We start from the raw sequence: 47,720 nt of genomic DNA, 5'->3' as shown, positions 1-47,720 counted from the left end.
TCACGCAAATCCTGATAAATCGGGTGATTTTGCGCAAATGATCGTGAGTCTGCCGATTCCGTCAAGCGATTTCTTGGTTAGCCAATCGATAACAAACCGGATTCAGCGAAAAATCACCTGGGATTTCGGAATCTTAGCGCCGTTGTCAGCTGACAACGACGCAGACACCACATCCGTCGACACCCGCCGAGCTGCCAAACGTCGTCGCCGGCTCATCGCTGATTGACCCGCCCGGTTGGGGCCATGCCATTTCTTATTTAAAGACAGACGAAGGGTACAGGCTTTCAGATTGCAGCCCGCGGACGGGTTCGTTGCCGGAGGACTTGCCATTTGGATCCTGGGCTTCGGGATCGCGGCGTGACGGAGCAAGGCCGAGCATTTGTTCGAGACGGCCAGCATTGAGCGGCGCGCTTATTCCCTTGAAGTTCATTTTCCATCTTTCGTCTGTGTATCGACCTGCCTGAGGTCTGGAAGTTAAGCGCAATTTGAACGTGCCGAGAACTGCCCCGCAGCTTTATCACCATCTTTTCGATGCAAGGCAGAAAGGGGAGGGGAGGGGAGGGGAGAGGAAGGAGGCCGACGATGGCGGAGGCCGACGACGAAGATTGCATACGCTCCCCGTTGCATGAGCCTTCCCGCGCCTGAAAAAGCGTGCGGCGCGGTAGTCGAATCAGGTGGCGTTGCCTATGCTCGATCACACGAGACGGGCTGCACGACGCCCCAGTCCTTCAGCCGGGCCGCTCTGATACCTGCCGGAAGCGAACCGACCCTAGCGGAACCTACGGGCGACTTCGCTTCCACCTGCTGAATTTCCCTTTATTTACCACCTATTTACCATAACACTGCGAACCAGATAGTGGGATGAATCGCAAGCACCGGCGCAGGATGCCGCGCACCGGTCGACGATCTGCATGACCGGGACAGAATTTAGACGCTATCGCGCTTTCATTCCTTCGCGATTGGTAAAATGCGCATTGCCCAAACCGGTGCCGATGGTCAGCACCGCCCATCGTGACACGTCGTGCATGAACGGGATCTGCGACAATCCCTGCACCACAGCGTCGTTGTGCATCATCACGAACGTGCTGTGATCACCGATCTCGGGAATGGCCTTCATCAGCGCGGCGGGAAGATTGAAGCTGTCGCTCTCCCAATTGCCACCGGGGAGATTCTGCCCGCCGCGTTCGATCGAGCCGTCGGCCTTGATGATACCAGGACAGCCGAGCCCGATGATGGGAGCAGGCTTCAGATTGGCTTTTTCGGCCTTGTCGATCAACTCCCGCACCATTGTCGCGAGCTTCTCTATCGTCGCACTGCGACTCGGCTCATCGTCGGCATGGCGCCAGATGGCCGATTCCCAGACGCGCGCATCGGCAAAATGCGGCTTCTTTTCCTTTCCGAATTCGACGACGCCGGCACGGACGTTGGTGCCGCCGATATCGACGGCCAGCATCGCCTCATAGCCTTTGAACATCCAGGGTGGCATGAGATGCACGGAGCCGATCAGTCCCGCCTCGTCCGGATGGTGAACAATCGGGACGACCTCGATATTGACGCCGGCCGCCTTGAGAAGAACCATGGTCCTGGCGATCGCCAACTCCCCGAAGCGGCTTTGCCTGAAGCCGCCGCCAACGACGATGCGCTCGGTTTTGGACCAGCGCTCGTCCTTGAGGAATTTCCCGATCACCTCGGCAAAATCCTGTGCGAAGTCCTCCACCGCGCCCATGATCAGTGCGGCGGCCTCCATATCGTCTCCCTTCAGCAGAGCCTCGATCTTTTTCTTGGAGAGCTTTGCTGTTGCAACCTTGCCGATCGGGTCGTCTCCGAACTTGCGGACATGTTTTCTCCAATCGTCGAGCTTCTGCTGGAAGGTCTTCTTGTTGGCGTTGTCGCCAACGAAGCCGTTCTTGTCACGCAGTTCGTTGTTGTAGTCGTCGATCGTCACCAGCGGCAGAATAGTCGCACCATGCGCCAACGGAGCATTGACCTCCTCGCTAGGCTTGGAACTGCTTTTGGCCATCAATCTACCTTTTATGGCGCGAGTGCTTGAACGGGCGGCGAAATAGAACGCTGACTTGCCTCTGAATGTTCCCGGCGGCCAAGTCACCTTGTCGTTGCCGGCCGGCGACCTAGCTTCAAGGATTCTAGAGTTTGGAGACGACCGTGCAGGACGACGCCGCTACACAGGAAATGCTTTCATTGGTTTTGGACGAGCCCGAACACTGGGCAATGTTTCTCGATATCGACGGGACGCTGCTCAACCTTGCGCCCACGCCGGATGCGATCGAGGTCCCGGAAGCTCTTCCAGGACAACTTCATCGGCTGTCGAACAAGCTCGGCGGCGCCCTGGCACTGGTGACCGGACGATCCCTTGCCTATGCGGACGCCCTGTTCAAGCCCTTTGCATTTCCGACAGCAGGCCTGCACGGCGCCGAGATCAGGAGTGCCGCCGGGATGCATACGCTGGAGGCAACACCCGAGTTTCAGGCGCTGAAACATGCGCTGATCGCGGAAGCCGAGCAGTATCCGGGCGTGCTGATCGAAGATAAGGGCGCGGCTGTTGCCGCCCATTACCGGCTTGCGCCCGAATATGAAAAAGTGCTCGAGGAGCGCATGCATCATTATGCCGAGGTCGCAGGGCCGAACTGGGCGCTGCAGCTCGGCAAGATGGTCTTCGAACTGCGGCCGGCACGGTCGAGCAAGGGTGATGCGCTGGAGCGGTTTTTCCAATTCGACCCGTTCAAGAACCGCTGTCCGATCACCATCGGCGATGATCTGACCGACGAGTCGATGTTTGCGATCGCCAATGCGCGCGGCGGCGTTTCCATACGCGTCGGGGCTATCGGCGCACCGAGCTGCGCCACCAGCCGGCTGTCTTCGGCTGCGCTGGTCAGGAACGTCATTGCCGCTCTGGCCGCCTGAGCCAGGTCTTTGGACGATCTCCGATGCGGATTATCGTCGTCTTTTGCACCGCCCGCGCGGCTTCAATCATCAAAAAAGTATCGGTTTTGACCGCGAATCGTGGTGGCAGAGGCGAAACGAGATCACTACACTCCATCTCAACAATAAGGCCAAAAAGGGAATTTGGCGGGTGGGCTTGGAACCCGTCCTCGGAGGAGGAAACGATGGAACCTGACTTGGAAGTCGTTCAGATCAGGCCGGGCGAATCTTTCGCAACGAAGGCTCACGGTTATCCCTATCATACGGTTCGCTGGCATTTTCATCCGGAATACGAGCTGCATCTCGTCGTGGCGACAACCGGGCGCTATTTCGTCGGCGATTTCATCGGCGAGTTCGAGCCGGGCAATCTCGTGCTTGCCGGCCCCAATCTTCCCCACAACTGGATCAGCGACGTCCCCAAGGGATCGAGCATTCCGCTTCGATGCCAGCTCATTCAGTTCAGCGAGAATTTCATCAGCGACACGATGAAGGTGCTGGCCGAGCTCGCGCCCTTCGAGCCGGTGCTGGAAGCCTCCCGCCGCGGCGTGCTCTTCGGCGGCGAGACCAGCCGACAGGTCGCGCCGCTGATGAACGAGGTGCAGCAGGCGCACGGCGTGCGCCGCATCGAGCTCTTCATGATGATCGTTGGCCTGCTCAGCCGGGCGCAGGACGCCCAGCTTCTCGCCAGCCCGAGCTATCTGCCCGATCCATCGGGCTACATGTCGGCCGGGATCAACAAGGCACTCGCCTATATCAGGGAGAACCTGACGAAGTCCTTCGACGAAGCCGATCTTGCCGGAATTGCCGAACAATCCACCGGTGCCTTTTCACGCGCCTTCCGCCGCCACACCGGCATGTCGCTCGTGCAATATGTGAAACGCCTGCGCATCAACCTCGCCTGTCAGATCCTGATGAGCGACGATCACGCATCAATCACCGATATCTGCTTCGAGGTGGGCTTCAACAACCTGTCCAATTTCAACCGGCAATTCCTCGCGGAAAAGGGCATGACGCCCTCCCGCTTCCGGCGATTGCTGGGCGACAATATCAACGTGGTCAAGGCGGCTTAGGGGCGCCGGACGAGCGCGGTTCCAGGCAAAGGGAAGCAACTTTCGCCGAAGACGGCGCCAAGTAGGACGGGGAGGGGAGACAAAAGCTGACACTGGTTTGAACGCGAACACGCGATGAGCGGTTCGCGAAAGCAGATGCTTGTCCTGAGGCTCATGCAGCAGAACATTGCAATGACGAAACCACACAAATTTCCAATGGGAGGAGATGCAAATGATGAAATTGTCGACAAAAGCGGCAGGCGCCGCAACCCTCGCCCTGTTCCTGCTCGGCGGTAATTCCGCCTTCGCGCAAAGCGCCGTCGCGGATGCGACGGTCGCATTCCTGATGCCTGACCAGGGCTCGACTCGTTACGAAGAGCATGACCATCCAGGTTTCGTCGCGGAGATGAAAAAGCTCTGCGCCTCATGCAAGGTCATCTATCAGAATGCCGACGCCGATATCGCCAAACAGCAGCAGCAATTCAATTCAGCGATCACGCAAGGGGCCAAGGTCATCGTGCTCGATCCGGTGGATTCGGCCGCCGCCGCGTCTCTCGTCCAACTCGCTCAGAGCCAAGGGGTCAAGGTCATCGCCTATGACCGCCCGATCCCCAAGGGCAAGGCCGATTTCTACGTCTCCTTCGACAACAAGGCGATCGGGAAGGCGATCGCAGAATCGCTCGTCCAGCATCTGAAGGCCCAGAACGTGCCGACCGACGCCGGCGGCATCCTGCAGATCAACGGTTCGCCGACCGATGCGGCCGCCGGGTTGATCAAGGACGGCATTCACGAGGGTCTGGCCAGCGGCGGCTACAAGACGCTTGCCGAATTCGACACGCCGAACTGGCAGCCGGCGAATGCGCAGCAATGGGCCGCCGGCCAGATCACCCGCTTCGGCAAACAGATCGTCGGCGTCGTCGCCGCCAATGACGGGACCGGCGGCGGCGCCATCGCCGCCTTCAAGGCGGCCGGTGTCGATCCCGTGCCGCCGGTGACCGGCAATGATGCCACGATCGCCGCGCTGCAGCTGATCATATCGGGGGATCAGTACAACACGATCTCCAAGCCGAGCGAAATCGTCGCCGCTGCCGCCGCCGACGTCGCGGTGAAGCTCTTGGCAGGAGAGACGATCAAGGCGGAAATGACGCTTTACGACACGCCGGCACAGCTCTTCGTGCCAGCTGTCGTCACCGCCGAAAACCTCAAGGCAGAGATCATCGACAAGAAGATCAACACCGCCGAGGAGCTGTGCACCGGACGCTATGCCGATGGCTGCAAGAAGCTCGGCATCACCAAGTGATCAAGCCAAGGCAAGCGCGGCCGGATCGCCGGTCGCGCTTGCGGTTTTCGCTTCTTCTGAAAGGCCAGGCGATGTCCGACACCTCTCCTATTCTTGACGGCTCCCGCCAGCCCGTTCTCAGCCTGCGTGGAATCTCGAAGAACTTCGGGGCCGTATCGGCGCTCACCGATATCGAACTCGACGTGCATGCGGGCGAGGTCGTAGCGCTCGTCGGCGACAACGGCGCCGGCAAATCGACGCTGGTCAAGATCCTGGCCGGCGTTCACCAGCCGAGCTCCGGCACTATCCTGTTCGAGGGCAAACAGGCAGACCTGTCGAGCCCGAGTGCCGCCCTCGATCTTGGCATCGCAACCGTGTTTCAGGATCTGGCGCTTTGCGAAAATCTCGACGTCGTCGCCAATATTTTCCTCGGCAAGGAACTCAACCCTTTCCAACTCGACGAGGTCGCTATGGAGATCCGCGCCTGGAAGCTCCTGAACGAGCTTTCTGCCCGAATCCCCAGCGTGCGCGAGCCCGTCGCCTCGCTTTCCGGCGGGCAGCGCCAGACAGTGGCGATCGCCCGGTCGCTGCTACTCGAGCCGAAACTGATCATGCTCGACGAACCGACGGCAGCACTGGGTGTCGCCCAGACCGCCGAGGTGCTGGACCTGATCGAGCGCGTACGCGAACGCGGCCTCGCCGTCATCATGATCAGCCACAATATGGAGGATGTGCGCGCCGTCGCCGACCGCATTGTCGTCCTTCGGCTCGGGCGCAACAACGGCACCTTCATGCCCGATGCCTCCAACGAGGCGCTCGTCAGCGCGATTACCGGCGCATCCAACAATTCCGTCTCCCGCCGCGCCATGCGCCGCCGGGCGCAAGGCCAGCAAAACGAGGAGGGCAGGCCATAATGAAGACGATCCCGAACGAACCGGCAGCACCTCAGCTTCTCGACCGGCATGACGAAAGAGTGCGCCATGACGACAGCCTCGCCGGCTCGATGCGCGCCTTTTGGAATCGCATCCGCTCCGGCGACCTCGGCTCGCTGCCTGTCATTGTCGGCCTGGCGATCATCTGGACGGTGTTCCAGGCGCTCAACCCGGTGTTTCTCTCCAGCGCCAATCTCGTCAACATGCTGTTCGACTGCTCGACGGTCGGCGTCATCTCGCTCGGCATCGTCTGCATCCTGATGGTGGGTGAGATCGATCTTTCCGTCGGCTCGGTCAGCGGCTTCGCGTCGGCGCTGGTCGGTGTCTTCTGGGTCAATCAGGGCTGGCCGGTAGCGCTGGCGGTCCTCGCCGCGATGAGCGTCGGCGCCGTGATCGGCTCACTCTATGCCTTCCTGTTCAACCGTTTCGGCATGCCGAGCTTCGTCTCTACCCTGTCAGGGTTGCTCGCGGTTCTCGGCCTGCAGCTTTATATCCTCGGAGCGACCGGTTCGATCAATCTCCCCTACGGTTCCTGGCTGGTGAATTTCGGCCAGATCATGGTCATGCCGGACCCGGTCGCCTATCTGCTGGTAGCGCTTGCCGGCATCGCCTTCTTCCTGGCGAGCTACCGCACAGCGGCGCGCCGGCGGGCGGCAGGCCTGTCGTCGAAATCGACCGGCGGACTGTGTCTGCGGGCCGTCGTCATCACGATCGCCCTGGAAGCAGTCGCATTCTATCTCAACCAGTCGCGCGGAATTCCGTGGATGTTCGGCCTCTTCGTCGGCCTCGTCGCCGCCATGAACTATGCGCTGACGCGTACCAAATGGGGCCGATCCCTGCAGGCCGTCGGCGGCAACAGAGAGGCCGCCCGCCGCTCGGGCATCAATGTGTCGCGCATCTATGCCAGCGCCTTCGTCGCCTGTGCCCTGCTTGCGGCGACCGGCGGCGTGCTCTCGGCCGCGCGGCTGGCGACGGCAAGCCAGCAGGCCGGCACCGGCGATGTCAATCTCAACGCCATCGCCGCGGCAGTGATCGGCGGCACCAGCCTGTTCGGCGGGCGCGGCAGCGCTTACTCAGCCCTTCTCGGCATCATCGTCATCCAGTCGATCGCCAGCGGGCTGACGCTTCTCGATCTGTCGTCGTCGCTTCGCTACATGATCACCGGCGCCGTCCTTGCCGTCGCCGTCATCGTCGACTCGCTCGCCCGTCGATCGCGGATCTCGCACGGCCGGGCCTAAACCACTCAAGAAAACAGAGGAAGAAAATGGGACAGGATCTGTCTGGAAAAGTCGCGGCCGTCACCGGAGCGGCCTCGGGTATCGGCCTGGAATGCGCCAAGGCCATGCTTGCATCAGGTGCTCGGGTCGTGCTGGTCGACCGCAACGAGGAGGGCTTGAAGGAAATCTGCTCGACGCTCGGTGCAGATGCCATTCCGCTGGTCATCGATCTCACCGACCCGAAAAGCGTAGCTGGGATGATGCCTGAGATCCTGAAGAAAACAGGCCAGCTGGATATCTTCCACGCCAATGCCGGCTCCTATATCGGTGGCGAGGTGCTAGAAGGCGATCCCGACGCGTGGGACCGGATGCTCAACCTGAACGTCAACGCTGCCTTTCGCTCGGTGCATGCCGTTCTGCCGCACATGGTTGAGCGCAAGACCGGGGATATCATCCTGACGAGCTCCGTCGCCGGTCTGGTTCCCGTGGTCTGGGAGCCGATCTACACAGCCTCCAAACATGCGGTGCAAGCCTTCGTCCATACGCTGCGGCGGCAGGTGGCCAAACATGGCCTGCGCGTCGGTGCCATCGCGCCGGGCCCCGTCGTCACCGCACTCATCAGCGACTGGCCGCAGGAGAAGCTCGACGAGGCGCTCGCCGCCGGCGGCCTGATGGAGGCGAAGGAAGTGGCCGATGCGGTACTTTTCATGCTGACGCGCCCGCGCAACATCACGATCCGCGATCTCGTCATCCTGCCGCAAAGCACGGATATCTGACGAGAATGTGCCGGCCTGTCGCAATCATAGAAGGAAGCGGACATGATCTTCGATAGGTTTCGCCTGGATGGACAGGTGGCGCTCGTGACCGGCGGCACGCGCGGCATCGGGCTTGCGATCGCCGAGGCGCTCGGCGAGGCAGGCGCCAAAGTCCTCATAGCGGCAAGGTCACGCAATGCGGCGGCGGAGGACCGGCTCACCAAAGCCGGTGTGGATTGCGGTTTCATCGCCGCCGACCTGCTGAAAGACGATGCCGCCGACGCGCTCATCACCGAGACGCTCTTACGGACGGGCCGGCTCGACATTCTCGTCAACAATGCCGGCATCGCCATTCATGGCGACAGCGGCGAATTCCCCGATGCCATCTGGCGCGAGATCATGACCGTCAATGTCGACGCCGTCTTCCGCGCCTGCCGCGCGGCACTCACGCCGATGCGGCGCCAAGGCGGCGGCGTTATCCTCAATATCGGCTCGATTTCCGGCATCGTCTCCAACATTCCGCAGAACCAGGTCGCCTATAACGCCTCCAAGGCGGCGGTTCATATGATGACGAAGAGCCTGGCAAGCGAAGTTGCAGCTGAAAACATCCGCGTCAACGCCATTGCGCCGGGCTATATCGAGACCGATCTGTCACGCGGCGGCATCGACAATCCCGACTGGTTTCCGATCTGGCGCAGCATGACTCCGATGGGACGCGTCGGACAGCCGGAGGAGGTGGCTGGCGCCGCCTTGTTCCTCTGCTCGGCGGCGGCAAGTTACATCACCGGCGAAGTGCTTGTTATCGACGGCGGTTATACGACGCGATAGGTCGACGGTGGCCTCGGGCAGGGGTCTCCGCATCGATGCTGAGCCCGTTGTCTTGCCATTCTCCCCCATGGCGAGCTTATGCTGAGACCCCGCCTGAAAGCGCGTCTCAGGGGCGGGGCAGGCCTGCCGGCCGCAGATGTTTCCTCAGGGCTGCTATCCTGAAGATGGCATTGGCGGCGCCATAACCGCGATAACCGCGCCGCTCGACGATCTCGAAGAACAGCCCCTCGCCGTAAGTCGGGCTGTAGAGCTGAAAATATTCGCCGGCCTCGTCGCGATCATAGAGGATGTTGTTGGCCTTGAGGCGCTCGGCGAATTCGGCCTCCAGGCCGAAGCGGGCTTCGAGATCGTCGTAATAGTTCGGCGAGATCGCAAGCGGCACGAAGCCGTTGGCGGCAAGGGCGGCAGCGGTTGCGAAGATGTCGTCGGTCCTGAAGGCAAGATGCTGGATGCCGGAACCGAAGGTCTCGGCGATGAAGCGACCGGCCAGCGTATTGCGGTTCTCCGCGCCGTTCATGGTAATGCGTAGCGAGCCTTGGACATTCTCGACCACCTGGCTGCGGACGATGCCGGAGGGATCGACGATATCGACCATCGGTGTCTTCTCGGCCTCAACGAGCGCAGTGTAGAACAACAGCCAGGTCAAGAGCTCCTCGTACTTCATCGTCTGCGCCATATGGTCGATCGACTGCAACCCGGCCGGCCGGGAGGCGGAATCGTCGTCGATCGCATCGAATTCGATCTCCCAGATGCGGCCGAGTTCGCTCTGGCGGTCGAGGAAATAGAGAACACCGCCGCCCACGCCGCGCACCGCCGGCATCTCGATCTCGCCGGCATCGAGCGCTTGTTCGAAGCGTTCGGCCCCAAGCGCGACGGCCCGCTGCAACGCCGCCCTGGCATCGTCGACCATCAGCCCGGCGGCATAGGCCGAGGTGCCGTGCACGGCATAGGAGGCGCTGGCAAAGCCCTTGCGTTCGGTGTTGACGACGAGGTTGATAGCGCCCTGGCGAAACACCGTCACCCGCTTGCTCTTGTGTCTGGCCGCCTTATGGAAGCCGAGGCTTGCAAACAGCGCCTCGAGGGCCGCCGCCTCGTCCTCGTCGGCGGTGAACTCGATGAAGGCGATGCCTTCGACCTTGGCGCGCGGCGGCATGGCCGGCACCGGCAGCGCGCTCTCTGGCTGCTGCCGCTTGACCTGATCGCCGAGATAGATCAGCGAGCGGCGACCGTCGACGGCAATGGCACTGGCAGATCCGCCCCGGAACTGGTCGTTGAATATCTCCAGCGACAGATAACCGTCATAACCGGTGGCGGCGACGGCCTTCATGAAATCGAGCACCGGCAGGTCGCCTTCGCCGGGCATGTTGCGGAAATGCCGGCTCCAGTAGAGCAGATCCATGTCGATCAGCGGCGCATCGGCGAGCTGGATGATGAAGATCTTCTCCTTCGGGATCGAACGGATCGAATTGACGTCGATCTTCCTCGACAGCGTATGAAAGCTGTCGAGAATCAGGCCGATATTCGGATGATCGGCCCGCCGGACGATCTCCCAGGCATCGCGGTGATCGTGGATATGACGGCCCCAGGCAAGCGCCTCGTAGCCGACGCGCAGGCCGCGCCTGGCGGCGCGCTCGCCGAGGTCATGAAAATCGGCCGCCGCCCGGTCGAGACCGCCAAGCGCAGCCGGCGAGACGTTCGAGCAGACCAGCACGAGGTCGGTGCCCATCTCCTGCATGAGATCGAACTTGCGCTCCGCCCGGTCGAAGGTGCGACTGCGCAGCGGCTCCGGCATGCCTTCGAAATCGCGGAACGGCTGGAACAGCGTGATCTCCATGCCGAGGTCGCGCACCATGCGGCCGACCTCCCTCGGGCTCTCGTCGAAGATCAGAAAGTCATTTTCGAAAATCTCCACCCCGTCGAAGCCGGCCTTGGCGATCGCCTCCAGCTTGTCACTGAGGTCGCCGCTCAGCGAAACGGTCGCAATCGATGTCTTCATCGCAGTGGTCCTTCCGAATTGCGGTGTTTATGTCGTCATCGTCTTGAAATGCATCAGCATACGGCTGGCATCAGGCTCCATGCCGGTGATCAGACGAAAGGCACCGACGGCCTGGAATACCGCCATGCCGCCGCCGTCGAGCGTTCTGCAGCCGCGCGCTCTTGCCTGCCGCAGAAGCTCGGTTTCCAAAGGAAAATAGACGATCTCGGCGACCCAATGCCGCGATTCCAGGAGGTCCGGCGGAAGCGGCACACCGGGGTATTTCGCCATGCCCGTCGGCGTCGCATGGATCAGCCCGGATGCGCCCTGCATCGAGGCGGCAAGGTCGCTGCCGGCAGTGATCACCGCGCCGGGAAAGAGCGCGGACATCGCTTCGGCCAGATCGACGGCGCGCTCATGCTCGCGATCGAAGACCGTCAGCCGATCAAGGCCCAGTGTCAGGATCGCATAGGCGGTCGCAACACCCGCCCCGCCTGCGCCGAGCTGAACGGCGGAGGAAAGGTCGGCCTGCGGCAGCCCGCGCCGAAAGCTTTCGGCAAAACCCCACCAGTCGGTATTGTGGCCGAAACGCCGGCCGCCTTTCAGGACGACGGTATTGACGGCGCCGAGCGCGCGGGCCTCGGGCGACAAGTTGTCGAGCAGGGGAATAACGCGCTGCTTGCAGGGATGGGTAATGTTGAGGCCGGCTAGGCCGCGTACCTCGGCGTCCTCGATGAGCCGGGAAAGATCGGCCGGCGTCGCGTTCAGGCTGGTAAGGTCGATCAGTTCATAGGCATAGTCCAGCCCCTGCGCCGCACCTTCCTGCATATGCATCGCAGGCGTCAGCGAGGCCTGGATGTCGGCGCCGATCAGCCCGGCCTTCAACGGTTTCAGCAGTGTCTCGGCCATGCGCCATTTCCCGTTTCTTGTCGTGCTCGGAAGGCCCGCAGGGTCGCTGCGGGCCTGCGATCGGCTTACTTGCCGCGAACCGTGTCGAGCTCCTTGAAGAGCTGCGTCACGGTCTCTGCACCAATCTGGCCTGCAAACTTGTCGATCAGCGGCTTGACGGCGTCGCGCAGCTTCTGCGTCTCTTCGGGGCTGAGTTCGGCAACTTCCATGCCGGTTTTCTTGATCTCCTCAATCGCCTTGGCATCGAGCTCCCTGGAAACCTTGCGCTGATAGTCGCGGGCTTCCGTCGCAGCCGACTGGAAGACTGCCTTCTCCTCATCATTGAGACCGTCCCAAAACTTCTTGCTGATGAGCACGATCTGAGGATTGTACTGGTGACGGGTCACCGTCATGTACTTCTGCACCTCGAAGAATTTTGCGTTGATGATGTTGGCGGCCGGATTCTCCTGACCGTCGACGGTACCGGTCTCGAGCGCGGTATAGAGCTCGGTATAGGGGAGGGGCACGGCGTTGGCGCCAAGGCTGTTGAAGAGCTCGATCGGGATCGGCGACTGGATCGTGCGGATCTTCAGGCCCTTGATATCCTCGAGCTTGGTGACGGGATGACGGTTGTTGGTGAGATTGCGGAAACCGAGCTCCCAATAGGCGAGGCCGACGAGGCCGGTATCGGGCAGCAGCTTCATCAGGCTGGTGCCGAAGGCGCCGTCCATCACCTTGTCGGCTTCTTCGCCGCTGTTGAAGAGGAAGGGCAGGTCGACGGCACCGAACTGCTTGACGTTGCTTGCGAGAATGCCGGCATTGAGCACCGTCATCTCGATGACGCCGCCCTGCAGAGCCGATACCGTCTGGACGTCGCCGCCCAGCACGCCGCCCGGAAACAGCTTGACCTCGATCTTGCCGCCGCTCTTTTCCTTCACCAACTCGGCGAACTTCTCCATGCCCATGACCTGGGGATGACCCTTGTTGTTGGCGGCAGCGAATTTGAGGCTGTGCTCGCGGATTTCGGCCATAACCGGGCCGCTTGTCAGCAAGGCGATCGGCAGGGCCAGTCCCAGCGCCAGTTTCGTCAATCTATTCAGCATGTTTTCCTCCCAGGATTAGGCCGGCATCTCCCTCCGGCCGCGTTGAAATTCCATCGCCGACACGGCGACATCAATGTCCGAACCAGGCGACTGGTGCGGTCACAAGCTCAGGGAAAAGGACGAGCAGAAGCAGAACGACCAGCTCTGCAATCATGAAGGGCATGACGCCCTTCATCAGCTCTTCCATCGAAAGCTTCGACACCCCGCAGATGACGTTGAGCACCGTGCCGACCGGCGGCGTGATCAGTCCGATCGAATTGTTGATGATGAACAGCACGCCGAAATAGACCGGGTCGATGCCGGCCTGCTTGATGATCGGCATCAGCACCGGCGTCATCACCAGGATCGTCGGGGTCATGTCCATGGCGGTGCCGACGACGACGATGAGCACCATGACTGCAAGCAGCAGCAGCGTCTGATTGCCCATCAGCGGTTCGACCAGGGCTGCGAGCTCGCCGGGCACGTCGGCAACGGTGATCAGCCATGCGGAAACGCCGGCACAGGCCACCAGGAACATCACCACCGAGGTTATTTTGGCGGCGGCGACAAAGACTTCGAACAGCCGCGACGGCGGCAGCTCGCGATAGACGACCATCGATACGAAGAGCGAATAGACCGCCGCGATGACGCCGGCCTCGGTCGGGGTGAACACGCCGAATTTCAGGCCGACGATGATGATGACGGGAAGCATCAGCGCCCAGATGCTGTCGACGAGAGCCTTCATCCGCACCGCGCCGCTTTGCTTCGGCGGCAGGGCAAACTGCTCCTTGCGTGCCACGATCAGCCAGGTGATGCAAAGGGCAGCACCGATCATCAGGCCCGGGAAAATGCCGGCCAGGAAGAGCTTGGTGATCGAAACGCCGCCGATGACGCCATAGAGGATGAAGCCGATCGACGGCGGGATGATCGGGCCGATGATCGAGGCCGAGGCGAGCAAGCCGCCGGCGCGGGCCGGATCGTGGCCGGATTTCAGCATCATCGGAAAGAGCAGGGCGCCAAGCGCCGCTGCATCGGCGACCGCAGAACCGGAAAGGCTGGAGAGTATGCAGGCCGCGAAAATCGCGACGAAGCCGAGACCGCCCCTGATATGGCCGACCATGGCCATGGCGAGATTGACGATGCGGCGTGAAAGGCCACCGGTATTCATCACCTCGCCGGCGAGCAGGAAGAAAGGCACGGCCATCAGCGGAAAGCTGTCGGCTCCGTTCAGCACATTCTGCGCGACTATCTGGGCATCGAACATGCCGAGATACATCATCAGCGCCACGCCTGTGATGATCAGGGCAAAGGCAATCGGCACCCCGAGCGCCATCGGACCGAGAAGAGCGCCGAGGAAGATGGTGACGGTCATGACGGCCTCCTCAGTGCTTTGGATTCAGAACGGGGAAGGCGGTCTGCGCGGGATCTTCGAGTGCGGCCTGCTCCTCGCTGTCACGCACGAGTGCGGCGGTCGTCACATCGATGCGATCGGTCGCGATCGCATAGGCGTCCCAGAGCAGGATGAAAAAGGCCGGCACGCCGAAGGCGAGCCCCGCGCCGTAGAAGACGCCCATTGAAATGCCGGTCGCCGGGGCCGAGACGTGAAGATTAATCAGCGTCTGGGCCCAGCTGCCGCTGATCATCAGCCAAGTGGCGACCAGCATCATGCCGTAGCCCAAGAGCACCGCGAGCTTGGCGACAGGTTTCGGCAGGCGGGTGATCAGGGAGTCGACCCCGAGATGGGCGTGCTCGCGCATCGCCACGACGGCGCCGAGGAAAGTCAGCCAGATGAAGAAGATGCGCGACAACTCCTCGGACGAGGTGATGCCCTGATTGAAGGCATAGCGAAGCACGACATTGCCGAAAACCAGCACGACCATGCCCGCCAGCAGCAGAGCGATCGTCACCTTCAGCGCGAAGAAATAAAAACCGATGATACGGGTCATTCGCTCCTCCCAAGCGCGGCCTTTGCTCGCAGGCCATCGACCGTCGCCGGAAATGCCGATTGCATGTCCGACCAAGATATTGCGTCGCGATCAACTCCCTTACCGCTCGCCCTTCAAAATGTACTAACTAGTTCGTATGTCAAGCGCCATCTATTGAAACCGGCCGTCAACGTGAATAAGACTGGTGGGCAGAGAGACCGAAGCATCTGCTTCGAATTCCTTTGAAGGCCGAAATTTCTAAGACGAAACAGCAGTTTAGAAGGGCTGGCGACCAGGCTTATGGCGGAACGGGGCGAAAACGGCCGGAAGAACGATCCACAGCAGACGAAGGAAGACATCCTTCTCGTCGCCACTGAGGAATTCTCGACCCATGGGCTCGCCGGCGCCCGCGTCGACTCGATCGCCGAGAAGACACGCACGTCGAAGCGGATGATTTATTATTATTTCGGCAGCAAGGAGGGACTCTACCTTGCCGTCCTGGAGCAGTCCTATCGCAAGATCCGCTCTTTGGAATCCGATCTGCATCTGTCCAATCTCGAACCGGAAGAGGCGTTGCGGACGCTGATCTCAACGACCTTCGATCACGATGAGGCCAATCCGGATTTCGTCCGCCTGGTCAGCATCGAGAACATCCATCACGCCGCGCATATGCTTCGTTCGGAGGCGATCCGCGATCTCAACGTTTCGGTCATCGAAACCATCGCCGGCATATTGGAGCGCGGCTTTGACCGGGGAGTCTTCCGACGCAAGGCCGACCCGATCGACATCCACATGATGATCAGCGCCTTCTGCTTCTTCCGCGTTTCCAACCGGTATACGTTCGGCACGATCTTCAGACGCAATCTCTCGGACGGCGATACGATCGAACGCCATCGCAGCATGATCGCCGACGCTGTCGTCAGCTATCTGAAAAGCTGAGGGCAGGAGGTTCCGCCTCAACTGCGCGGCGATTCTCCTGGCCAAAGATCAGAAAATCCGCAAGCGCCACCAGCGCAAGCGGCGCCACGGTCCGGCCGCTGCCGCGTTTGATCGACATCGATTCTGTCAAAATATCGGCTGTATCCATTGCTGCTCCTGTTGCAAATGCCGCGTTGCCCTCATGATGAGCCTGGTGTCCGATCTCGTCGCGGCAGGGGTGTCTCGCGACCCTTCCGTCAGCCACCATCCGTCATTGCGGAGCCGATCCGGCAAGGCGGGGAGTGCGGGGCGGGGCGGGCTGGCGTTCTTGCAAATGGCGGGAACATGCCGCGCCGGATTGCAGATTTTGTGCAGAAAGCGAGGAGCAATTCAGGAAATTGCAGCAAAGCGCCGCGCGTCTTGTTCAGACGCGCGGGGGAGACTGCGACCCTATAGACGCCCGCGAACGCAGGGGCAGAGCCTAACCTCGGGCATAGGTCGGAGCCGTTTTTCTCGCGCAGAGAGGAGCGAAGGAAGTACAGAGGATATTATCTGAATCGCTGAGCACGTCTGGCATTGTGAAGCAGTTCGCAGGCGGTGGCGAACGGCCCGAAAAGTCTGAGCAGCAGCGCTTGTTCCTCGGCATCGATATGGTGACGAGCGCAAAACTCGGTGACGGACCAGACTTTTGTCAGATCGTCCGTTTCGATTTGTCTGGGTTCGATGTGTTCGGTCAACGGCGTGTCCTCCGAACATCAAGACTACGCTCGTGAGGATTTTATAAGAACTAGCTAAAAAGGATTACGAGCAACTATATCCGAAAGTACGCATCAAGAACGCCCATGCGAAAACGCCCGCCGGTTGCGCGGCGGGCGTCTTGTCTCACAAATCTATTGCTTCGGATCAAACACTGACGCCGTCGGGATGAGCGTCCGTGCCGAGGATGTTGAGCGTTACCTTGGCAGTGTCCGTATGGCCTTCGCCGTCGGAGATCTTGTAGTAGCGGAGGACCTCCGTGTAGGTCACGCCTGCATCCAGATCGGCCGTCAGGTCGTAGGTGAACGTGCCGTCCGACTTGACATGGAATGTGCCATACGTGCCGGCAACGTCGGTTACGGCGTCTGCAGCGGCATCCACCTTGGTGCTCAGGAACTGACGCAGGAACATCTTGCCGTTGTCGCCGGCAATGTCGTTGTCCAGAACGTTGCCGCCGATGGGCTGGCCTTCGGTGAAGTCGTAGGAGTCATCGACCGCGACCGGCTTGATCTGGGTCACGCCCTGGATGTTCAGGGTGAACAGACCGACGTCGGTGTGGCCGGCGCCGTCCGAGATCTTGTAGGAAACCTTTTCGACCAGCGTCTCGCCGTTGCTGAATCCGATCTTGGCAGCATCGCTCAGCACATAGGTGTAGCTGCCGTCGGCCTTGACGAAGAACGTGCCGTAGTCGCCCTGGATTTCAGTGATCTGACCGGCCTGCTTGGCGCCGACCGACTGCTGGTCGAAGGCGCGCAGGAACAGGTGGCCGTTATCGGAGGAATCGTTGGACAGAAGATTTCCGGAAATTACGTCAGTTTCTTGAAAAGTTGCACTATCGTCAGTTGCGTGAACCGCGGATACCATTAGTTTCTCCTAAAATTGTTTATCAGTCGGGCCATTTTGACCGTAGCGAGCGAGTTCTTTAACAACTTGTTAATACTGCAAGTCAATGGGGTATTTAACGCAAGGTTAACATTCATCCATAACGTGCATTGACGCTTTTGAAGCGACCAATACGTTATCTGATTCAATCAAAATTGACGCAATTTCGACCAATTTACACCCGGTTAACTTGAAAGAACCTTCCTCATGACTATGTTGCGGCAGCGTTCTTCTGATGCCGCCTCTAAGCCGGCTGCACACCATTGCAATCCTGACACCGGCACCTACCTTAAGGGCCGCAGCCGACGGACACTCAAGCGGTGAAGCGAATGAACGCAACATGATCCGCGGCATGCCGCCATCCGGGCGGCCCACGGGCAATCCAACCGGGCAAGCTGATTCCGCCGACAGCCGAGGATGTCTTTGAACCACGAAATATTGCGGCTGCGGTTGCGGTCGTTGATCGGCCGGCGCAAGGGTCGCGATGCTGTCCCAAATGCTGGAGCTTGAAAGGCATTTCCCTTTTTGCCGCCATGAACGCAGGCCGAATAACGCGGCTGACGGAGATCGGCCCATCATCCAAACAAGGAGAATGCGAATGCAGGTACTTGTCAGAGACAACAACGTCGATCAAGCCCTGAGGGCTTTGAAAAAGAAAATGCAGCGCGAAGGGCTGTTCCGCGAAATGAAGGAACGGCGTGCCTATGAGAAGCCGTCCGAACGCCGCGTCAGAGAAAAAGCCCAGGCGATCAGCCGGCAACGCAAGGCGGCACGCAAGAAGATGCAGCGCGAAGGGCTGCTGACCGGGCGCAAGCAGACGGCAGCGCGTTAATAGCTTTCCCGAAAGGATAGACAATGGACGAATTGAATAGTCTTGCCGTTTCAGAAGAACGCCTCGAGGATTGCCGTGATGTGGTCGAGCCGGATCTGCAGGACCTGATCCAGCGTGCGCTGACATCGGGCTTTTCGCGGGAGGAAATCCTCATAGCCGTCAGTGAACTGGTCGCAGAAGACTTCGCAATGGTCATGGAAACTCCAAGCGTGCATTGAGAAACGAATGGTGACGGCGCAGGAGGATCTCTTCGGTGCGGCCGACGACCGCTTTCCGGAGGGGTTGCGATATTCCTCGGATGTCGCTCCCCTGGATCTGCAACGCTCCGTCCTCGAAGCGATACCCGCCCTGCCGTTCAAAGCCTTCGAAGGCGGGTCATCTCCGACGCCGCCATCGAGGTCGCTTTCAACGGCGCCGATGGGTCCATCTACGACAAGACCCCTGATTTTCAGAGGAGCATGCCGGCCTGGAAGGCGAGCGATGAGGACTCGCTCGTCGCCCACGAAATGAACGGCGAGGCCTTGCCGCACTGGAACGGTTTTCCCGTGAGGCTGGACCGGGTGATGCGCCAGATCGAGGTGAAGGCGTCTTCCGCGCTCGCTCTTTCCACTCGTCGAACGCTTCACCACCCAGGAGGCGGCCCTCCCAGAGATGTTCCCCTCGCTGTAAAGTTAACAGCTGAAAAGACGGAAACGATCGCCGCGTCTGGTATCGCTTATGCATGAGCAATTTGCGCCCCCTCTTCATGCTTTGAGAAGAACCTTCAGTCTCATGCTGCAACGACGCTCACGTCCGCTTTGGCCAGCCGCTGATATAATCTGCGCCGAAGGGCGATGGACCACCAATCGTAAAGGAAGATCTCAAGCGGGCGCCAGTTGGCAACCCAGCCGAAAATAAGAAGGCTTTCACTTAGGACTCTTCCGAGCGTATCGGATCCAACTGCGTGGATGATCAGCGGACTGGCGGCGATGCTCAACGCCAAGATCGGAAGGCCAACAACAAGTTCACGTCGACCCTCCCGCAAGAGTTCGCGCAGTTCTCGACTTGCGTGAGCAACACGTACCGCAAAATTATGTTGTATTGCCTGACAGATCGCCGCCACCGACTCGCCCGCCGCCTCCTGGCTGGGCATCTGAACCACGATCTTCAGTTGAACACTGCCCGGCGCCTCTTGCGCCCATTCGACAATGAATCGCTCAGCGTCGGGGTCCAAGTCTCGTTCGCGGAAAGGCGTAGGATCAAGGGAGTTGAACAGGCGGGCTGCACAATCGACTTTCACAATAATGGTGTAGCTTTCACCTTCCATTCTACGCCTCAGCGCAGACACCAGGCCACCGCCGGTCCGATAAGCCATGCCTCAATGTCGGCGTTTGAAATTATACTTCAGCAGTTGTCCTGCTTCTTAAAATGAGCCTCGTCGTCCGCATGGCTGCTTGCCTGCCGTAACAGATTTCGGGATGGATGAGCATTCAGCGATAGACGAGGACAGGAACGCGGGAGTTCGCAAGGACTTTCATCGTCACGCTACCGAGCATGAACGCCTTGAAACCTTCTCGTCCATGGGACCCCATCGCGATCAGATCACAATTACTTTCCGCTGCCTTTCTGACGATAGATACGGAAGGATCGATGTCGATTTCACGGGTTGCATAGCAGACGACTTCTGCTTGCGCGGCGACGTTCCGAGCTTGCTCGAGGATTTCATCAGCCACCTGCCCAGCATAACGATCATATTCTTCGTGTGAGAACTCGAGCTGGTCGGGCGTCAGCGAAAGCACTTTAAACGGCTGCGTGACCGTCAAAACGGTTGCTTTCGCTCCAATCTCGCTCGCAAAACGTATCGACTTCTCGAGAGCGGCTGTCGATAAGGCCGATCCATCTGTGGGGATGAGCAAATGCTTGTACATCGATGCCTCCATTGATCTAAAGTATTTTCAGGCTTAGATCCGGTTTCTCATTGATTTGGGTCAAAGCGCATGGAACGGATCTGAAGGATCCCGACGCGCTTTAAGCTCCGGGCAATTTCGTTCAAGCCGGGTTAGCTGACGCCTTGACGAAATCGATGAAGGCGCGGAGCGGTGCGGGCACCAGTCGCCGCCCGGGATAATAGAGAAACGGCCCGGAAAAGCGCTGCCACCAGGGTTCGAGAATGGGCTCGAGAACGCCGCTGTCGAAATGCGGGCGCAGCCAGTCTTCGAATATGCTGATCACGCCCGTGCCCGCGATGGCGGCGTCGACAGACAGATCGGTCGCCCCGCCGACTTTGACGATCAATGGTCCTGATGGTTCGACCCGCACCACTTCGCCGTCCCGCTCATATTCCCAGGGCGTCGTCAGCGCACCGCTGTCAAAACGGCCCAACAGGCAGGCATGGTCGAGCAGTTCGCTCGGATGTTGCGGCCGGCCACGACGGTCGAGATAGGAGGGGGACGCGGCAGTGGCAAAGCGCTGCTGGCGCGGCCCGATCGGAATCGCGATCATATCCTGCTCCAGCCGCTCGTCATAACGGATGCCGGCATCGCATCCGGCAGCGAGCACGTCGACGAAGTTCTCTTCGGCGACGATCTCGAGGCGAATATCGGGATAGGCGGCGAGGAATGGCGGGACGATGGCTGGCAGCACCAGGCGCGCCGCGCTGACCGGCACATTAAGCCGCAGAGAACCAGCCGGACTGTCGCGAAATCGGTTGACCACATCGAGCGCAGCTTCCACCTCCGTCAACGCGGGGCCAAGCCGTTCCAGCAGGCCTTTGCCCGCCTCGGTCGGAACGACACTGCGCGTTGTCCGATTGAGCAGTCTGACCCCGAGCTCAGCCTCAAGGCGCCGCACCGCCTCGCTCAGGAAGGAGGCACTGCCGCCGCTGGCCCGCGCCGCCTCGCGAAAACCGCCGGCTCGCGCCACGGCGACAAAGGCATTGAGATCACTCAAATCTGCTTTCACTGTTCGCCACTCCGCACGGCCTGTACGGATTGTACCGGATTATCACACGCTCCGCCACGGCGTAGTCTTGGCTTCATCTCTTGAAAGGAGTGAGATCATGTCCATTATCGACCACGCCGGCAGCTTCAATCTCGGCGACTGCAACGTCAAGCGAGTTGGCTATGGCGCCATGCAACTGGCCGGGCCCGGCGTGTTCGGCCCGCCCAGGGATCATGGCGCCGCGCTTGCGGTGCTGCGCGAGGCGGTCGCAGGCGGTGTCAATCACATCGACACCAGCGATTTCTACGGTCCGCACGTCACCAATCAGATCATCCGTGAAGCCCTCCGACCCTATCGCGATGATCTCGTCATCGTCACCAAGATCGGCGCCAGACGCGGCACGGACGGCTCGTGGATTCCGGCTTTCTCGCGCGATGAGCTGACGCAGGCAGTGCACGACAATCTTCGTAACCTCGGCCTTGACGTGCTCGATGTCGTCAACCTCAGGATCATGTTCGACGTGTATGGCCCGGCCGAAGGGTCGATAGAAGCACCTCTGACGGTGCTTGCCGATCTCCAGCGGCAGGGTCTCGTCCGCCACGTCGGCTTGAGCAACGCCACCTCGCGCCAGGTCGCTGAAGGCCGCGGGATCACCGACATCGTCTGCGTGCAAAACCAGTATAACCTGGCACTTCGCGCCGACGATCCGCTCATCGACGATCTGGACCATGAGGGCACCGCCTATGTGCCGTTCTTCCCGCTTGGCGGATTCACGCCGCTGCAGTCTTCGACGCTCTCCGATGTCGCCGCACGCCTCGACGCTACGCCGATGCAGGTGGCGCTCGCCTGGCTGCTGCATCGCGCGCCGAATATTCTGCTGATCCCCGGTACTTCCTCCGTCGGCCATCTCAGGGAAAACCTCGCCGCCGCCCGCCTCGTGCTGCCCGATGAGGCCATCGAGGAATTGAACCGGATGGCCGATATCGCTGCCTGACGGCATGTGATAGCCGCAGACGGTCTGCCGCTACGCCACGCCGCGCGCGGCGTAGCCGGCGGACTGCGCATTATCGATGTGGCGCCAGCCGACCCGTCCGCCATGCCTTCAATAGCGCTCAATAGCGCTCCGGCACATACATATCCGGCGGAACGGGCGCTCTGTTGTAATCGGCGTGACGGATACGATCCGGCAGCTGAATCTCCGGCTTCGGCACATCCTCATAAGGAATCTGCTCGAGAAGATGGGCGATGCAGTTCAGCCGCGCCCGTTTCTTGTCGACGGCCTGCACCACCCACCAGGGCGCTTCCTTGGTGTGTGTGCGCGCCAGCATTTCTTCCTTGGCCTTGGTATATTCCTCCCAGTGTACACGGCTTTCCATGTCCATTGGCGAAAGCTTCCACTGCTTCAGCGGATCGTGGATGCGCATCTTGAAGCGGAATTCCTGTTCCTCGTCGGTGATCGAGAACCAGTATTTGATCAGCACGATGCCGGAACGGACGAGCATCCGTTCGAATTCGGGCACCGAGCGGAAGAACTCCTCGAGTTCGTCAGCGGTGCAGAACCCCATCACGCGCTCGACGCCGGCGCGGTTGTACCAGCTGCGGTCGAAGAGCACGATCTCGCCGGCGGTGGGAAGATGCGGAACATAACGCTGGAAATACCATTGATGGCGTTCCCGTTCGGTCGGAGCGGGCAGTGCCACGGTTCGGCAGACGCGCGGGTTGAGCCTTTGGGTCACGCGCTTGATCGCCCCGCCCTTGCCGGCCGAATCCCGGCCCTCGAAAAGCACTACCACCTTCAGCTTTTTGTGCTGGACCCAATCCTGCAGCCGCACGAGCTCGTGCTGCAGCCGGAAGAGTTCGCGGAAGTAGATCTTACGTTCGAGCGTCTGCTCGGCCGGTTCCGACATTCCCTCGGCTACCAGATCGTCCAGCCGATCCTCCTCCATCTGCATTTCCAGCTCCTCATCGAAGCTGTCGGCGATCTCGGCCTTTATCCGGTTGAGCTGATCCTGATGTGACTGCGACATGGCTTTTTCCTTCCTGCTTTTGTTGACAGGAGCATGTCAGTGCGAAGGTTATATGACGACCACTGATCGGGCTGAACGGTTACTCGCGCCTCTCGTTCCAAGCGGGCCTTAAAGTTGCCCGGCCCGGTACCGGTCGACCAGGTTTCGGCAGGCGCGGATCGTCAGGGCCATGACGGTGAGCGTCGTGCCGGCGATGCCGCTGCCGGGAAAAGCGCTGGCGTCGGTGACGACCAGGTTCGGCGCATCCCAGACCTGGTTATAAGGGTTGAGCACCGATGCTTCCGGGCTTTCACCCATGCGGGCACCGCCGGTTTCATGAATTGCCGCGCCAATGCACATGGTCTTGCGGAACCATGTGCGGAACATGAAGCGGCTGAAGGCGTCGGCATCGGGGAAGGCGCCCTTGCCCATCTCCTTGAGGCCGGTGGGCGAGCCGATGAATTCGAGTTCGCCGCCGACTTCCCGGATCATCGCAATCAGCGTCTCCTCCTGTCGGCGGAGCAGCGCCTGCTCATCCGCCTGCATGATGCAGCGGATATGCGGCACGGGAATGTTCCAGGCGTCCTTGCGCCTGACATCGAGGGTGATGCGATTGTTGGCATAGGGCAGCATGCGGCCGAAGCCGAAGAAGGCGAGACGCGCATCGGTGTCGCCAGAGACCGGCGCCCGGCCGACGCTGCCCTGGTAGTCGAAATCGCCGCGGGCGGCATCGCCCTCGCCGAAGCGGGGGATGAAGATCCCGCCCGACGGGTTGTAGAACGGGTCGGCCGGAGCGGATTCGTCTGGCGCCCAGCCCTTGGCCTTCGAAAAGGACCCGAAGGCGAGGCAGGGAAGCTGGTCCATGAAATAGCGGCCGAGGACGCCCGAGCTGTTGCCGAGCCCGTGAGGATGTCTTGGCGAAGCTGAATTCAAAAGCAGCCGCACGCTCTCGATCGGCGATGCGGAAAGAACTACCGTCGCCGCCCGGGGCGTCGATACTTCTCCCGTATTGCGGTCGATGATCTCCGCGCCGGTGGCGCGGCCGGTTTTCTGATCGATGGTGATGCGGCGAACGACGGCGTCGTAGCGGACCGTCAGCCGGCCGGTGGCCTTGGCTTCCCGGAGCGGCCGCGGCATGCGGTCGGCATCCGGCGCGATATAGCGCCAGGAAACGACGCGCCTCTCCGGCCAACGGCTTTCAACCGCCTTTTTGAAGATCTGTTCGGCGGGCGTCAGGCTTGCCGGTTTGGCATAGATGCCGTCCGGAAGGGTCGGCGCATCGTCCTTGTTGCCGTAGAGCCCGAGATAAGTCTCCACCTCGTCGTAGAACGGCGTGAGCTCATCATAGGAGACCGGCCAGTCCACGCCTTTTCCCGAGCGCGACCTAATCTTGAAATCGTCGTCGGTCCAGCGCAGCAGAACGCGGCCGAAACTGTGCAAACGCCCGCCGCCCTGGCGGCCGCGAATCCACAGGAAAGGCTCACCCTTCGGCGTCGTATAGGGGTTCTTGCGGTCATTGACGAAGAAGTGGCTGAAGCGCTCGGTAAAGAAGGCCGCGCGCGCCTGGATCGGCTGGCCCTTGATCGTGGCGCGGGCACGCTCCCAGATATTGATGCTGCTGGCGGGCGCCTTCTTGCGCGCGGGGTCGAAATCCCCCGGCCCGACGGCGGGACCGGCTTCGAGCAGCAGCACCGACAGCCCCTGAGCCGTCAGTTCTCTGACCGCGAAGGAACCCGCCGCGCCGGAGCCGATCACCAGCGCATCGTAGATGACCTCAGGCATGTCTTTCCAAATCCTGTCCTGGAGCGATTGCTCAAAACGGCGCGCAGCGCGCCGGCGATTGCGAGAAAACAAAGGGGCGGCGCATCACAGCCGCGATCCATCGGCACCGAAGAGCGACGCCCTGGCAATATCGAGCCCGGGAGCCACGGCGTCGCCCGGCTGCAGGGCCACGTCGCCCATCAGCCTGAGCGAGAGGCTTTGATCGGCCCAGTCGAACCAGACGACAGCATCGGATCCCATCGGCTCGACGACGGAAACGCGGCCGGGAATGGTGGGCAGGCTGCCTGCCGTCCCGTCGAGCACGAGATGCTCAGGGCGAAAGCCGAGTGTTGCCGCTCCTTCCGCCGCATTTGCTTGAAAGGAATAACCGGAGAGATCGACGGCAAGCCCCTTGCTCCGGAAGACCGGCGCGCTGTCGCCGCGCTCGATCCGACCTTCGACGAAGTTCATCGCCGGCGCGCCGATGAAACCGGCAACGAAGAGGTTGGCCGGCCGGCGATAGATCTCGGCCGGCGAGGCGAGCTGCTGGATGACGCCGTCGCGCATGATGGCGATGCGGTCGGCAAGGGTCAGGGCCTCGACCTGATCATGAGTCACATAGATCATGGTGTTGCCGAGGCGCTGATGCAGCTTCTTGATCTCGACGCGCAATTCGTTGCGCAGCTTGGCGTCGAGGTTCGACAGCGGTTCGTCGAAGAGGAAGACATCGACTTCGCGCACCAGCGCCCGGCCGATGGCGACACGCTGGCGCTGACCGCCGGAAAGTTCGGCCGGGCGCCTGTCGAGCAGTGTGTCGAGGTGAAGGAGAGCGGCCGTGCGAGTGACACGGGCCTCGATCTCGGCCTTCGGCAGACCGGCGACGCGAAGGCCAAAAGAGAGGTTCTTGCGAACCGACATGCGCGGGTAGAGCGCGTAGGACTGAAAGACCATGCCGATGCCGCGGTCTTTCGGCTCCTCCCAGCTGACGTTCTTGCCTGAGATCCAGATCTCGCCGGCAACGATGTCCTGCAGCCCGGCAATGGCATTCAGCAGCGTGGACTTGCCGCAGCCGGAAGGTCCGAGCAGCACCAGGAACTCCTGCGGGGCAATATCGATCGACATTTTTTCGATCACCGTATGGTGGCCATAGGCGATCTTCAGATCCTTGACGGAGACGGCGGATTGCATGGAAGCGTTACCCCTTGACGGCGCCGGCCGCGATGCCGCGCACGAACCAGCGGCCGGACAGGAAATAGATGGCAAGCGGAACGATGGCGGTCAGGATCGTCGCCGCCATGTTGACGTTGTAGGTCCGCTCGCCCATCGTGGTGTTGACGATATTGTTGAGCTGCACGGTCATCGGCAGGTTGTCGCGCCCGGCGAAGACGAGGCCGAGCAGGAAGTCGTTCCAGATGCCGGTGAACTGCAGCATCGAAACCACGACCACCATCGCCACGGCGATCGGCAGCATGATCTCGAAAAAGATGCGCCAGAAACCGGCGCCATCGACACGCGCCGCCTTGCAGAGCTCTTCCGGCACGCTGACGAAATAGTTGCGGAAGAGCAGCGTCACCAGCGGCAGGCCGAAGATGACATGCACGAGAATGATGCCGGCAAGCGAATTGTAGAGCTCGATATTCGCCATCGCGCGGACCATCGGATAGAGGAATATCTGATAGGGGATGAGACCGCCGGCCATCAGCAGACCGAAGAGCAGGTTGGCCCCGCGCGGTCGCCAGAGCGACAGCGCATAGCCGTTGACGGCGCCGATGAAGACCGAGAGCGCAACCGCGGGAAGGGTGATCGCCACCGAATTCCAGAAGCCGCTGCGAATGCCGACACAGACGGTTCCCATGCAGGCGCCAGACCAGGCGGTCGCCCAGGCGGAGAAATCGAGCGTGGACGGCAGCGCGAAGATCTGCCCAAGCCGGATCTCGTCCATCGATTTCAGCGAGGTGACGACCATGGTGTAGAGCGGCAGGAGGAAGAATAGCGCGGCGACGACCAGGAAGGCGTAGAGGCCGATGCGCCCCGCGGTGAGCCGTGCCGGCTTCGGGCCGTTCGGATGAAGAGCGGCCATCACGCGGCCCCCTTCGCCCTGTTGCGCATGTGCATCGCATAGCGAAAGGGGGCGACCGCGAGGATGACCCCGAGGACGAGCACGGTCGCTCCTGCCGTGGCAAGGCCGAGGTTCTGGCGGCCGAACAGATTGTCCATGATGAATTTTGCCGGCACTTCTGTCGCATTGCCGGGACCGCCATTCGTCATGGCGACGACGATGTCGTAGGTCTTGATCACGCCCATGGCGAGCAGCATCCCGGCCGCCGCCAGCGCCGGCCCGAGCTGAGGCAGGATGATCGAGACATAGATCCGCCAGACGGGAATGCCGTCGATGCGCGCCGCCTTCCATTGGTCGGCCTCGATGCCGCGCATGCCGGCAAGCGCGATGACCATGACGAACCCGGCACCCTGCCAGACGCCGGCGAGGACCAGCGCGTAGATCGCCATGTCGCGATTGACCACCCAGTCGAGGACGAAACTATCCCAGCCGAGCGAGCGCATACTCGCCTGGATACCGAGCGTCGGATTGAGCATCCATTGCCAGATCAGCCCGGTCACGACGAAGGACATGGCGTAGGGATAGAGGAAGATGGTCCTGAAGGCGCTTTCGAAGCGGATCTTGCGGTCGAGGGCGGCGGCGAGCAGGAAGCCGAGCAGCAGGCAGCCTGCGACGTAGAGGACGCCGAAGATCAGTACGTTCTGCAGCGATGCGAGCCATTTGGCCGAAGAGAAGAGCTTCGAATATTGCGCCAAGCCGACATAGGTCGAGGAGGGAAAGAGCGTGGAATTGGTGAAAGACAGGCGGACCGACCACGCCATGGTGCCGATGAAGACCGCGACCGCGACGAACCATGTCGGCAGCAGGGCGATGGTGGCGGAAAGATTAGGCTTGCGTTTGAACGACATCGGCCAGCTCGTCGACGGATGAAAGGAGCACGCCGCCGCTGCACAATGGCGGCGGGCAGCGGCGGCGTCGGCATCAGACTGACGCCACCAGCGCTATCCTATTCGAAAATGGCGAAGAAGTTCGCGGCGGCGGAGGCTGCGTCGTTCGAGCCGCCGCTCCAATATTCGTCGACGTAGTCGTCGAGCGCGCCGACCTGCTGGGGCGTCAGCACAATCGCCTGGTCCGGCACGATCGCGCCCGCAGCCATCAGCTCCGCGCCCTTCCGGGCACAGACATCGAGTTTCGACTTGTCGACGTCGGTGCGCATGGGAACCGCGCCTTTCTTCAGCGCGAATTCGATCTGAACAACCGGATCCATGACGACCTCGGCGAGAAGTTTCTGCGCCTTTTCGGTGCCGGCATTACCGGTCTTGGGGAACCAGAGGGAGTCGGCGATATAGACCATGCCCTTCGATTCCGGCGCGATCATGCAGCCATAATCCTTGCCCGGCTCCTTTCCGGCGACGGTGAATTCGCCCTTGGCCCAATCGCCCATGAACTGCACGCCGGCCTTGGCGGTGATCAGCATGGCCGTCGCATCGTTCCAATTGCGGCCGGCAGCACCGGCGTCGACATAGCCGCGCAGCTTGCCGAGGATTTCAAGGGTCTTGGTGACGCCGTCGACCGAGGCCTGGCTCTTGTCCTTGTCGACATAGATCTTCAGGAAACCGTCGATCCCGACCTGAGAGAGCAGGATCATGTTGAAAACCTTGGTCTGCTGCCAGGGCTGACCGCCCCAGGCGACCGGAACGATGCCGGCGGCCTTCAGCTTGTCGAGATCGGCGAAGAATTCGTCCCAGCTCTTGGGCTCCTCTGCGATGCCCGCCTTCCCGAAGGCTTCCTTCGAATAGAAGACCCAGCTTTCGCCATGGGCGCCGGTCGGCGCAAGATAGACCTTGCCGTCATAGGAAATGAGATCGTAGATCGATTTCGGCAGGACCTCGGCCCATTTGCCGGCGACAGCGACGTCACCGATCGGGTTGAAAAGGCCTTGGCTGACGAAGTCCGCAGCCGCAAGACCGATGACGCCCTGCTTGGCGCCTGGCGCATCGCCGGCGACGATACGGTTCTGGAAGGCGGCATCGGCCGCGCCGAAGCCGGCGATGGAAGAATCCTTCCAGACGCCGCCGCGCTTTTCGAATTCGGTCTTGATGACATTCAAGGCCGCCGCTTCGCCGCCCGACGTCCAGGACGACATCATCTCGATCGTCGGCTTGTCCTCGGCATGGGCCGAAGCGAGGATACCAGCGAATGCCACGCCGGCAAGAAAGAGCTTCATCATAGTCTTCATTGTTCCACCTCTTGAAAATTCCCTCTTTGCGGGGCGTTTGTCGTTCTCGGAATGATTGTCAGCGGTAGATCGGCAGGAGCGCCTGCCGGACGAGCGTCAGCCCGTTGGCGATGTCGCGGACGGGATCCGGCGCGGCGTCGAGTTCGAGGATCGCCCAGCCTTCATAGGCCCGGTCGCGCAGCAGCCGGATCCAGGCTGGCCAGTCGACCCGCCCGAGGCCGAAGCCGCAGAAATAGGGGCGATGGCGATCATGGATCTGCTTGTCGATCGGGGTGTCGGCGGGCATGGGGCCGATCGCATCCTTCCAATGGGCGATGATCATCCGCTCGTGATGGCGATCGACGAGCTGGACGGGATCGGAGCCGGCAACAATGATGTGGGCCGTGTCCGGGCACATATGCACATAGGCGGGGTCGGTCAGAAGCATCATCAGATCGACGTCACGCGCACCGGCAAAAATCGAATGCGCCTCGGTATGCAGCGCCAGCCGCACGCCCCTATCATAGAGGGTCGCGCCGAGCCGGTTCAGAAAGTCGGCAATCACCTTGGCGCGGTCGAGGCCATAAAACTGCACCGGCTGGGCGCCGAGCGTCTGGCGAAGCGGCGCGCCGATCACCATGATGTCGCTGCCGCAGGCTTTCAGGAAGTCGGCATAGCGTTCCGCCTTGTCGATCAGCGCGCGCTGAGCCTCGGGGTCGGCAAAGTCGCCCGCCGCCTCCAGCTCCGCGAAGAAGCCGCTGCAGAGCGTCAGGCCGCGGTCTGCCAGCTCGGCAGCGAAGGCGTCGACGGAACCATAAGTCTTGATCGCATCCTGCCAGTTGAAGGGAGAGAAGGTCAGCTCGACACCGGTGACGCCGGAGGCCTGGACGCTGTCGAGTATCTTGTCCCAGAAGGCCCGTGGTTCGGCGCGCGCATGGGCGACGATCGCATCATCGCTATCGACGTCCCAGAAGCCCGGATGAAAGAACGTCACGAGATCGACGCCGAAGCGCAGCCTGTCGCCAATAGCCATATCTATCCCATTTTCTCAAGGCATGACATATCTGCGTGCGGAACCGCAGTTCCGCATTCAATAAATCATGGATTTCAACGCATTAAGTAATGGCAATCGTTTGCCATGGCTAAATGATAGTCAAGCTGGCTTTTTAAGCAAGCGTTTTTTGGCAAACGTTTGCTATAAACCGCCGCCTGCCTTAAAGTTGCATATCGAAGCATCCGGGGGGACGAATTAAAAGTGAATAAAAACAAGGACGTGGCTGGAGAGGAGCAGTCGGGGGCGTTGATGGCCGATGTGGCGCGGCTCGCCGGCGTGGCGATATCGACGGTCAGCCGGGCGCTCGCCAATCCCGGACGGGTCAACGAGAAGACGCGTGCCAGGATCAATGCGGCGGCCAAGCAGCTCGGCTATACGCCCAATGCGATGGCGCGCGGCCTCAGGGTCGGCAAATCCAATACGATCATGATCATCCTGCCGGGATCGCCCTATTATGGCGCCTCGCAGATCATTCCGCAGGTCCTGCAGAGCATCAACAAGTCCCTGATCCAACAGGGGTATAATTTGATGATCGCCAATCTTGATCGCGAGGAGGTTTCCGAACGGCACATCCTCGATCTTGCCTTCGGCGGAACGGTCCGGGGAGCCATCATCTTCTCATCGAAACTTCCCGAGATCGACGGGCGTTCGCCCGCGGATTCTGGGCTGCCGATCGTCTCAATGCTATTCGACATGAGCGATGCAGGACTGCCGAGCGTTGTGACCAACGACCGGGAGGCGATACGGGAAGCAACGACGGAATTGATCCGTTCGGGTCATCGGCGCTTCCTCTATATCGCCGGCCCCACAGGCAACTATCACGATGTCGAGCGTTATGGCGGCGTCCTCGAGGCATTGCGGGCGGGAGGGCTTTCGGAAGAAGCCGTGTCGAGATCCGGCGGCGAACTTGAATACCAGCATGGCTTCGAGATCGGCATTCGCGCGGTCGATGATTTCATGAAACTCGCCGCCAGGCCGACAGCCGTCATCGCAACGAGCGACGACATGGCGATCTCATTCATGAGCCGCATTCAGCGCGCCGGCTTGAGCGTTCCCGGTGACATCTCCATCGTCTCCTTCGACGGTTCTCCTGTCTGCGAATTCTGCTCGCCGCCGCTCTCGACGATCGAGCAGCCGGTGGAAGAGATGGGGCGCGCTGCCGTGGGACTCCTGCTCGACGCTGTCCGGCAAACTGAGAATGCGGTGGCGATGCGTACCATCATCCGCAGCAGGCTTATCCTGCGGGAGAGCATCGCATCTCCGAAGGGCTGACGCTACGGAACCGCCTCATTCAATTCATTCATGGACAAATACCGCGAGCAAGCCAAAATTAGCGTCAGGTATTACCTTTCGCTAAGGGGGCCTCATGGCATCGCCGACCTCGCTCAAGCTCGATGACGAGCTTAAGGGCCGCGTCCAACAATTGGCCGAGGCGCGCCGCCGTTCGTCCCACTGGATCATGCGTGAAGCCATCGCGCAATATGTCGAGCGCGAGGAGAAGCGGGAGGCGCTGCGGCAGGAGACGCTCGACGCCTGGAATGAATTTGAAGCGACGGGACTGCATGTCACCGGCGTCGAGGTCGAAAAATGGCTTTCGACGTGGGAACTGACGACGAGTTGTCCGCATCCGAATGCCACAAGTAATCTTCTCCCCGGCCGCCATCCGCGACCTCGAGCGGCTCCGGGAGTTCCTGCGGCCGAAAAACCCGTCGGTCGCAAAGCGGGCAGGCGAAAGCATTCTCAAAGGCGTCAACCTCCTCGGCGCGCATCCCCATATAGGACGCTTCGTCGAAGATCTGCCCGAGCAATACCGGGAATGGTTCATCGATTTCGGAGAGAGCGGATACGGCGCGCGCTATCGCGTGGATGGCGACTTCTTGACGATCCTCGCCGTACCGCATCAGAAGGAAACAGGATTCCAATAGGGATTTCGAGGGACCACGCCTGTCGGTTGGCGACTTCGCGGGCGCCCGCGGATAGGGCCGACAAGGCGCTGACTGCACTCCATCAAAACTTCGTCTGACCCCATTAGTCGGCGCGTCGTGCTACGAAAATGACGACGCCGGGCGATCCGAACCTTCAGCTCTGCCCGGCGGAAATTGAAATTCCGAGCACGCACATGGACCTCTCGAAGATCAAGACGCTGATCGACTTTGTCGGACGATCGAACATTACCGAGCTGACCGTGACGGAAAAGGATGTGACGGTTCGGATTTTCCGCGCGTCGCCGCGAGAGACCGCTGTCGCCGAACCCTCGAAAGAGCCCGGATCGACGACAAGCCTGATCTCCGATGCGTCTTCGAGCGTCGAGAAAACCTCCCATGCGGTGAAGGCGCCCGTCTTTGGCGTCCTTCATCGGGCGCCGGCGCCCGGCGAGCCGCCATTCGTGGCGATCGGCGACGCGGTGGAGGAGGGGCAGACCCTTTTCATTATCGAGGCGATGAAGGTCTTCAACACGATCGCCGCGCCGCGGTCCGGGCGCATCACGCATCTCACCGATATCGACAATGGCGAGGTCGAAACCGGCGACCTGCTGGCGGAGATCGTCTGATGCCGAAAACCTCGGAACAATCCGCTGCTTCAGGGCGCCGTTTCGATACGGTCCTCATCGCCAATCGCGGCGAGATCGCCGCCCGGGTTCAGCGCGCCTGCCGCGAACTCGGCCTGAAGACGGTCGCCATCTGCTCCGAAGCGGACAGGCAAGCGCCTTATATCAAGACCGCAGACCATTTTCTCTGCATCGGCCCGTCGGCTGCGGGCAGGAGCTATCTCAATCAGGATGCCATCCTTCTCGCCGCACGCCTGACCGGCGCGGGCGCCATCCATCCCGGTTACGGTTTTCTGTCGGAGAACGCCGCATTCGCCGAGGCCGTCGAAAAGGCCGGGCTGACTTTCATCGGTCCGACCGCTTCGTCGATCGCGACCATGGGCGACAAGATCGCGGCGAAGCGGGCGATGATGGCGGCTGGTGTTCCCTGCGTTCCCGGCCCTGACAGCGCGCTGCCCGACGACCCGGCCACAATCGAGCGCATCGCGCTGGAGATCGGCTATCCCGTCATCGTCAAGGCGTCCGGTGGCGGCGGCGGGCGCGGCATGCGCGTCGTCCCGAAAGCCCATCAGCTGCATGAAGCGATCGCGCTGACCCGGGAAGAGGCGCGCAAGGCCTTCGGCTCGCCCGCCCTCTACATGGAGAAATTCCTGGAGCATCCGCGCCATATCGAGATCCAGGTCGTTTGCGACGATCACGGCAATACCGTGTGGCTGGGACACCGGGATTGCTCGATGCAGCGCCGCCATCAGAAAGTGGTGGAAGAGGCGCCGGCGCCCGGGATCGCACCCGACATCATCCAGCCGGTCGGCATGGCTTGCGTGCAGGCCTGCCGCCAGATCGGCTACCGCGGCGTCGGCACCTTCGAATTCCTCTATGAGGACGGCGCTTTCTATTTCATCGAGATGAACACGCGGCTTCAGGTCGAACATCCCGTCACCGAACTGACGAGCGGGATCGATATCGTCCAGGCGCAGATAAGGGCGGCCCAAGGCGAGGTTCTGGAATTCGCCCAGGGCGATGTCACCTGCAAGGGCCACTCATTCGAATGCCGCATCAACGCCGAGGATCCCGACACTTTCCTGCCCTCGGCCGGTGTCGTCACCCGTCTCGCTTTGCCGCAGGGGCCGGGCATCCGGGTCGATACGCATATTCATTCCGGCTACAGAGTCTCCCCCTATTACGACTCTCTGATCGCCAAGCTGATCGTCCACGCGCCGACGCGGGCGAAAGCGATGGCCAGAATGTGCGAGGTGCTTGCCGCTACCGAGATCGAGGGCATCGCCACCAATATCGCCTTCCTGCGCGCCCTGTTCGAGGACCACGCCTTCGCGCGCGGTGAGACCGATATCCACTATCTTGAGAACTGGCTGAAGCTGCGGAGACCGGCCGCATGAGCGCCATTGACTTCAGCGATCCCGCAACCATTGCATTCCTCACCGACGCGCTGACGGCCGCCGGCGTGAAGGGCCTCGAAATCTCGCGGCCGGACGGGCAGATTCGCATTGACGTTTCAGGGGAGGGCGGCGCTTGCATCAGCACGCAGCTAGCCCCACCCCGCCCCTCGGGTTCCGCACCTGTCGTTGTGAAGGCGCCGCTGGCGGGGCATTTCTGCGCCGAACATCCGGCCGCCGCCGTCACGCCCCAAACTTTGCCGCGCTCCGTATCCGCTGTCGATCTCCTCGGCTTCATAAGGGTAGGCCATGTGCTGCTTCCCCTTCGCGCCCGCCATTCCGGGGTCTTGACCAGGCTGCTCGCCGAACCTGACGCCCTGGTCGGCTTCGGTGACCCTCTGTTCGAAATCGAGCTGCCATCATGATCGTCACGACGAACACACATGCCTCGCAACGCGAAATCGTTCCGGCCACTCAAAGCCGGGCGCGGGTTTCCTCGATCGGGGCCAGATCCTTCCTGCTCGAGGCCCCGGGCGATTTCGATCTCATCGCGCAACGGCGGATCTGGGCCCTGTCTCAAACGGTGAGAGGCTGGGCGGATCTTGCCGAAAATATTCCCGGGATGACCAACCTGCTGGTGATCTTCAAGGAGACGCCCGAGGATCCCGATGCGGTGGTCGCACGGCTGCTGGAGGCATGGGAGCATGCGCAGAGCATCGATCTCATCGGCAAGACCATCGAAATTCCTGTCCATTACGGCGGCGAACATGCGACCGATCTTCCGGCCCTTTGCGATCTCTCGGGCTTGAGCGACCGCGATGTCGTCCGCATCCATCATGAGGCGACCTATCGGGTCTTCGCCTTGGGCAGCGCGCCGGGTTTCGGCTACCTGCATGGCCTCGATCCGCGCATCTACATGCCGCGCAAGACCGTGCCGTCGCTGAAGATGCCGAAGGGCTGCGTGACGATCGGCGGCATGCAGACCGGCGTCGCCATGCTGACCGGCCCCAATGGCTGGAATTCCATCGGCTTCGCGACGCTCGAGATGTTCGACCCGACCGCGCCCACCCCCGCCATGATGGCGCCAGGCGATACGGTGCGATTCCTGCCGGCAAGGATCGAGCTATGATCGAGATTTTGGAAACCGGGCCCTTCAACACGGTGCAGGATCTGGGACGCCCCGGCTATCGCGACATCGGCGTGTCGGCGAGCGGCGCGATGGATCCGCTTGCGGTCAGGATCGGCAATATTCTCGTCGGCAATGACGAAAATGCGGCGGTGATCGAGGTCCAGACCTTCCCGTTCAGCCTGCGCTTCGAGCGGCGCACCGTCTTTGCCGTGACCGGTGCCGACGGCCATCCTTACCTCGACGGATCGGCACTCATTCCCTGGTGCGCCTACGCGGCAGAGCCCGGACAGCTTCTCCAGCTGCAGCAGCCCCCGCGGCTGGCGCGCGCCTATATTTCGGTCGGCGGCGGGCTGGACATTCCAGTTGTCATGGGGTCGCGCAGCACGTCGCTGCGCGGCGGCTTCGGCGGCAACGCCGGCCGGCCGCTGGCGAAGGGCGATCGGATCGCGGTCGGCGAGGACTTGGAGATTGCCATGCTGCCGGCCTCCGGCCTCGCCGCCGTCGAGCCGGCCGTGGCACTGCGCGACGTCTTCCCGGCGCCGGTCGACGGTGTATTGACGATCCGCGCCCTGCCTGCCGGCGAGCATGGTCTCTTTGCCGGAGACGGCGAAGCCTTCTGGAGCCAGACCTGGCGGATTTCCTCGCGCAGCGACCGCACGGGCTACCGTCTGTCCGGCGAACCGATCACGCCGACCGTCGCCGTCGAGATGCGCTCTCACGGCGTCGTGCCCGGCGTCATTCAGGTTCCGCCCGGCGGCGAACCGATCGTGCAGATGAGCGAAGCGAACACCGCCGGCGGTTATCCGAAGGTCGCCGGCGTGATCGAATGCGACCTTTGGCGGCTCGGGCAGGCCCGCATCGGCGCCCGCCTGAAATTCGTCCGGTCGACGCATGCGGAAGCGCGCGCGGTCGAACAGGCCGTCGCCCGCTATGTCGAGGATGTCAGGCTGACATCTAGGATGGTCAAACGCGCCCTGAGGGCGATGGTCTGAACGAGCGAAAGGAGGAACTCATGAAGATCGATCTGAATTCCGACATGGGCGAAGGATTTGGTCCCTACCGGCTATGCGACGACGAAGCGATGATGAAAATCGTCTCCTCGGCCAATATCGCCTGCGGCTTCCACGGCGGCGACCCCGATACGATGGGGCGTATGGTGCGGGTGGCAAAGCAGAATGGCGTCGGCATCGGCGCCCATCCCGGGCTGCCCGACCGTCTAGGCTTCGGCCGGCGCGAAATACCTTTCCAGGCGGACGAGCTTCGCCAGCAGATGCTCTACCAGCTCGGCGCGCTGATGGCGATCGCCAGAGCCGAGCGCGTCACCGTCTCTCATATCAGCTTTCATGCGGCCATGGGCAATATGGTCAACCGCGACCCTGTCCTTGCCGACCTGATGATGGATGCGATTGCCACCGTCGACGCCAATCTCGTCGTCTTCGTCACCTCAGGCAGCGAGATCGAGCGCGCGGCCAGGCGCGCGCGGCTGAAGACGCTGGCGCTTTTCCTTGCCGACCGGGCCTATGACGCCGAGGGTAGACTTGTCGCCCGCGGGCTTGCCGGCGCCCTCGTCAAGGACGAAGCCGCCGTGCGCGCCCGTGTGCGAAAATTCCTCCTCGACGCAAGCGTCGAAACCATCGACGGCGCCGTGATCGCCATGCCGGCGCGCTCCATTCTCGTCCACAGCGATACGCCCGGCGCCCTCGAGCTTGCCGGCATCGTGCGCGGCGAGATCGAAGCCACCGGCGCCACCCTCGTACCGGCCGCCGAACTCGCCGAATAAGGCAATCCCGATCGCCTGCCGGCGGTCTTTCCTCCAATCTCTCCTCGAAGGACCATCCCGATGTCCGTCATCGCCGACCGCCTGAAAAACGTCTCGATATCCGCATCCGCCGCCATGACTCAGCGCGCCCGAGAACTGGCCGCCAAGGGGATCAAGGTCGTCAGCCTCTCCTCCGGCGAGCCGGATTTCCCTACGCCGGCACACGCGATCGAAGCGGCGCACGCGGCGGCGCTCGCGGGTGATACGAAATATCCGCCGATGGACGGCACGCCGGCGCTGAAGGCCGCGATCATCCGGAAGTTCAAGCGCGATAACAATCTCGACTATGATGCCAGCCAGATCGTCGTCTCGGGCGGCGGCAAGCAGGTGATCTTCAATGCGATGCTGGCAACCTGCAATCCGGGTGACGAGGTCGTCATTCCCACACCCTCCTGGGTCAGCTATGCCGATATTGTCAAATTCGCCGGCGGCGTGCCCGTCGCGGTCCCCTGCCACGAGCAGACTGGCTTCAAACTGCACCCGGAGGATCTGGAAGCGGCGATCACGCCGCGCACCAAATGGCTCTTCCTGAATTTCCCGAACAATCCGACCGGTGCAGCCTGCTCCCGGGCGGAGATGGCAGCCATCGCCGAAGTCATGCTGCGCCATCCAAACGTCTGGATCATGACCGACGATATTTACGAACATCTGGTCTACGACGATTTTCAATTCTGCACGATCGCGGAAGTCGAACCCAGACTATACGACCGCGTCCTGACGATGAACGGCGTCTCCAAAGCCTACGCGATGACAGGCTGGCGCCTCGGATTCTGCGCCGGGCCGAAGGACCTGATCTCGGCCATCAGCAACGTCAACGGACAGAATGGCGGCGGCATCGCGACGCTCACCCAGGCCGCGGCGACCGCAGCGCTCGACGGGTCGCAGGACCTGCTGAAAGAGCGTGCCGCGATCTATAAGACGCGACGCGACTTCGTCCTCGATAAATTATCCCAAGTGGAAGGACTTCGCTGCCATCGGCCCGAGGGCGCCTTCTATATCTATCCCAACATATCGGGGCTGATCGGCAAGGCCAGCAAGGGCGGGCGCAAGATCGAGACCGACGTCGATTTCGTCATGGCGCTCGTAGAAGAGCATCATGTCGCGACTGTGCAAGGCGCGGCTTACGGGATGAGCCCCTTCTTCCGCATTTCCTACGCCACCAGCCTGGAAAAACTCGGCGAAGGCTGCGCGCGGATCGCGCAGTTCTGCAAGGACATGCGCTGACCGCTCTTAACCCTTCAGCCGCGCTGTCAGCTCGAGAAGGATATCTCGGACGGCAAGGGCCGGTTCCGACAAGGGATTCTGGTCGGATACGCAAAGCGACAGCGTTTCCTCGATCCGCGGTGAGACGAGCCGGCAGATGAGCGGCTCGCTCGATTCCGAGACGATGCGATCGGCAATCGCCTTCGGCATGATCGTCGCGCCGAGACCGCTGCCGACTGCACGGGCGAGCGTGCGCACGATTTCGACTTCCGCCACGACCTTCAGATTGGTGCGCGTGCGGGTGAAGGCGGTGTCGACCGCACGGCGGACGAAATTATAGGCGGGCGGCAACAGCAGCGGTATTCCGTCGAGAGTGTTGACCGCAACGGGTTTCGCATCCGCTTCGATCGCAAAGTCGCGGTGGGCGACCAGGAAAAACTCTTCGCTGAGGATCGGTTCGAAGCGCACGCCCTTGATCGGCCCGGTTCCATGCAGAAGCGCCATCTCCAGCCGGCCGTTCATGATCATCTGGCTGTAGGTCTGGCCGACGCTTTCGGTCAGATGCAGGAGGATACCGGGATGGCGTTTGCGGGTTTCCGCCAGCAAATCGACGGAGAGCGTCGCCGCGCTGCTGAACGGCACGAGGCCGACCGACACGCGCCCGGCAAGCGAATTGCCTGCGGCCGATGCATCGGCCTGGGCCTGCTCCATCTGCCGAAGGATGATCTGCGCATGGCGATATACCGCGTGCCCGGCATCGGTCATGCTGACGCCCTGCTGGCTGCGGATCAGCAGTTTGTGGCCGAAATGCTCTTCCAGCGCCGCCAGCTGCTGACTGAGCGCCGGCTGGGCGATATGCAAAAGATCCGCCGCGCGCGTGATGCTGCCACTGTCGACGATCACGATGAAGGATTTGAGGCGTCTGATGTCCATGAGGATCGGGGAACCGTTCTGATCTGCTGGGATGGCATGTTTGCAGACGCGTATAGCTTTTGCAACGCGACGCGGCCTGAAGCGGGGCCGCGAGAGAACACCGGCATCACCGCTTTCTCTTCTTCGCCAGCCGATCCCGGCTCCATAACCGTTGCTTATTGCTCCAAAGATAATCGGTCTTAGGCAAGGGGTTAAAGCTTCGCTACTGTCTCCATCAACCACAAGGGAACGACAATGCCATTCTCCGACTACAAGACCGCACTGGTGACCGGCGCCTCCTCCGGGATCGGCGCAGCCGTGGTTGAGCGGCTTCGCCGGGAGAACATCGAAGTGCATGCCGTTGCCCGCAGCGCCCAAGCGCTGCGGCAGCTGGCCGAGCGCACGGGCTGTATCGCTCACGCGATCGATGTGACCGATCGGCCGGCGATCGCCGAGCTCGCCGGCCAGGTGGAATTCGACATTCTCGTCAACAATGCCGGCGTCGACCGGCCGAAGAAGTTCCTGGAAGCCGACGAGGGCGATATCGATCTCATCGTCGACGTCAATCTCCGCGCGGTTCTGCACATCTGCCGCCTCATCGTGCCGGGCATGGTGGCGCGGGACCGCGGCCACGTCATCAACATCTCGTCGATCGCCGGCGCCTATAATTTCGGCGGCAACTCCTCCTATCACGCCACCAAGGCGGGGGTGAGCATGCTGTCCAACCAGCTGCGCATCGACGCTTTCGGCAAGCGGGTGCGGGTGACCGAAATCTGCCCCGGCCGGGTTGCCACGGATATTTTCAACCACGTCCACGGCGATGATCCCAGCATCCGCGAACGGTTCATCGACGGTTTCGAACTGCCGCAGGCAACCGATATCGCCGACGCCATCGCCTTCGCCATATCGGCTCCCGTCGCCGTCAACATCGGACATATGGAGATCACGCCGACGCTGCAGGTCATGGGCGGATTGCAGACGGCAAGGCCGCAGCCAAAAACGGATCCATTCGGGGAGCCAGGCCCGTGAGCGGTTTCGACCTTTCGGCGATCCTCGGAGATCCCGAATATGTGGCGATGCTGCTGCATGGCATCGAGATGACCTTCATCATCTATGCCGGGTCCTGGTCGGTGGCGATGGCGCTCGCCCTGCTGCTGCTCGGCATTCGCCTGTCGCCCTTTCGCTTCGGCGATCCGTTGGTCGCCGCTTACGTATCCTACCATCGCAACGTCCCCACCCTCGTGCAGCTCATGCTGTGGTATTTCGGGATTTTCACCCTGATGCCGAACGGGCTCGCGACATGGCTCGCGAGCCATAATGCTGAGGCGATCTTCGCGGTGATCGGACTCGGGCTCTGCCAGGCGGCCTATTTCAGCGAAGATCTTCGTTCCGGCGTGCGTTCGGTCAGTGACGGTCAGATGCAGGCCGCCCGTGCGCTCGGCCACGGTTACGTCTCTGCGATGCGCTTCGTCATCATGCCGCAGGGCGTGCGCAATGCCCTGCCACCGCTTATCAATCACAGCGTCTCCCTGTTCAAGAACAGCAGTCTCGCCGTCGTCATCGGAGCGTCGGAACTGACGCATGCCGTCAAGGAAATCGAAAACCTCAGCTTCCGCACCTTCGAAATCTACCTGGTCGGCACGGTTCTCTACCTCTTCTTCTCGCTCGTGATCATGAGCATCGGCGCCTATCTGTCGATGCGCGCGGATACTGCCAGGAGTGCGCGCGCATGATCCAGGACATGATCGCCATCGTCCGCGACTACTGGCTGCTGCTGTTGATCGGCCAGTATCCGAATGGACCGCTCGGCGGCCTCGCCAATACGCTGATCCTGTCGGCGCTCAGCATTACCCTCGCTTTTCCGGCCAGTATCCTCTTCGCCTTGGCGCGGCTCTCCAAATCGCCGCTGCTGCGCTGGCCGGTCACGGCCCTTGTCTATTTCACCCGCGGCGTGCCGCTGTTGATGCTGATCCTGTGGAGCTATTTCCTGGTTCCACTGCTGACCGGCGCCGACGTGCCGAGCTTCGTCACCATGCTGACGACGCTCGTGGTCTATCAGAGCGCCTTCCTCAGCGAAGTCGTCCGCGCCGGCATCGTCGCTCTGGGGCCCGGCCAGATGGATGCGGCACGGGCGCTTGGCCACGGCTACATGGGCGCGATGCGCTACATCATTCTGCCGCAGGCGCTCTACAACATGATCCCCAGCATCCTCTCCACCTTCGTCTCGACGATCAAGGACACGACGCTCGGTTATGTGATCAACGTGCCTGATCTGACCTTTGCGGCAAGCCAGGTTAACAACCAGCTGCTGACGCAACCCTTCCAGGTCTTCCTCATTCTCGCGATCGTCTACTTCGCCATCTGCTGGACACTGACCTACTTCGCCAATCGCCTCGAGCGGCGCATCACCCGGCGGCGTGCGGGACTGCTGAACGTCCCCGCTGCAGCCTTGGCCGAACCGTCGAAAATCGTATCGGAGCAGCTATGACCATGTCCGAATCAACGCAGGAACCGCAGACGATCCGGCTGTCCCAGGTCTGCAAAAGCTATGGCGACTATCCAGTCCTGAAGGACATCGATGCTCAGGTCGCGCGCGGCGAGGTGGTGGTCATCTGTGGACCCTCGGGTTCGGGAAAATCCACGCTGATCCGCACGATCAATCGCCTCGAGGAGATCAACAGCGGATCGATCACGCTCGAAGGGCAAAACATTCATGCCTCGATGCGCGCCAGAGAACTCAATGCGATGCGCAGCCGGATCGGCTTCGTATTCCAGAATTTCAACCTGTTTCCGCATCTTTCGGTCGCCGAAAACGTCTCGATGTCGCCGATCCGGGTGAAGGGCGTGACGCCCGATATCGCGCATGAAAAGGCCCTCAAGCTCCTCGACCGGGTCGGGCTTGCCGACAAGGCCCGCGCCTATCCCGGTCAGTTGTCGGGCGGCCAGCAGCAGCGGGTGGCGATCGCCCGTGCGCTTGCCATGGAACCGCCGGTGATGCTGTTCGACGAGCCGACAAGCGCGCTCGATCCCGAAATGGTCGGCGAAGTGCTCGCCGTCATGAAGAGCCTGGCTTCCGAAGGCATGACCATGCTCTGCGTCACCCATGAAATGGGTTTCGCGCGCGAGGTCGCGGATCGGATCTGGTTCATCGATGCTGGCCAGATCATCGAAACGGCGACCCCAGACGAGTTTTTCAGCCATCCGCGCCATCCCCGGGCTCAGCGTTTCCTCGCTGATCTCAGGCACTGAAACCAACGATCAAAAACAAAGGAGAACAGCAATGAACTGGAAATACCTAAGCCTCACCGTCGCATTCGCCGGCATGGCGGCCGCTATGCCCGCAAAGGCCGATCAGCTCGACACCATCATGTCGGCGAAGACCCTGCGCTGTGCGACCTTCGCCGACGTCCCTCCCTTCGCCTCTCCCGATCCGAAGACCCGCGAAATGGCCGGCTTCGACGTCGACCTCTGCGGCGCTATCGCCAAGGAATTGGGCGTCAAGGCCGAGATCAAGCCGGTTTCGGTCGAAGCGCGCGTGCCAGAGGTGAAGCTCGGCCGCGTCGACATCACCGTCGCCAACCTTGCCTATACGCTGAGCCGCGCCGAACAGATCCAGTTCAGCGATCCCTATTATCTCGCCAAGGAAATGCTGATCGTGCCGGCCGACGATGCCGGCAAGACGAAGGCCGATTACGCCGGCCAGCGCCTCGCTTCGACCAAGGGCTCGACCTCGGAAATGTCGATCAAGCTCAACAAATCCGAGCCGCTGACATTCCAGGACACGGCCTCGGCCTATCTCGCCGTCCAGCAGGGCAAGGCGCGCGGCATGGTCGCCAACACCATGACGACGACCAAGTTCGTCAATGAATCGAAGAGCAAGGGCAAGGAAATGCGGATGATCGAGGAGCCGATGCTCTACCAGCCGATCGGCATCGGCATGGCCAAGGATCAGCCGAAGCTGACCGCCAAGATCAATGAAGTCCTCCACAAGCTCGACGAGTCCGGCGAGATCAACAAGATCTGGGACAAATGGCTCGGCCCGAGCACCGAATACAAGATGACCCGCACAGACAAGGTCGTGCCGCTCACGGAGCTGAAGTTCGACCCGATCCCGTAAGGCCAGCCGGCCCGAATTCTCCGATGATTATTTTCAAACGCAATCAGATGGCGGGACATGCCCGCCGTCGGCCAAAGATGTGAGGCATTCATGATCCATATAAAAGATATCCCCGAACGGCCTGATAAAGCCGATATCGACGCCGTTTCCAAATTTTCGCCGGCGACGATCCACGAGGCCCAGGGCCGCCGCGGCGCGTTTTCCTCGCGCCTCAAGCCCGTTGACCACCGGATGAAACTGTGCGGTCCGGCCTTTACGGTCAAATGCGCACCGCGCGACAACATCATGCTGCAGCTCGCCATCAACTATGCAATGCCCGGCGATATCATCGTCGTCTCGGCGGGCGAATACGAGGAAGCCGGATCCTTCGGCGATGTGCTCGCCAATGCTTGCCTCGCCAAGGGCATCGGCGGCCTGGTTACCGACACCGGCGTGCGCGACACGCTGCAGCTCAGAGAACTCGGCTTCCCCGTCTTCTCGCTCAGCGTCTGCATCAAGGGCACGGTGAAGGAAACTATTGCGGCGGTAAACGACCCGATCATCGTCGGCGGCGAAACCGTCAACCCCGGCGACATCATCGTCGGAGATGCCGATGGCCTGGTGGTCGTGCGCAGGCAGGAAGCGCAAGAAGCAGCGAGGCTTTCGCAGGCTCGCGAAGATGCCGAGGCCGGCTACATCGCCGCCTACAAGGCCGGGAAATCGGTCATCGAGGTCAGCAATCTGGCACCGGTGCTAAAAGCCAAGGGCCTTGTCGTCGACATCTGAGACGCCGCGCTGATCGCGCTCTTGATAAGCCCGGGCCGGCTTTCCGGTCGCAGCGAACCGCTGCGGCTGGGCATCTCACACGGGCCCTCTCGCGTCTCAAACGAGGCGGGGCCGCCCCCGACGATCGGAATACGTGAGATCGTCCGTCGTCGCCAACAGTTCTCTTCGCGCATCTGTCGGATCGGGACATCCTGAATTTTATTCCGCCGCAGGATTTCCGCCTGCCGGGCTGCGAATGGCTCGAACCACAGACCTTCATCGCCGAGGTGCGCCAGGCGAGCGTGAAGGTCTCTTCATCTTCAACAGCATCGTCGACAGCTTCACCCATTGTTTTGCCGTGCCGGTGCGCGGCGAGGAAGGCCATGCTGCCGCAACGCTCTGCCTCGTCACGCCCCGCGGCGACCGAGCGTAAGGCGCCGTCTTGCCGCGGGCGCCGATCTTCGATTTCCACATTTCCCCTGATCCCGCAAAACTATTCACTCTACCTCCGAAATTAAGAAATGAAGTTTCTCTATAAAATTTATAGAGAACTTATCCTTACGTCCTGACAGCCAAACTGACCTCGGTCCCGAAGCAGCGGAGCCGGTGGCGGCAAACGGAGAGGACGCGAAATGACACGGAAAATCAGGCTTGGGGCATTTCTTCCCGGTGGCGGACAGCATGTTGCATCCTGGCGCCACCCCGACCAACCGGCCGACGGCGCCACCAGTTTCGAATTTCACAAAAAGCTCGCTTTGACGGCCGAACGCGGCCTCTTCGACGCCTATTTCCTGGCCGACGGCCTGGCTGTCGGTTTCGGCGGCGCACGTGAAGGCGGCAACGCCCGCGTCGCCGGCTTCGAGCCCGTCACATTGTTCTCCGCGCTCGCACCTCTGACCAGCCATCTCGGTTTCATCGCGACGTCTTCGACCACCTACGAGGAGCCTTATACAACCGCCCGGAAATTCGCTTCGCTCGACCTGATCTCGGACGGCCGTGCCGGCTGGAACGTCGTCACCACGACAGGCGACCTCACCGCGCAGAACTTCAACCGCGATACCCAGCTTCCGCATGCAGAGCGCTATCGCCGCGCCGCCGAGCATGTCGAGGTCGTCCGCAAACTCTGGGAAAGCTTCGAGGACGACGCCTTCATCCGCGACAAGGAGACAGGCGTCTTCTTCGATCCGGCGAAGCTGCACGACACCGACCATCGCGGCGAGCACTTCAGCGTGCGTGGCCCGCTCAACGTCTCGCGCTCGCCGCAGGGCCATCCCGTCATCGTCCAGGCCGGCCAGTCCGAAGACGGGCGCGGGCTTGCCGCAGCAACGGCCGAGGTGATCTTCACCGCCCACCAGCACGTCGAAACCGCCCAGGAATTCTACCGGGATATCAAGGCGCGGGCCCGCGGTCTCGGCCGCAATCCCGATCACATCCTGGTCATGCCCGGCGTCTCCGCCTTCGTCGGCAGGACCGAAGCCGAGGCGCGGGAGAAATACGATCGCCTGACTTCGCTCATCGTCGAAGAGGACGGGATCGGTCTCCTCAACGGCCTGACCGGCGGCACGCTCGACCTGCACGGTTATGATCTCGACGGACCTCTTCCGCCGGCGCCGCCGACCGAAGGCATGAAGAGCCGCCAGGCTCTGATCCGCCAGATCGCCGACGAAAACAACTTCACCATCCGTCAGCTCTATCAGTGGATCGCGTCGGCCCGCGGTCACTACACCATCGTCGGCACCGCCGAGCAGATCGCCGACACCCTGCAGACATGGTTCGAGAACGAGGCTGCAGATGGCTTCAATATTCTGCCGCCCTGGCTGCCGACGGCACTCGACGATTTCGTCGATTTGGTCATTCCGGAGCTGCAGCGCCGGGGCCTGTTCCGCACGGCCTATGAAGGCAAGACGCTGCGGGAAAACCTCGGCCTGCCTTTCCCGACCAATCGATGGGCTGCGGGGCGCGCAGCTCTCCAGGCAGCAGAGTGAGGAGCGATCCATGGCTTATGAAATCAATCAGGTCCTGTCGACAAGCTTCAGCCGCCTGAAGAGCGGTGGAAGCCACACGCCCACTTTCGCCTCCCATGTGCGCGGTGTGCTCGCATCGCTTCTGCCGCGTTATGGCCTGCTCATCGCCTTCCTTGCTCTCTGGCAGGTTTCGAGTACCGAGGGCTGGATCAATCCGGCCATCTTCCCGCCCCTGAACGTGATCCTGTCGGCACTCTGGACCAATCTTGCCAATGGCGCGCTGCTCGATGACATCGCCATCAGCCTGCAGCGATCCGGCACCGCCTTCGCCTTCGCTGTCGTGACCGGCATTCCGCTCGGCCTGTTCATGGGCCAGTTTCGTACCGTCGAGCAGGCGCTCGACCCGATCCTGCAGCTCTTCCGCCAGACCTCCGCGCTGGCGCTCTATCCGGTCTTCATCCTGCTGCTCGGCCTGGGCGAAACATCGAAGATCTTCGTGATTTTCTGGGCGACGCTGTTTCCGGTGCTGCTTGCCACGATCGGCGGCGTCAAGGAGGTGGACCAGAAGCTCATCGAGATGGCGCGGACCTATGGCGCCGGACCGCTGACCATTTTCCGCCGCGTCATCCTGCCGGCCTCCGTTCCTGCGATCTTCGTCGGTCTGCGCCTGTCGGCGACGACGGCGCTTCTGCTGCTGATCGCCGCCGAGATGATCGGCGCCAACAAGGGCATCGGTTTCCAGGTGATGAACGCCCAGTACAATTTTCAGATCCCGCTGATGTTTGCAGCGATCCTGCTGCTCGCCTTCCTCGGGCTTGCCGCCAATGCCTTGCTCGTTCTCCTGCAGCGCCGCCTCTGCCGCTGGTCTCACCCGAACGCCTGACCGCTTCTCCCCTTCCGAAAGGACACGTCGTCATGACCTTCCATCCCCGCAACCTTCTCCTGCCGGCAGTGATCGCTCTCGGTCTTGCCACGCCGGCCGCAGCAACCGACACGGTGAAACTGCGCTATCTCGCGAGCCAGGGCGGCCTTGCCGCCCATGAACTCGCCGACGCGCTCGGTTATTTCAAGGACACCGGCATCACGTTTGAAAATGTCGGCTATGCCCAGGGCGGCCCGGCCTCTCTCATTGCCCTTGCATCCGGGGATGTGGAGATCGGCAGCGCCGCCACCTCCGCCGTCCTGAATTCGATCATCGGCGGCAACGACTTCGTCGCCGCCTATCCATCGAACGGCATTAATGACGAGGTGCAGTCGACCTTCTACGTGCTGGAAGACAGCCCGATCAAAAGCATCAAGGACATTGCCGGCAAGAGCATCGCCGTCAACACGCTCGGCGCCCATCTCGATTACACCATCCGCGAAGCCCTGCATTCCGTCGGCCTGCCGAGCGACTCCGCCAACCAGGTCGTCGTTCCCGGCCCGCAGCTCGAACAGGTGCTGCGCTCCAAGCAGGTCGATATTGCCGCCTTCGGCTACTGGCAGACGACCTTCGAGGGCGCGGCGCTGAAGGACGGCGGCCTGCGTGCGGTCTTCGACGATACCGACGTGCTCGGCGACATCGCCGGCGGCTTCGTGGTCCTGCGCCGCGATTTTATTCAGCAGCATCCCGAGA

51 protein-coding genes and 2 pseudogenes (1 of these 53 only partly in view) are annotated in these 47,720 nt (G+C 61.6%); 32 read left to right on the top strand and 21 right to left on the bottom strand.

Annotated elements, in window-relative coordinates; all coding sequences use genetic code 11:
- Window positions 1–253: 253 nt before the first annotated feature.
- Both J2J99_RS26920 and J2J99_RS26915 read right to left on the bottom strand, forming a co-directional pair.
- Window positions 254–430 (bottom strand): hypothetical protein, encoded by a 177-nt coding sequence (locus J2J99_RS26920; RefSeq protein WP_168297480.1) that lies wholly within the window; start codon window positions 428–430, stop codon window positions 254–256.
- Between the two features lie 504 nt (window positions 431–934).
- Complete coding sequence (locus J2J99_RS26915; protein ID WP_168302292.1) at window positions 935–2,020, bottom strand: ROK family protein; 1,086 nt, start codon at window positions 2,018–2,020, stop codon at window positions 935–937.
- A gap of 170 nt (window positions 2,021–2,190) precedes the next feature.
- On the opposite strand from J2J99_RS26915, the gene otsB reads away from it, so the two are divergent.
- The 7 genes from otsB (at window position 2,191) to J2J99_RS26880 (ending at window position 9,000) form a co-directional block, all read left to right on the top strand.
- Window positions 2,191–2,922, top strand: a complete 732-nt coding sequence (otsB, locus tag J2J99_RS26910; protein WP_205919333.1) for a trehalose-phosphatase — start codon at window positions 2,191–2,193, stop codon at window positions 2,920–2,922.
- 203 nt (window positions 2,923–3,125) lie between these two features.
- The gene (locus J2J99_RS26905) at window positions 3,126–4,010 is read left to right on the top strand and encodes a helix-turn-helix domain-containing protein (RefSeq protein WP_168302294.1); all 885 of its coding nucleotides are present in this window, start codon (window positions 3,126–3,128) and stop codon (window positions 4,008–4,010) included.
- Window positions 4,011–4,215: 205 nt separating this feature from the next.
- Entirely contained in the window at window positions 4,216–5,289 is a 1,074-nt protein-coding gene (locus tag J2J99_RS26900; RefSeq protein ID WP_205919330.1) for an ABC transporter substrate-binding protein, read from the top strand.
- 71 nt (window positions 5,290–5,360) lie between these two features.
- Window positions 5,361–6,182: an ATP-binding cassette domain-containing protein gene (locus J2J99_RS26895; protein ID WP_168302295.1), complete on the top strand. Its 822-nt coding sequence runs from the start codon at window positions 5,361–5,363 to the stop codon at window positions 6,180–6,182.
- A complete protein-coding gene (locus J2J99_RS26890) occupies window positions 6,182–7,438 on the top strand; it encodes a sugar ABC transporter permease (protein ID WP_168302296.1) in 1,257 nt (418 codons plus the stop codon). The genes J2J99_RS26895 and J2J99_RS26890 overlap by 1 nt, the downstream gene beginning before the upstream one ends.
- A gap of 26 nt (window positions 7,439–7,464) precedes the next feature.
- The gene (locus J2J99_RS26885) at window positions 7,465–8,193 is read left to right on the top strand and encodes an SDR family oxidoreductase (protein WP_168302297.1); all 729 of its coding nucleotides are present in this window, start codon (window positions 7,465–7,467) and stop codon (window positions 8,191–8,193) included.
- A 42-nt stretch (window positions 8,194–8,235) separates the two neighbouring features.
- Window positions 8,236–9,000 carry an SDR family NAD(P)-dependent oxidoreductase gene (locus tag J2J99_RS26880; protein ID WP_168302298.1) on the top strand — a complete coding sequence of 255 codons (765 nt, stop codon included), beginning with the start codon at window positions 8,236–8,238 and terminating at the stop codon, window positions 8,998–9,000.
- A gap of 106 nt (window positions 9,001–9,106) precedes the next feature.
- Here J2J99_RS26880 and J2J99_RS26875 read toward each other — a convergent pair whose 3' ends face one another.
- From J2J99_RS26875 to J2J99_RS26855, 5 genes are all read right to left on the bottom strand, one after another.
- Entirely contained in the window at window positions 9,107–10,996 is a 1,890-nt protein-coding gene (locus tag J2J99_RS26875) for a bifunctional sugar phosphate isomerase/epimerase/4-hydroxyphenylpyruvate dioxygenase family protein (protein ID WP_168302299.1), read from the bottom strand.
- Between the two features lie 27 nt (window positions 10,997–11,023).
- On the bottom strand, window positions 11,024–11,884 hold the full coding sequence (locus tag J2J99_RS26870; RefSeq protein WP_168302300.1) for a shikimate dehydrogenase: 861 nt from the start codon (window positions 11,882–11,884) through the stop codon (window positions 11,024–11,026).
- Between the two features lie 65 nt (window positions 11,885–11,949).
- Entirely contained in the window at window positions 11,950–12,966 is a 1,017-nt protein-coding gene (locus tag J2J99_RS26865) for a TRAP transporter substrate-binding protein (RefSeq protein ID WP_168302301.1), read from the bottom strand.
- Window positions 12,967–13,036: 70 nt separating this feature from the next.
- Window positions 13,037–14,317 carry a TRAP transporter large permease subunit gene (locus J2J99_RS26860; RefSeq protein ID WP_168302302.1) on the bottom strand — a complete coding sequence of 427 codons (1,281 nt, stop codon included), beginning with the start codon at window positions 14,315–14,317 and terminating at the stop codon, window positions 13,037–13,039.
- A gap of 10 nt (window positions 14,318–14,327) precedes the next feature.
- Window positions 14,328–14,891, bottom strand: coding sequence for a TRAP transporter small permease (locus J2J99_RS26855; protein ID WP_168302303.1), 564 nt, complete (start codon window positions 14,889–14,891; stop codon window positions 14,328–14,330).
- A 279-nt stretch (window positions 14,892–15,170) separates the two neighbouring features.
- Here J2J99_RS26855 and J2J99_RS26850 point away from each other — a divergent pair, with 279 nt between their 5' ends.
- Window positions 15,171–15,809 (top strand): TetR/AcrR family transcriptional regulator, encoded by a 639-nt coding sequence (locus J2J99_RS26850; protein ID WP_168302304.1) that lies wholly within the window; start codon window positions 15,171–15,173, stop codon window positions 15,807–15,809.
- Here J2J99_RS26850 and J2J99_RS34640 read toward each other — a convergent pair.
- The 3 genes from J2J99_RS34640 to rapA2 form a co-directional block, all read right to left on the bottom strand.
- The gene (locus J2J99_RS34640) at window positions 15,790–15,957 is read right to left on the bottom strand and encodes a hypothetical protein (protein WP_168302291.1); all 168 of its coding nucleotides are present in this window, start codon (window positions 15,955–15,957) and stop codon (window positions 15,790–15,792) included. The genes J2J99_RS26850 and J2J99_RS34640 overlap by 20 nt on opposite strands.
- Before the next feature lie 379 nt (window positions 15,958–16,336).
- Window positions 16,337–16,525 (bottom strand): hypothetical protein, encoded by a 189-nt coding sequence (locus J2J99_RS26840; protein WP_168297722.1) that lies wholly within the window; start codon window positions 16,523–16,525, stop codon window positions 16,337–16,339.
- Window positions 16,526–16,691: 166 nt separating this feature from the next.
- Entirely contained in the window at window positions 16,692–17,408 is a 717-nt protein-coding gene (gene rapA2 / locus J2J99_RS26835; protein ID WP_168297723.1) for a calcium-binding lectin RapA2, read from the bottom strand.
- Window positions 17,409–18,024: 616 nt separating this feature from the next.
- On the opposite strand from rapA2, the gene rpsU reads away from it, so the two are divergent.
- The 3 genes from rpsU to J2J99_RS34770 all read left to right on the top strand — a co-directional run bounded on the left by rpsU (window position 18,025) and on the right by J2J99_RS34770 (window position 18,983).
- The gene (gene rpsU, locus J2J99_RS26830; RefSeq protein ID WP_168297724.1) at window positions 18,025–18,258 is read left to right on the top strand and encodes a 30S ribosomal protein S21; all 234 of its coding nucleotides are present in this window, start codon (window positions 18,025–18,027) and stop codon (window positions 18,256–18,258) included.
- A 23-nt stretch (window positions 18,259–18,281) separates the two neighbouring features.
- Window positions 18,282–18,476 (top strand): hypothetical protein, encoded by a 195-nt coding sequence (locus J2J99_RS26825; RefSeq protein WP_016736977.1) that lies wholly within the window; start codon window positions 18,282–18,284, stop codon window positions 18,474–18,476.
- Between the two features lie 69 nt (window positions 18,477–18,545).
- The gene (locus J2J99_RS34770) at window positions 18,546–18,983 is read left to right on the top strand and encodes a molybdopterin-dependent oxidoreductase (RefSeq protein ID WP_207600992.1); all 438 of its coding nucleotides are present in this window, start codon (window positions 18,546–18,548) and stop codon (window positions 18,981–18,983) included.
- Between the two features lie 44 nt (window positions 18,984–19,027).
- On the opposite strand, the gene J2J99_RS26815 is transcribed toward J2J99_RS34770, so the two are convergent.
- From J2J99_RS26815 to J2J99_RS26805, 3 genes are all read right to left on the bottom strand, one after another.
- Window positions 19,028–19,564 (bottom strand): hypothetical protein, encoded by a 537-nt coding sequence (locus J2J99_RS26815; protein WP_168297725.1) that lies wholly within the window; start codon window positions 19,562–19,564, stop codon window positions 19,028–19,030.
- Between the two features lie 163 nt (window positions 19,565–19,727).
- Window positions 19,728–20,165, bottom strand: a complete 438-nt coding sequence (locus J2J99_RS26810; protein ID WP_168297726.1) for a universal stress protein — start codon at window positions 20,163–20,165, stop codon at window positions 19,728–19,730.
- Between the two features lie 121 nt (window positions 20,166–20,286).
- The gene (locus tag J2J99_RS26805; RefSeq protein ID WP_168297727.1) at window positions 20,287–21,198 is read right to left on the bottom strand and encodes a LysR family transcriptional regulator; all 912 of its coding nucleotides are present in this window, start codon (window positions 21,196–21,198) and stop codon (window positions 20,287–20,289) included.
- Window positions 21,199–21,295: 97 nt separating this feature from the next.
- Here J2J99_RS26805 and J2J99_RS26800 point away from each other — a divergent pair, with 97 nt between their 5' ends.
- Window positions 21,296–22,171: an aldo/keto reductase family oxidoreductase gene (locus J2J99_RS26800; protein WP_168297728.1), complete on the top strand. Its 876-nt coding sequence runs from the start codon at window positions 21,296–21,298 to the stop codon at window positions 22,169–22,171.
- Window positions 22,172–22,289: 118 nt separating this feature from the next.
- Here the strand turns inward: J2J99_RS26800 and ppk2 are convergent, their stop codons facing one another.
- The 7 genes from ppk2 to J2J99_RS26765 form a co-directional block, all read right to left on the bottom strand.
- A complete protein-coding gene (gene ppk2, locus J2J99_RS26795) occupies window positions 22,290–23,204 on the bottom strand; it encodes a polyphosphate kinase 2 (protein ID WP_168297729.1) in 915 nt (304 codons plus the stop codon).
- A gap of 108 nt (window positions 23,205–23,312) precedes the next feature.
- On the bottom strand, window positions 23,313–24,965 hold the full coding sequence (locus tag J2J99_RS26790) for a GMC oxidoreductase (RefSeq protein WP_168297730.1): 1,653 nt from the start codon (window positions 24,963–24,965) through the stop codon (window positions 23,313–23,315).
- An 84-nt stretch (window positions 24,966–25,049) separates the two neighbouring features.
- The gene (locus tag J2J99_RS26785) at window positions 25,050–26,132 is read right to left on the bottom strand and encodes an ABC transporter ATP-binding protein (protein ID WP_168297731.1); all 1,083 of its coding nucleotides are present in this window, start codon (window positions 26,130–26,132) and stop codon (window positions 25,050–25,052) included.
- Window positions 26,133–26,139: 7 nt separating this feature from the next.
- A complete protein-coding gene (locus J2J99_RS26780; protein WP_168297732.1) occupies window positions 26,140–27,024 on the bottom strand; it encodes a carbohydrate ABC transporter permease in 885 nt (294 codons plus the stop codon).
- Window positions 27,024–27,911, bottom strand: coding sequence for a carbohydrate ABC transporter permease (locus J2J99_RS26775; protein WP_168297733.1), 888 nt, complete (start codon window positions 27,909–27,911; stop codon window positions 27,024–27,026). Before J2J99_RS26775 ends, J2J99_RS26780 begins: the two co-directional genes overlap by 1 nt.
- Window positions 27,912–28,009: 98 nt before the next feature.
- Window positions 28,010–29,242 carry an ABC transporter substrate-binding protein gene (locus tag J2J99_RS26770; RefSeq protein WP_168297734.1) on the bottom strand — a complete coding sequence of 411 codons (1,233 nt, stop codon included), beginning with the start codon at window positions 29,240–29,242 and terminating at the stop codon, window positions 28,010–28,012.
- A 58-nt stretch (window positions 29,243–29,300) separates the two neighbouring features.
- A complete protein-coding gene (locus J2J99_RS26765; RefSeq protein ID WP_168297735.1) occupies window positions 29,301–30,254 on the bottom strand; it encodes a sugar phosphate isomerase/epimerase family protein in 954 nt (317 codons plus the stop codon).
- Window positions 30,255–30,476: 222 nt separating this feature from the next.
- Between J2J99_RS26765 and J2J99_RS26760 the strand changes: the two genes are divergently transcribed.
- The 10 genes and pseudogenes from J2J99_RS26760 (at window position 30,477) to J2J99_RS26715 (ending at window position 38,389) form a co-directional block, all read left to right on the top strand.
- On the top strand, window positions 30,477–31,547 hold the full coding sequence (locus J2J99_RS26760) for a LacI family DNA-binding transcriptional regulator (RefSeq protein WP_168297736.1): 1,071 nt from the start codon (window positions 30,477–30,479) through the stop codon (window positions 31,545–31,547).
- A 94-nt stretch (window positions 31,548–31,641) separates the two neighbouring features.
- A pseudogene (locus tag J2J99_RS26755) lies at window positions 31,642–31,919 on the top strand (CopG family ribbon-helix-helix protein).
- Window positions 31,907–32,200: a type II toxin-antitoxin system RelE/ParE family toxin gene (locus tag J2J99_RS26750; RefSeq protein WP_168297737.1), complete on the top strand. Its 294-nt coding sequence runs from the start codon at window positions 31,907–31,909 to the stop codon at window positions 32,198–32,200. The pseudogene J2J99_RS26755 and the gene J2J99_RS26750 overlap by 13 nt, the downstream one beginning before the upstream one ends.
- 194 nt (window positions 32,201–32,394) lie before the next feature.
- Complete coding sequence (locus tag J2J99_RS26745; protein WP_168297895.1) at window positions 32,395–32,826, top strand: acetyl-CoA carboxylase biotin carboxyl carrier protein; 432 nt, start codon at window positions 32,395–32,397, stop codon at window positions 32,824–32,826.
- Entirely contained in the window at window positions 32,826–34,220 is a 1,395-nt protein-coding gene (gene accC, locus J2J99_RS26740) for an acetyl-CoA carboxylase biotin carboxylase subunit (protein ID WP_168297738.1), read from the top strand. The genes J2J99_RS26745 and accC overlap by 1 nt, the downstream gene beginning before the upstream one ends.
- Entirely contained in the window at window positions 34,217–34,642 is a 426-nt protein-coding gene (locus tag J2J99_RS26735) for an acetyl-CoA carboxylase (RefSeq protein ID WP_168297739.1), read from the top strand. The genes accC and J2J99_RS26735 overlap by 4 nt, the downstream gene beginning before the upstream one ends.
- Complete coding sequence (pxpB, locus tag J2J99_RS26730; protein WP_168297740.1) at window positions 34,639–35,346, top strand: 5-oxoprolinase subunit PxpB; 708 nt, start codon at window positions 34,639–34,641, stop codon at window positions 35,344–35,346. Before J2J99_RS26735 ends, pxpB begins: the two co-directional genes overlap by 4 nt.
- The gene (locus tag J2J99_RS26725) at window positions 35,343–36,338 is read left to right on the top strand and encodes a 5-oxoprolinase subunit C family protein (protein ID WP_168297741.1); all 996 of its coding nucleotides are present in this window, start codon (window positions 35,343–35,345) and stop codon (window positions 36,336–36,338) included. Before pxpB ends, J2J99_RS26725 begins: the two co-directional genes overlap by 4 nt.
- A 20-nt stretch (window positions 36,339–36,358) precedes the next feature.
- Complete coding sequence (locus J2J99_RS26720) at window positions 36,359–37,126, top strand: 5-oxoprolinase subunit PxpA (RefSeq protein ID WP_168297742.1); 768 nt, start codon at window positions 36,359–36,361, stop codon at window positions 37,124–37,126.
- A gap of 60 nt (window positions 37,127–37,186) precedes the next feature.
- Window positions 37,187–38,389, top strand: coding sequence for a pyridoxal phosphate-dependent aminotransferase (locus J2J99_RS26715; RefSeq protein ID WP_168297743.1), 1,203 nt, complete (start codon window positions 37,187–37,189; stop codon window positions 38,387–38,389).
- 6 nt (window positions 38,390–38,395) lie between these two features.
- Here J2J99_RS26715 and nac read toward each other — a convergent pair whose 3' ends face one another.
- Window positions 38,396–39,301, bottom strand: a complete 906-nt coding sequence (nac, locus tag J2J99_RS26710) for a nitrogen assimilation transcriptional regulator NAC (RefSeq protein ID WP_168297744.1) — start codon at window positions 39,299–39,301, stop codon at window positions 38,396–38,398.
- Window positions 39,302–39,535: 234 nt separating this feature from the next.
- On the opposite strand from nac, the gene J2J99_RS26705 reads away from it, so the two are divergent.
- The 10 genes and pseudogenes from J2J99_RS26705 to J2J99_RS26660 all read left to right on the top strand — a co-directional run.
- Window positions 39,536–40,309, top strand: coding sequence for an SDR family oxidoreductase (locus tag J2J99_RS26705; protein WP_168297745.1), 774 nt, complete (start codon window positions 39,536–39,538; stop codon window positions 40,307–40,309).
- Complete coding sequence (locus J2J99_RS26700; RefSeq protein WP_168297746.1) at window positions 40,306–41,013, top strand: amino acid ABC transporter permease; 708 nt, start codon at window positions 40,306–40,308, stop codon at window positions 41,011–41,013. Before J2J99_RS26705 ends, J2J99_RS26700 begins: the two co-directional genes overlap by 4 nt.
- Window positions 41,010–41,768: an amino acid ABC transporter permease gene (locus tag J2J99_RS26695; RefSeq protein WP_168297747.1), complete on the top strand. Its 759-nt coding sequence runs from the start codon at window positions 41,010–41,012 to the stop codon at window positions 41,766–41,768. Before J2J99_RS26700 ends, J2J99_RS26695 begins: the two co-directional genes overlap by 4 nt.
- On the top strand, window positions 41,765–42,529 hold the full coding sequence (locus J2J99_RS26690; RefSeq protein ID WP_168297748.1) for an amino acid ABC transporter ATP-binding protein: 765 nt from the start codon (window positions 41,765–41,767) through the stop codon (window positions 42,527–42,529). Before J2J99_RS26695 ends, J2J99_RS26690 begins: the two co-directional genes overlap by 4 nt.
- Before the next feature lie 31 nt (window positions 42,530–42,560).
- On the top strand, window positions 42,561–43,397 hold the full coding sequence (locus J2J99_RS26685; RefSeq protein WP_168297749.1) for an ABC transporter substrate-binding protein: 837 nt from the start codon (window positions 42,561–42,563) through the stop codon (window positions 43,395–43,397).
- Between the two features lie 90 nt (window positions 43,398–43,487).
- On the top strand, window positions 43,488–44,162 hold the full coding sequence (locus J2J99_RS26680; RefSeq protein WP_168297750.1) for a 4-carboxy-4-hydroxy-2-oxoadipate aldolase/oxaloacetate decarboxylase: 675 nt from the start codon (window positions 43,488–43,490) through the stop codon (window positions 44,160–44,162).
- 158 nt (window positions 44,163–44,320) lie between these two features.
- Window positions 44,321–44,565, top strand: a pseudogene (locus J2J99_RS26675) (IclR family transcriptional regulator); the annotation flags it as partial.
- A gap of 208 nt (window positions 44,566–44,773) precedes the next feature.
- Window positions 44,774–46,126 (top strand): LLM class flavin-dependent oxidoreductase, encoded by a 1,353-nt coding sequence (locus J2J99_RS26670; RefSeq protein WP_168297751.1) that lies wholly within the window; start codon window positions 44,774–44,776, stop codon window positions 46,124–46,126.
- 10 nt (window positions 46,127–46,136) lie between these two features.
- The gene (locus J2J99_RS26665; protein WP_168297752.1) at window positions 46,137–46,988 is read left to right on the top strand and encodes an ABC transporter permease; all 852 of its coding nucleotides are present in this window, start codon (window positions 46,137–46,139) and stop codon (window positions 46,986–46,988) included.
- A 32-nt stretch (window positions 46,989–47,020) separates the two neighbouring features.
- Window positions 47,021–47,720, top strand: partial view of an ABC transporter substrate-binding protein gene (locus tag J2J99_RS26660; protein ID WP_168297753.1) — the 5' portion only. Its footprint extends 284 nt past the window's final position; the window shows 700 of its 984 coding nt (coding positions 1–700); its start codon is at window positions 47,021–47,023; its stop codon lies off the right edge, out of view.

Source organism: Rhizobium binae (assembly GCF_017357225.1).
GTDB lineage: Bacteria > Pseudomonadota > Alphaproteobacteria > Rhizobiales > Rhizobiaceae > Rhizobium > Rhizobium binae.
The sequence above is the reverse complement of the archived record's forward strand: the minus strand, read 5'-3'. Positions and strand labels throughout refer to the sequence as shown.

Coding starts and splice junctions, on each gene's coding strand:
- J2J99_RS26920 (WP_168297480.1), bottom strand. CDS start 430: ATGAACTTCAAGGGAATAAGCGCGCCGCTCAATGCTGGCCGTCTCGAA.
- J2J99_RS26915 (WP_168302292.1), bottom strand. CDS start 2,020: ATGGCCAAAAGCAGTTCCAAGCCTAGCGAGGAGGTCAATGCTCCGTTG.
- otsB (WP_205919333.1), top strand. CDS start 2,191: ATGCTTTCATTGGTTTTGGACGAGCCCGAACACTGGGCAATGTTTCTC.
- J2J99_RS26905 (WP_168302294.1), top strand. CDS start 3,126: ATGGAACCTGACTTGGAAGTCGTTCAGATCAGGCCGGGCGAATCTTTC.
- J2J99_RS26900 (WP_205919330.1), top strand. CDS start 4,216: ATGCAAATGATGAAATTGTCGACAAAAGCGGCAGGCGCCGCAACCCTC.
- J2J99_RS26895 (WP_168302295.1), top strand. CDS start 5,361: ATGTCCGACACCTCTCCTATTCTTGACGGCTCCCGCCAGCCCGTTCTC.
- J2J99_RS26890 (WP_168302296.1), top strand. CDS start 6,182: ATGAAGACGATCCCGAACGAACCGGCAGCACCTCAGCTTCTCGACCGG.
- J2J99_RS26885 (WP_168302297.1), top strand. CDS start 7,465: ATGGGACAGGATCTGTCTGGAAAAGTCGCGGCCGTCACCGGAGCGGCC.
- J2J99_RS26880 (WP_168302298.1), top strand. CDS start 8,236: ATGATCTTCGATAGGTTTCGCCTGGATGGACAGGTGGCGCTCGTGACC.
- J2J99_RS26875 (WP_168302299.1), bottom strand. CDS start 10,996: ATGAAGACATCGATTGCGACCGTTTCGCTGAGCGGCGACCTCAGTGAC.
- J2J99_RS26870 (WP_168302300.1), bottom strand. CDS start 11,884: ATGGCCGAGACACTGCTGAAACCGTTGAAGGCCGGGCTGATCGGCGCC.
- J2J99_RS26865 (WP_168302301.1), bottom strand. CDS start 12,966: ATGCTGAATAGATTGACGAAACTGGCGCTGGGACTGGCCCTGCCGATC.
- J2J99_RS26860 (WP_168302302.1), bottom strand. CDS start 14,317: ATGACCGTCACCATCTTCCTCGGCGCTCTTCTCGGTCCGATGGCGCTC.
- J2J99_RS26855 (WP_168302303.1), bottom strand. CDS start 14,891: ATGACCCGTATCATCGGTTTTTATTTCTTCGCGCTGAAGGTGACGATC.
- J2J99_RS26850 (WP_168302304.1), top strand. CDS start 15,171: ATGGCGGAACGGGGCGAAAACGGCCGGAAGAACGATCCACAGCAGACG.
- J2J99_RS34640 (WP_168302291.1), bottom strand. CDS start 15,957: ATGGATACAGCCGATATTTTGACAGAATCGATGTCGATCAAACGCGGC.
- rapA2 (WP_168297723.1), bottom strand. CDS start 17,408: ATGGTATCCGCGGTTCACGCAACTGACGATAGTGCAACTTTTCAAGAA.
- rpsU (WP_168297724.1), top strand. CDS start 18,025: ATGCAGGTACTTGTCAGAGACAACAACGTCGATCAAGCCCTGAGGGCT.
- J2J99_RS26825 (WP_016736977.1), top strand. CDS start 18,282: ATGGACGAATTGAATAGTCTTGCCGTTTCAGAAGAACGCCTCGAGGAT.
- J2J99_RS26815 (WP_168297725.1), bottom strand. CDS start 19,564: ATGGAAGGTGAAAGCTACACCATTATTGTGAAAGTCGATTGTGCAGCC.
- J2J99_RS26810 (WP_168297726.1), bottom strand. CDS start 20,165: ATGTACAAGCATTTGCTCATCCCCACAGATGGATCGGCCTTATCGACA.
- J2J99_RS26800 (WP_168297728.1), top strand. CDS start 21,296: ATGTCCATTATCGACCACGCCGGCAGCTTCAATCTCGGCGACTGCAAC.
- ppk2 (WP_168297729.1), bottom strand. CDS start 23,204: ATGTCGCAGTCACATCAGGATCAGCTCAACCGGATAAAGGCCGAGATC.
- J2J99_RS26790 (WP_168297730.1), bottom strand. CDS start 24,965: ATGCCTGAGGTCATCTACGATGCGCTGGTGATCGGCTCCGGCGCGGCG.
- J2J99_RS26785 (WP_168297731.1), bottom strand. CDS start 26,132: ATGCAATCCGCCGTCTCCGTCAAGGATCTGAAGATCGCCTATGGCCAC.
- J2J99_RS26780 (WP_168297732.1), bottom strand. CDS start 27,024: ATGGCCGCTCTTCATCCGAACGGCCCGAAGCCGGCACGGCTCACCGCG.
- J2J99_RS26775 (WP_168297733.1), bottom strand. CDS start 27,911: ATGTCGTTCAAACGCAAGCCTAATCTTTCCGCCACCATCGCCCTGCTG.
- J2J99_RS26770 (WP_168297734.1), bottom strand. CDS start 29,242: ATGAAGACTATGATGAAGCTCTTTCTTGCCGGCGTGGCATTCGCTGGT.
- J2J99_RS26765 (WP_168297735.1), bottom strand. CDS start 30,254: ATGGCTATTGGCGACAGGCTGCGCTTCGGCGTCGATCTCGTGACGTTC.
- J2J99_RS26750 (WP_168297737.1), top strand. CDS start 31,907: ATGCCACAAGTAATCTTCTCCCCGGCCGCCATCCGCGACCTCGAGCGG.
- J2J99_RS26745 (WP_168297895.1), top strand. CDS start 32,395: ATGGACCTCTCGAAGATCAAGACGCTGATCGACTTTGTCGGACGATCG.
- accC (WP_168297738.1), top strand. CDS start 32,826: ATGCCGAAAACCTCGGAACAATCCGCTGCTTCAGGGCGCCGTTTCGAT.
- J2J99_RS26735 (WP_168297739.1), top strand. CDS start 34,217: ATGAGCGCCATTGACTTCAGCGATCCCGCAACCATTGCATTCCTCACC.
- pxpB (WP_168297740.1), top strand. CDS start 34,639: ATGATCGTCACGACGAACACACATGCCTCGCAACGCGAAATCGTTCCG.
- J2J99_RS26725 (WP_168297741.1), top strand. CDS start 35,343: ATGATCGAGATTTTGGAAACCGGGCCCTTCAACACGGTGCAGGATCTG.
- J2J99_RS26720 (WP_168297742.1), top strand. CDS start 36,359: ATGAAGATCGATCTGAATTCCGACATGGGCGAAGGATTTGGTCCCTAC.
- J2J99_RS26715 (WP_168297743.1), top strand. CDS start 37,187: ATGTCCGTCATCGCCGACCGCCTGAAAAACGTCTCGATATCCGCATCC.
- nac (WP_168297744.1), bottom strand. CDS start 39,301: ATGGACATCAGACGCCTCAAATCCTTCATCGTGATCGTCGACAGTGGC.
- J2J99_RS26705 (WP_168297745.1), top strand. CDS start 39,536: ATGCCATTCTCCGACTACAAGACCGCACTGGTGACCGGCGCCTCCTCC.
- J2J99_RS26695 (WP_168297747.1), top strand. CDS start 41,010: ATGATCCAGGACATGATCGCCATCGTCCGCGACTACTGGCTGCTGCTG.
- J2J99_RS26690 (WP_168297748.1), top strand. CDS start 41,765: ATGACCATGTCCGAATCAACGCAGGAACCGCAGACGATCCGGCTGTCC.
- J2J99_RS26685 (WP_168297749.1), top strand. CDS start 42,561: ATGAACTGGAAATACCTAAGCCTCACCGTCGCATTCGCCGGCATGGCG.
- J2J99_RS26680 (WP_168297750.1), top strand. CDS start 43,488: ATGATCCATATAAAAGATATCCCCGAACGGCCTGATAAAGCCGATATC.
- J2J99_RS26670 (WP_168297751.1), top strand. CDS start 44,774: ATGACACGGAAAATCAGGCTTGGGGCATTTCTTCCCGGTGGCGGACAG.
- J2J99_RS26665 (WP_168297752.1), top strand. CDS start 46,137: ATGGCTTATGAAATCAATCAGGTCCTGTCGACAAGCTTCAGCCGCCTG.